We start from the raw sequence: 57,671 nt of genomic DNA, 5'->3' as shown, positions 1-57,671 counted from the left end.
GAAAGGATTACTGTTTGGTATATTCTTGATTATAACATTTTTATCTCGTTTTGTGATTGAATTTGTTAAAGAAAATCAGGTCAATTTTGAAAAAGGTATGTCATTAAATATGGGACAGTGGCTCAGTATACCATTTATCATTGCCGGAATAATACTTGTTATTCGTCCCTTTATGTCAAAAACCAGAGAAAACTAAAAAACATGGAACAAAATGTAACTCAAAGAGCCATAGAATATACACGTAACAGATCGTGGTTATTTGCCATCGGATCATTTGTGTTTATTATTGCAGGAGGTTATCTCATATATAATGCGGAGAACCTTGTTCACAATGGTGGCTCAGTTGGAGCTAATGTGGCTATTGGTGCATTTATGGTTTTGTTCTTCGGATATGGTCTGTTCATGAATCTAAAACGGCTGATCAATAAAACGCCTGCGTATATTTTTACAGATAAAGGTCTGGTTTATAATGTTAAAAATCAGGATTCAGGAACTGTATTGTGGAAAGAAATTAAAACTTTTTCAAGGGTAAAGGTTAAAGGGAATTATTTTATCCTTCTTATGATTAAAAATCCTGAGGAAATCATAGAACGTGAAATGGGGCGGATGAGAAAAAGGCTTATGAAGATGAATATGCAGACCTATAAAACTCCACTCAGCATTGCAATGAATGAACTTCAAATATCTGTTGCAGACTTTGAAGAACTTTTGAAAAAGCACCTTAAAAAAAGCCCCAACGGATAAAATCCTGTATTTGATATTCGCATTTATATTGACATATACAGAATAAGTTTTAGGCTTGCATTAATTCTGTATTAAAATCTTGCATCAAAAAAGAAATAATTTATATATTTACACCTGTTATGTAAGTATGCCTTAAACTTGTTTTTTTGAAAAAAATCCTATGAATCTTACAAGGAAGGTAAAGTATAACTTAACTAAATTCTGATTTATTAGCTCTTTAATATTAAAAGTGCTGTTATGAATTAAACTCAATTTACCTTTAATTATTAATTTTAATGAAAATGTTACCGAATCCTCTACCTTCAAAATTTCTATGGACATTGACCCTTGGGGTTATTTTGATATCATCTGTGGGAATATTTGCCAAAATACTGTTTTGGCCTTATGCCGATGTGTTGATTTTTATTGGTGTCCTGTTGTTGATCGTCAATCTGATCCTGATAATTCGTGATATTGTTTTAAATGAAATTCCCAATAAATTATTCTGGATTATCACAATGCTGGTATTTCCTCCGGTGTCATCGATATTTTACCTTCTTCAAAGGGATGAACAATTGAAATAATTATTTTATTATCAGACTGCTGAGATGTTTTTTGTCAAAAATCTCATTTGCAGTTTCCTGCAATTGCAGCGAGGTAATGGATTGAATCTTTTCAACTAATTCTGTAAATGAATCGAATTTATTGTAATGCAGAATACTTTTACCGAACGTTAAAAAATGATTTTCCCTGTTTTCTGTTCCAATGGCCAACTGTCCGGTAAGTTGACGTTTTGCAATATTTAGCTGATTAACGGATAACGGGTTTTCCCGGAGCCTTTTTAATTCAGCCTGAATAATACGTTCAGATTTCTTCAGGTTTCGTTTGTCTGATCCGAAATATATTGTAATTAATCCATTTGACGTAAATGGGGTATAATTAGATTCAATATTATAAGCAATTCCGTTTTTTTCCCTGAGATTAAGATTTAGCCTTGAATTTAATCCGGGTCCGCCTAAAATATTATTCAGAAGATAAACAGAATGTCTGTTTTCATCATAAATACCTGGTGCGACATTACCTGTAATATAATGAACCTGATATGTTTCCTGGTTCATGGATGAATGAACCGGCCGGTAAGTATAATGCCCGTTTCTTAAAGGTTTTCCTTTGTTTGCAGGATATATATCAAAGTATTTTGCTGCCGTACCGTATACACGTTTGAAACTATAGTCGCCCATCACAAAATAAACCATTTGATTAGTATGGTAATTCGTTTTAATAAACCTGCTTAAATCCTGTGATGTAAATGCTTCCAGTGTTTCTTCTGTTCCAAGAATGTTGTGTCCCAACGGATGATCCTTGAATATCAGGTCTTCAAAATCATCGTGGATGGATTCATATGGAGAATCCTTATAGGAATTAATCTCATCCAGAACAACATCCTTTTCTTTATATATCTCAGTTTCAGGAAATGTGGAATTAAATGTGATATCTGCCATTAACTCTGTGGCGCGTGCAAGAAACTCCTTTGGGAATGCTGCATAAATAAACGTTTCTTCTTTTGTTGTATATGCATTTATTTCACCACCAATATTTTCCAGCCTGTTTAAAATCTGAAGGTTTTTACGTTTGGCCGTTCCTTTAAAAAGCATGTGCTCAATAAAATGTACAATGCCATATTCTTCGGGGCCTTCGCTTGATGAGCCACAGTTCATGACAATGCCGCAGTATGCAACGTTGGACTGGTAGGGCAGATGTGCAACCCTGATTCCGTTAGATAATGTTTCTAAATGATATTCTGACATAAGTGGCGCAAATATACATGATTTTTATGTTTGAATTACTCTGTTAACTAAAACAACCTGATACTCACAATTCATATCACCTCTCATTATGTAAAAGCAGAAACCCACCCACCTTTATTGCGGTGAATGGGCTTCAGAATTAATGCAACTAATTTTTAAAATCAATATATTTATTGTGGTAAAAGAGAGCCGTTATAGATCTCGCCATTTACTATCAGTCTATAGAAATATATGCGCGAAGGTTCTTTGAAGAACGGAATTTCTATGTTTCTGATATCATCTGTATCGATGTATGCGTCAAAAAGTACATCCAGCAGATTGCCCAGTGAATCATATACCTCAAGCCTTACGTGTGCACTTTCGGTCAGATTAATATTGAAATATACTTCTCCTTCCGATGGATTTGGATAAGTACAAAGATTTACACTCTGATCCAGGTTTGTCTCAATCGTAGTTGTGCTGTTACGGTCAGTGTCATCGCAGTGCCCCGGACCAATAATACCATTATTGTATTTGTCGAGTGTTGACGCCACGGATAAAAATATTTCCCTTGCTTCTTCTGCAGTTTCAATACTATAACCCGATAATAGTTCCATAGCCTGTGAAATTTCATCTGTAACAGCGGAAGGATCTGAACCTGCAAGTATATTTAAATATGCTGCGCCAAATGCACGACCCAGAATAATATAACAGCTGCTGACAGTAGGACTGGAGATGACTTCAAGGTAAGTCATGTCACTTGTGTAGAATATTTCTTTTTCATATTCATTGTTTCCATCCTGATCCAGATCAGGTAAATTGGTCCATTTTATATCATATTTACCCGATTCTGATGAATGCGTTTTCCAGTATCCGGGTGTTAAGGTACAGCCTGCTCCGGTTGGTTCCGGATCAGGATCCGGTTCGGGATCAGTTCCGTTATCTGGTTCAACCGTAATTAAAACTTCACAGGTAGAAGTTGTTATAATTGTATCATTATCACCAGATATGGTAACTATGTTCTGTATTGATTCAGTTTCACCTGAGAAGTCCGGTCCTTTTGAAATGACATAATTAAAATATACCGGGAGCTGATCGCTGTACGTCACGTCTCCGAGCGGCGATTCCAGCATACTATCAAAAATGGTAACTGTACCGTTTTTAACATCAGCTGGCGCATTGTATGTTACGTTTTGAAGGGATGTAAAAGAAATTCCGTTCAGCTGCGCTATAACACTGTTATATCCATTCTGTGCCTCGTTTAATAAAAGACTGAAACTGATGCTTTTCGTCGATACCGGGTCTATCTGAATGACAGATTGTTCCAGCGGGATCTGCTCATAATTAAATAAATCAGATAATTCCACTGACATCACTTCTGTCGGGTGAGGATTGTAGACATGAATGGTTCCGTCCATGCTGTAATTATCATCACTGACGGTTGCATCAACTTTAACCTCAAACGGGATATCAACAGTTTCACCCTGTGTTACCGTATAGTTTGTGGAGTCGCTTGTTTTATTTACACTCCAGTTACAGCTTCTTTCAAATGTTCCAATGGTATTCTGCGAAACAACCGGAGCATAACAGTTAATTTTTACACTTGCAGAAGCCGACTTGTTGACTTCAATAATTTTTGCGGTATTAGGCAATGTATAATTATAAATTCCATTCATGAAGTCGGATTGAATGAGATCATATGTGTAAACAGGTCTGCTATATGTAAAAACTGCAGATGTATCCACATCATTCCAAACCATATTGCCATATGAATCTGTAACAGTCACAGTATCATTCTCTATTGCCGTGATGTTATTAATACTATTAAAACTATACGTCACCGATTTTACCTGATCTGTATACGCATTTGCCATGAATGTAATAGCCATACCATCAGCCGGCTTTTCAGCGGAAGTTAATGTATAAGTGAATTCGCTTGTGCTGGCAGGAGGAATAGTAGCGTAACCATACATGTTAGCACCCTCAAGCATAACCTGGCTGCCATTAACCTGTTCCATAACGGTTACAAACAGATAATCATCAGGATTGGTATTGGTAATATAAACAGTTCCTTTTATGGCATAATAGGTCATTGATCCGGTCTTATCGACCGAAATCGTATAATCAATAGCTGATTCTTCACCTGCCATCAGGTTTAACTCATCTACCGAAGCCGATTTTGAAATCGTCCAGTCATACGAGAGTATTTTATCAGTCGCAACAGTTTTTGACATGGTAGGAATATAATAATTTACAGTGGTCGTTACTTCACTGGAAATATTATATTCATCCATGGTAAATATATCAGTAACTGAACTGCTCTGTTTTCCATCTATATAATCGGACTCACTCAGAACCGGAGTGTCAAAGCTGCGCGTAACTGTCATTATAGTACTCTCATTTATAGGTTCTTCAGTAACAGTTCCAAATGTATCACTGATAGCAACTGAACCATTTGTTTCAGATATTATTGCATCCTCTTCATTTAATGTTTGGTTTAAAACATCTGAAGTCTGTTGGTCATTTATCTCAATAATTACAGTGTTTTGCTGATCGATAGGCTTCTGGTCAGTCGTATACGTATAGGTTAGATCAATGGTTTCTCCCGGCTGTAGAACGACAGTATCCCCAGGTGCAATTTCATTAAATTCAACTTCGGAACCATTAAAAATATCTGATACGATCATAATCATTGGTTCTTTCTCAGATGGATTTGTAACAGACACCGTGCCTGTTACCTGAAATTTACTATCCGTATAATTCTTATCAGCTTTAATTGTATACGTAACGTCTGTCTGATCCGACGGGAACTGGTTCACCTCAGGATCAGAAGTTACCGTTAAATCCCACTCAGAATCCCTGTTGAATGAGGTTACTGTAGTTTGTTCAACAACAGGAAAATAGTAGGTTACATTCACCGTGGCATCGTCGCTCTGTCCGGTTTCTGCAATTGTTGCTGTGTTGTCAACATCAAATGTAAGTGTTCCTTCCGAAACTTGTGCATCACCCTGGAGCTTTTCGCTGATAGTACGGTTATACGTCCATTCACAATCTTCCGAAACATTGTACCAGGCCATATTGGCATAGCTGTCTGTAACATTTATAATATCATTGACCTCAGATACCATCATCATATTTTGCGGCAAGGTTATCGCACTTTCTTTACCATAGGTAATGCCGCCTGATATTAATCTTACCGATAATATCGGATTATCCGGCTCTTTATCAAGCCTTAAAGTAAATGGAAATACTTTTGTCTGATCCGGGTTAACTATAAATGAGTTATTATTGGATACGCCAACTATTTCAGCATCAGTGCGATCAATGGATGCCGTAAGTTGTCCTGTCAGGTTACTTTCTTTAAGAGGATTAACAACTGTAATTAAGCCTTCAACAAGATAGCCTAGTGTGGCTGAATCTTTCTTAACAGAAACAGTATAGCTTACTTCTTCAGAGGCACCGGTAATCATTTCAAGAGTATCTTCAGACACTGTTTTTTCAATTGACCAGTGATTTGTTCTTTCAAAGGATGTATTGGTTAATACCGTAATGTCAGGTATGCTTACCATTATTAATACAGAATCAGTATCCGTATCTCCTGTCTCAGAGATAATTGCTGTTGAAGATTTGAAAACTGATGATTCCTGCTCATGATAGGTATAGTTGTCCGAATTTGTCCACGAGAAACTATCCGAAATGCGTCCAAGAAATTGTCCATTTCTGTAGACCGAAACCGTATCGTTCAGAATTTCAGAATTTTCTGATGGAATAAGCGTAGTTTGTGTTTGTTCCGGATTTACAGGTGCCTGGCCAAAAACTTTAAATCCGATTTCTTCCGGTACGTTTTCAGATACTGATGCAGTATACTTACAATGAATACTTTCATCGGGTTTAAGAATACATGGTACAACCCTGTTGTATGTAATGCTCTTTATACTTATGCCTTCAGCAATGGGTAATAATGAATCAATTGTTAATGCCATCTGTAAGGTATTGTGTACCGATATCTCTCCTGTAATTTCACATGTTTTGCTTACAATACCTGTTTGGATGGCGGTTGTAATAAACTCAGGTGAATATGATCCTCCGGGAAATGTTAATATTGTGTCCTGTACAGCTTCTTCATCAATTGCCCAGGTCTTTTCGCTTACACAACTGTAAGTTGCAGTATGCGATACGTCAACAGATTGAGACAGTACAAAGTCTATGTGGCTGATGTCATAGTACTTACAATCAGCTTTCATGGGAGCGTGCAAGCCGGTATCAGAAGAAATGGATAATCCTGAATAGTCATAAATGTTAGCCGCACTGTTGGCATCAGTTATTTCTGTGGATTTTAAATTATTCAGAGAACCGCCTTTAACGATTACTTTTTCAATAGAAAGTCCGGGGGAGGTCTCAAACGAGAAACTCTGATGTTCGTTATAACCTGTCTTTTTTACTTTTATCCAGGTATTGTTGAATGAAAATTCATTTTCATCGCTACAGCTGTAAAAAGAAGCAACAGAATCATTCTGCATGTAGAATGTCCCTTCATAGTAGCCATCAATTTTAAAGCCGGGATTATTTCCTAATGTACAGGCCGTTGGATTACCTTCAACCACATAGGGTACAATACCCGACAAAGTTGTTACTGAATCGCAGTTCTGGGCATCTGCAGAAATTGATTTTATGAACAACAATATTGTTATTAAAAGAGGTAGTGATGTTTTCATATAATGCAAATTTAACGTTTAACCTAAATGGTCTCCTTAAGGTGGTTAAATATAATTTAAACAAAATTAATATAAAAATTACAATAAAAGAAGATAATTTATTTAAATGTGTACTATGCATTAATATAATGTATGATTATTTATTTGTTTTTGGGTTTGTGAGATTAATATCAACATAAAAAGATTGAGTCAAAATGTATATATCATGTTTAGATGTTTAATGAAAAAACATGGTCTGGGTTAAACCAAAGTTTGTCATTCCGGATATAAAGAGGTGATTCAAAATTATTTTCGTAGAGACTACCTGTTCCAAGTCCCTGGTGAATTCTGATACCAAGAGTTGAGGTCCATTGGGCAATTGCATTCAAACCAATATTTGACTCAAGTGAGGAGGTGACCCAGTACTTTATATTCAGATGATCAGCAATATTCATCCATGTTTCGCAAATTTCAAAACCTCCCTGCAAGCCTGGTTTTAATATAATATATTGTGGTGAAACATATGAAAGTAGTTCTTGCTGTTGTTCAAAGTCAAAAATTCCGATCAGTTCTTCGTCAAGTGCCACAGGAACAGGGGTGTTGGCGCAGATTTTTTGCATCAGTTCCGGTTGTCCTGATTTTACAGGTTGTTCAATGGAATGAATTTTTAAGCCGGCCAGTTTATCAAGAATGAGCATCACATTTTTCTCAGAGAATGCCCCGTTTGCATCTACCCTTAATTCAAGTTTATCGGCAGAGTATCGTTTTCTTATGTTTTTAAGGATATTCAGTTCGGTGTTGATGTCAATGGCACCAATTTTCATCTTTAAGCAATTGAAACCTTTTGAAAGTTTATTATCTATCTGCCTTGTCATCCAGGCTTTATCGCCCATCCATATCAATCCATTTATTGGGATGCCATCTTTCCCTTGAGTGAACCAATTGTCAACAAAAGTATGATGTTCTGATCTTAAATCTTTAAGTCCGGTTTCAACAGCAAAATGTATGGAAGGCCAATATATAAGATCATTTAGTATGCTATTTAGGTCTTTGCCTGAGTTAATATTTTCAATTACCCGATAAAGCCTGTTTTCAAATTCAGAATTCTCATCAAAACTTAAGCCCGGCAACCGTGAAATTTCACCAATCCCTTTTTTATTTCCATATGTAAACAATAAAAGCCAGGCAGGTTTAGTTTTTAGAACACCGCGGGACGTTCCTGCCGGAAAGCGGAAAACAAGTGTATGTTTATGAAGTCTTACTTTCATGGTTGAAATTTAGCTTACAAATAAACAAATAATACTACTTAATAGGAGATTATATACTTATAATTAAGTATCAGATTGGTTAATTGCCAGGATTGAAAACTATGGTATTGGAAGCTTAGGATTAAATGGATGAATGTATTTTCTAATCGGTGTAAAACTGAAATTGCATACTTATCAACATTATATGTTGAAAACTTGTTGGATAGATGTTAATCAATTGTTTATCTGTTGTTTAAAAGGGGTTTGCTGATTCATGGTAAAACTATTGACACAAACCTTTTGTTATTCCACAGTAAAACGTGAAATTTTGTTATTTTTGTTCCTTATATAGCAAGATGAAGCTATTAGAAAAATAAAGTATAAATGGGAAAGTTTATTTTCAAAAAAGGCCGCAGTTTGGTTCTGCTCCTGTTTGCAATGATATCCATTACCTCTTGCGTCACTAAAAAGCAGATTACTTATCTTCAGGCTCCCAACAAAAAAATTCCATCATATGAAGATTACAAGCCGGAAAACTATACTGTTAAGCCCGGTGATGAATTATATATAAATGTTGAGCCATTGATGGAAGAGGAGCAGGGATTTCTTTCCACTTCACGACAAATCTCAGGTGGTTCAATGGTTGGTAGAACGTTATCGTTATTAAGCTACCTGGTTTATGACGACGGCACCATTGATTTTCCTTATGTAGGAACAATAAAAGTTGAGGGCATGACAACCCGTGAGATTAGAAAGAAGATTATGGATGTGCTGAATGAATACCTAATGGAGCAGCCAAAAGTTACTGTTAAATTGGTGAACCGGTACATCAGCATCATTGGCGATGTTAAATCACCCGGCAGATATGAGATTTATGAAGAACAGATGAATATCTTTCAGGCCATAGCTATGTCTGGTGATTTAGGTACTTATGGTGATAGAGCTCAGATAAAAATTATTCGGAATATTGGCGATGAAACAGTTGTCAGGGAATTTGATCTCAGATCTGAGGATATTATCGGTTCCGAATTTTACTATGTGGTTCCGAATGATGTTATATATGTGGAGAAAATGAGAGGACAGTTCTTTCGGTTTGATAATTTTGGAAACCTCTTTTCAACTATCACTTCTTCTTTATCCTTTTTAATTTTAGTTTTAAGTTACTCAAACGTACCATTGAATTAGCATGAAGAACACATCTACTGAAGATAGTTATAATAAGCCATATTATCCGCAGATAGAACAGGATGATGAAGGCATTAATATTAAAAAGTGGATTATTAAAATCCTTGCTAACTGGTATCTGTTTGTTTTAGGTGTGGTCATTGCGGGTGGTATTGCCTATTTTGTCAATAAAAAGATTGTCCCGTCCTATAAGGTGGGATCCACAGTGCTGATTGAAGAGTTTAAAAAATCAAACCTGATTGGTGCACAATCTGTGATGCAGGGATATGGTCTTGGAGGTTATACCAATGTGAACAACCAGGTGGTTATTCTGCAAACGTTCTCACTGATTGAAAAAGCCGTGGATTCACTGGATCTTTCAGTGGATTATTATGCAAAGGATGCCTTCAGAGAAGTGCCGTTGTATAAAAATTCCCCTGTAGTGATTCATTTTGATTCGGTTCCGGCAACTGCAATAAATCTGATTTACTATTTCAGAAATATTGACAATAACCGCTTTAAAATTGTCTCGGATGGGAATGACTTTTTTGAGGGGTTTTCTGTAGAAGGGAGATATGGCATTCCTTTGGTTCATAAGGGAATAAAACTTATTGTGACAAGAGATCCGGTTTATTATTCAGATAAAAATCCTATTGATATAAAGTTTAATTACAGAACGAAGCAAAGTATTGTAAAAGAGTTTAACAGCAGGATGTCCATCGACTATGTGATGGATGAATCCACAATTGTTGAAGTTTCTCTTACCGGCCCAAATCCGAGGCGGGATCAGGATTTTCTGGACGGTTTAACTGCCGAGTTTCTGGATGATAACCTGTCCCGTAAAAATCAGGAAGCGATTCGGACCATTGCGTTTATAGATAAACAATTGCGTGATATTGCTGATTCATTGGCTAAGGCTGAAACCAAGCTTCAAAATTTTCGATCTGAAAATCTGGTAATGGATATTTCGGCACAGGCTAAACTATTGATCGATCAGGCAAACAATCTGGAGGAACAAAGGGCAAATCTTCTGTTACAGAATAGTTATTATGATTACCTGATTGAATACCTGAAAAGCGAACAGCCTGCCGGTAATATTGTTTCGCCTTCTACAATGGGAATATCAGAACCGTTGTTGACAGAGCAGGTAAAACAGTTTGCAGAATTGCAAAATAAACGTTTGTTATTAACGGATAAGAACCCGCTTTCCGAGACTACAACAAGGCAGATTGAAACTGTGCGTGAAGCACTAATAGAGACTACAGATAATGTCATTGAAAAAACAAATATTGCCATAAAAGATGTGGATGAACGTTTGGAAGAGGTTAAAGACAAGGCTAAGATTTTACCTGCTACAGAACGTGCCTTGCTAGGGATTGAACGTACATTTACAGTTAATGACAGTTATTACACTTTTCTGCTTCAGAAACGTTCTGAAGCACAGATTCAAAAGGCTTCCAATACACCGGATAACCTGGTGCTGGATAAATCGATGATACTGGCGCGGGTTGATGCCAATAAATCGCGGATCAATTTTTTGATATCTCTCGTATTAGGACTTGGATTACCGTTTTTATACATCATTCTGAAGGATTATTTCAATACACGTATTCAAAGCAAGGATGATATTGAAAAGGTCTCAAGTGTTCCTGTGTTAGGAATGATTCCGCATACAAAGAAACAGGCTAGAGTAATTACGGTTAAATATCCTAAGCTGGCTGTTTCTGAGGCATTCAGAACGATCCGGACCAGACTGGAATTTATGGCCCAGGGCAAAGGTAAGATGATGATGCTGGTGACTTCATCCATGCCGGGAGAAGGAAAAACATTTACGTCTCTGAATATGGCCGGCATTTATGGATTGTCGGGTAAGAAGACCGTTCTTCTGGGATATGACCTTAGAAAGCCCCGGATTGCAAAATATCTTGACATTAATGCTACTCCTGGTATCTCAAATTATCTTATAGGCAAGGTAACCCTTGATGAGATCATTCAGAAACCTGAAGGATTACCTTTTGATGTTATCGTATCGGGAACAGTCCCTCCAAATCCGGGAGAGTTAATCGGGTCAGAGAAAAACAGGGAATTACTTGATGAGCTTAAAAAGCATTATGATTATATTATTATTGACTCAAGTCCGGTAGGAATTGTATCAGATGGTTACCTTCTGGCTCATTTTACAGATATCAATTTATTCATTGTAAGACACAATTACACCATTAAGCAGTTGCTCAAAGATAATCTTGAAACTGCTACTGCAGACGGAATTCCAAATCTTGCCGTGATAGCAAATGACATTCTGGTGAAAAAGAGTACTTACCGCTATGGAAGATATGTATATGGCAGAAGATATGGCAGTGGTTATGGTTACGGCTATGGTTATGGCTACGGTTACGGCTATGGTTATGGCTATGGTTACGGTTACGGTTATGGCGAAGGGTATATTGAATCGGAAGAAGATAATAAATCAGGATCGGACGAAAAGGCTTAGCCTGTCGATATAAATTATCAAGGTAATTCATGTTGGGTTGAACCTGAATGAAATACCTTTTTTTATAAATAAAAAGCCTGCTCAGAAACGGTAAATTGTGACTGAGGAGGCGAAGCTGCGTAAAGATATGACCGGAAAAAGCAACAAATATGCATGGCATGCTATTTATACCCGTTCTAGAGCTGAAAAAAAAGCATTTGAATACCTGAAGGAGGACGGGATAGAAGCTTATCTGCCTTTAAAAAAAACATTAAGGCAATGGAGCGATCGTAAGAAGATGGTTGAAATGCCATTGATTCCTTCTTACATTTTTGTCTATGTGTCGGAAAAGGAATATTACAAAGCTTTGAATACACCGTATACCATTCGATATGTTACATTTAACGGCAAGGCTGCTCCAATTCCGGAACGGGAAATTAACCTGTTGAAATTGATGTTAAGAGAGCTCCCCAACGATGTAAACCTTATTGTGACAGATATTGAAAAGGGAGACATGGTAGAGATTACTGCAGGTCCTTTGAAAGGGGCAAAAGGAGAGGTAGTGTATAAAAAGGGGAAACAACATTTTCAGGTGAGGCTCGAACCTTTGGGATATGCGGTTCAGGCAGAAGTGGCCGGGGCGTTTTTACAGAAACTGAAAGATTAGTTTAACAGATCTATATGACAGTTGATGCTTATTTAGTAAGTGCAGTCATTATTCTGATGGTCATCGCTCTTTTTAAAGAGTTGTTCAGACCAGGACTTATACTCTTTTCGGGTATATTTCTGTTTATGGCTCTTGGTATAATTGATGTTCAGGAGGCACTGGCAGGATTTTCCAATAAAGGGATGATTACAATAGCCATTTTATTTTTGGTAAGCGAAGGAATTCGTCAGACCGGTGCACTTAATTATCTGGCCAAAGTGATGTTGCCCAAAAAAGCATTACCGGTACCCATATTATACCTAAAAACATTAATCCCTGTATCCGGGTTGTCCGCGTTTTTAAATAATACACCGGTTGTCATTATTTTTGCACCAATATTTAAAAAGTGGGCAGAAAAAGTAAATTTACCTGCATCAAAATTTTTAATCCCTTTATCATACGCCACAATTTTTGGAGGTGTTTGTACTTTATTCGGAACCTCGACTAACCTTGTTGTTCACGGTTTAATGCTGGATGCCGGGTTTAAAGGATTTGGCATTTTTGAATTGGGGAAAGTGGGAGGCTTAATTGCAATTGCAGGATTTATTTACTTGACAGTATTTGGTAACTGGTTATTGCCCGGTAAAAAGGTACCTAAAACATATTCATTTACAAATTTCAGGGAATATTATTTCGATGTTTTAGTTAAACCCGGAGGCCCTTTGATTGGTGAGATGATAGAGAAACGAAAGAATCTGAAACTGAAGGATTTTCTGGTTTCATCCATTCATAGAAACGGCCAGATTATTAAGACTACGCGGGGGCGGTATATAATTGAGGAAGGTGATCATTTAATTTTAGCAGGAAAATCGGAGACAATAGAAATATTGCTTGAAATAGAGGGATTGGAACTTGCCTGTCTGAGTAAGGTCAGTGATTCATTCCGCCGGCAGCATCTTAAACAAATTGAAGCAGTAATATCACCGCGGTTTCCAGGCATTGGAAGAAAGATTGGCGAATTTGACTTCCTGTCTCACTATGGTGGAATCGTTATGGCAGTGCACAGAAATGGGGAGAGAATATCATCTAACGTGGATGAACTGGTGTTAAAAGAAGGGGACAATTTAATACTTCTGACAACTGAGAAGTTTCTTAATGACTGGGGTGATTCCCGTGTGTTTTACACTACATCCTATCTTGGTGATATCAGTAAGCCGGAGAAAAAGGATAAAATGTGGATGTCTCTTATAATTTTAATGGGAATGGTTATTGGGACGACTGCATTTCAGAATTACAGGATATTCGGGAAAGCTCCTTTGGATATGTTTTTCTTTGCAGCGATGGCAACTGTACTCATGGTCTGGACTAAAATTATACCTGCTCAGAAATACACCAAGGCTATAAGCTGGGACGTGATTATTACGATTGCCTGCGCATTTGGTATCAGCAAGGCGCTCAATAATTCAGGGGCTGCAGATGTGGTGGCCTCGTTTACCATTAATATTTTTAAACGCTATGGTCCATATGGTGTGATCGCAGGGATCTATTTAATTACAATGATATTTACAGAAGTAATCACCAATAATGCAGCAGCAGCTTTAAGTTTTCCAATCGCATATTCAGCTGCTCAGCAGTTAGGAGTTGATCCAAAGCCATTTTTTGTAGCGATAGCTATGGCTGCTTCTGCATCGTTCAGCACTCCAATAGGATATCAGACAAACCTTATTGTGCAAAGTATAGGGAATTACAGGTTTGCGGATTATTTACGCATTGGTTTACCTCTTAATTTTATCAGTATGGCAGTGTCAATAATTTTTATCCCTTATTTTTGGGAATTTTAATGAAAAATGAAATAAACAGATACAAGACTAATTAATATGAAAGAGATCAGTATTGCTGTAATCGGACTTGGATATGTAGGATTACCCCTGGCTGTTGAATTTGGTAAAAAATATAAAACGGTTGGTTTTGATATTAATCCAAATCGAATCAGTGAATTAAACCAGGGGAAAGACCGTACTTTAGAAGTAGAAGATGAAAACCTGAAAGCAGTTATTGATGCTTCGGATGATAAAAAAGGTATATCCTTTACCACGGATTTAAACAAAATTCGTGCCTGCAATTATTTTATTGTTACGGTCCCTACACCGATAGACGAAAATAAGGTGCCGGATTTAACACCATTAAAAAAGGCGTCCGCCACAGTCGGGCAGGTGCTGAAAAAGGGAGATATAGTTATATATGAATCCACTGTTTATCCGGGCGCAACAGAAGAGGAATGTGTGCCTGTTCTGGAAGAAGTTTCAGGGTTAAAGTTTAATGTGGATTTCTTTGCCGGTTATTCTCCTGAGCGTATTAATCCGGGTGATAAATTGCATACAGTAACAAAAATTCTTAAAGTAACTTCCGGATCAACACAAGAAGTAGCTGAAAAGGTAGACAATTTATATAAGTCTGTTATTGTAGCAGGTACGCATAAAGCATCGTCCATTAAAGTTGCAGAGGCCTCTAAAGTGATTGAAAATGCACAGAGGGATCTGAATATCTCATTTGTGAATGAATTGGCTTTAATTTTTGACAGAATAGGAATAGATACCAATGAAGTTATAGAGGCTGCAGGTACAAAGTGGAATTTCCTAAAATTTAAACCAGGCTTGGTTGGTGGTCACTGCATCGGTGTTGATCCGTACTACCTGGCATTTAAAGCAGAGTCTCTTGGATATTATCCCGAAGTCATCAGGTCGGGAAGAAGGGTAAATGACAACATGGGCATTTTTGTTGCAAACAAGGTGCTTAAACTGATGATAAAAAAACAGAAGGCCATTGCTGATGCAAGGATTTTAGTACTAGGTGTAACTTTCAAGGAAAACTGTCCGGATGTAAGAAATACCAAAGTTGTGGATGTAGTGCACGAATTCAAGGAGTTCAGTAATGAAGTTGTGGTATTGGATCCATGGGCAGATAAGGAAGAGGTTAAAGAAGAATATGGCATTGATATCGTTAATGATCTGAATAGTGTAAACGGTAAAAGATTTGATGCCATAGTATTGGCGGTATCGCATAATGAATTTTTAGAGATGGATTTTGACGCACTTAAAAACGGAAATGCTGTAATATTTGATATTAAAGGCGTTTTGCCAAAGGAAATCGTTGACGGAAGATTATAAGTTAGAATCAAGAACCAGGACACAAGATTCAAGACTCACGATTCACGATCCACAAGTTAAGCATAAAACATCAATTATGTCTTAAGAACTTACTACTTATAACTTATAACTTATCACTTTCAACTAAATTATGAGTGAGATTCATCCGATATTTGACAGAATACTGCAAAGAAAAGATAAAGAGAAATTATTAAATCAACGTTCTGTATGTGTTTGGTTTACCGGTTTTTCAGGATCAGGAAAATCAACTCTGGCAATTAATCTCGAACAGGAATTACATAACCGCGGATTTTTGACACAAATTTTGGATGGTGACAATATCCGTTCAGGGATCAACAGAAACTTGTCATTCTCAAAAGAGGACAGGGCTGAAAACATCAGAAGAATTGCAGAGGTGACAAAGTTATTTGTAAACGCAGGTGTAATAACCCTGAATACATTCATTAGCCCACGCAATGAAATGAGGGAAACTGCCAAAAATATCATTGGTAAAGAAAACTTTGTTGAGGTTTTTGTGAATGCACCGATTGAGGTATGTGAAAAAAGAGATACCAAAGGGCTTTATAAAAAAGCCAGAGCAGGAGAAATAAAGAATTTCACAGGCATCGATGCTCCGTTTGAAGCCCCTGTAAATCCTGATGTTGAAGTAAAAACTGATATGCTGTCACTATCAGAATCGACCGAAAAAATTCTTAAATTTGTTTTAGAAAAAATAGCCGTTTAATTATATTATCCTCATATACCTAACCAAATTATTACACAATGAATTTATTAAACAATGCCATAACGGCGGCAATCCTGGCAGGAGAAGAAATACTTAAGGTCTACAATTCTAACGATTTTGAAGTAGAGACTAAATCTGATAATTCTCCTCTGACAAAAGCAGATAAAAAGGCGCACCTGAAAATTACCCAGGTATTACAAAAAACAGGCATTCCTGTTTTAAGCGAAGAAGGAAAAGATATTTCCTTTGAGGACAGAAATTACTGGGAATTCTTCTGGTTGGTTGATCCCTTGGATGGAACCAAGGAATTTATAAAACGAAATGGTGAGTTTACGGTAAATATTGCACTGATAAAAGAAGGTAATCCCGTAATGGGAGTAATTTATACGCCTGTAACATCAACCCTGTATTATGGAGATCTGAATATTGGAGCATTTAAAACAAAAGTTGAAGAAATACCTGTTGGTGAAGAAATAAAATTTAAAAGTGTTGACAGGTTGCCATGTAGCAAAACTGAAAAATACACGATCGTAGCAAGCCGTTCGCATTTAAGTATTGAAACGGAAGCCATAATAGAAGAAAAAAGAAAAGACTTCGGTGACATAAATATCATTTCCAAAGGCAGTTCCTTAAAATTATGTCTGGTAGCAGAGGGAAGTGCCGATTTTTATCCGCGCCTGGGACCAACAATGGAGTGGGACACTGCTGCAGGTCATGCTATCGCAGTAGCAGCAGGTTGTACCGTTATCCGGCATGATAATAAAGAACCACTAACATACAATAAAGAAAATCTGCTGAATCCATGGTTTGAAGTTTTTAGGTGATGTTTACAGGTTACGGGTTACAGGTTACGAGTGACGGGTTACAAGTTTAGGGATTAATTTAAAAATGTAATTACTCATAAAAAATATATACCTATGAACCACAAAGAACTTGAAGTTTATCAATTAGCTATGGATTTGGTTATTGATATTTATAAGGCAACCCATTATTTCCCTGAATCTGAGGTTTTTGGCCTAATATCTCAACTGAGAAGAGCAGTAGTTTCTGTTCCTTCAAATCTTGCAGAGGGTGCCGGAAGAGAATTTCCAAAAGAACTGAAACAATTTGTAAACATTGCCAGGGGCTCAGCGGTAGAAATTGAAACACAATTAATAATAGCAGGTAGACTGAGCTATATTAACTCAGAAGAGACAGAAAAATTGCTGGGACAGGTTAAGCGTGTAATCATTATGCTTACTGTTTTAAGAAGAAAAATATCGTGATCGACTGGTTTCAGGTTACTGGTGATAAACAATTTTAACCATTGAGTAACTGATTGTGCAAATAAAAACCGTCACGCGTCACGGGCAACATGGAAATAAAAACATAAAGATGCAATCAAATAAAAAACCTTCATTAGTCACGGGTCACGTGTAACTTATAAAACAATGCAAAAAACTTTTCTTGTAACCGGCGCTGCCGGATTTATAGCTTCGCGAACGGCTGAAATGCTTTTGGAGCAGGGGCATACTGTTGTTGGTCTGGATAATATGAACGACTACTACGATGTTCGTTTGAAAGAATACAGACTGGGAAAATTGAAGCAGGATCCGAACTTTATATGGAAATATCTGGATATTGAGGATTTTAATGCGCTTAAAACATTATTCCAGGAATATAGTTTTAGTGTGGTGTTTAATCTGGCGGCAAGGGCCGGCGTAAGGTATAGCCTCAAGAATCCGTTTGTATATAACTCTACAAACTCAACAGGAACGTTGAATTTACTGGAGCTGATGAAGCAGAATGGTGTAAAGAAAATGGTGCTGGCATCTACCTCTTCATTGTATGCTGGATTACCCATGCCGTTCACCGAAGATCTGGCTGTAAATACACCTCTGACTCCTTATGCTGCATCAAAAAAAGCCGCTGAAATGATGGCATATTCTTACCATAAGATGCATGACCTTGATATTTCAGTTGTTCGGTACTTTACCGTATTTGGGCCTGCAGGACGTCCTGATATGGCGCCTCTTCGTTTTGTGAAATGGATTGCCGAGGGAACGCCAATCACTTTATATGGAGATGGTGAACAGGCGCGCGATTTTACCTTTGTGGATGACATCGCCCGTGGAACCATTGCCGCCGGCAAAGAAGTAGGATACGAGGTGATCAATCTGGGCGGTGGTAATAATCCTGTTAGCATTAACAGTTTTATTGCCATGATTGAAGAGATGACAGGCAAAAAAGCCGTTATTGATCGCAAACCAATGCATAAGGCTGACATGAAGGAAACCTGGGCTGATATCTCCAAGGCAGAACGTTTGTTGGATTGGAAACCTCAGGTATCAGTGGAAGAGGGCGTTAAACAAACCGTGGGCTGGTATTATGCCAACGAAGAATTTGTGAGAGACCTTAAGGTAATATAAGAGAAATAATCTATGATTAGTCCTTTGGTTACAATAGTATGCATTACTTATAACCATGAAAAGTATATTGGACAAGCAATTGAAGGTTTTTTAAATCAGAAAACCACTTTTGAGATGGAAATCCTTATCCATGATGATGCTTCAACCGATAATACAGCAAACATCATCAGGGAATTTCAGAAAAAGGATAAACGGATTAAAGTCATTTTCCAAAAGGAGAATCAATATTCTATTGGAGCAAAACCTTTTCTTAGTGTTTTAAGAACCGGAGAATTAGCAAAATATATAGCCATCTGTGAAGGTGACGATTATTGGACGGATCCATTAAAATTACAAAAGCAGGTTGACTTTCTGGAAGCAAATCCTGAATATGGGATGGTCCATACCAGCCATGCCATTTATTCTGAACATGAGCAAAAGTTTCTCAAACGTAAATTTGATGCACCGGAACACAACGATAACCCAACATTTGAAGATATTCTGCTGAAAAACCCGGTTTCCACCTTAACGGTTTTAGCTAATACCAGTCTGATTCGTAGGGTTGTCAGTGAATTTCCCGATAACAATACATGGAAAATGGGTGACTTCCCCATGTGGCTTGGAATCGCTCACTATTCAAAAATCAAATATCTGCCTGATAATACAGCCGTATACCGAGTTCTTAATAACTCTCTGAGTAATCAGCTGGACTTTAGTAAAAAAATGGCCATGTTCAATTCAGTTTTTGAGGTAAAAAAATGGTTTATCGAAAATTATGGATGTTCAGATGCAGTGAGAAAAAAAGTAGAGGTGGATTACTATAAGGATAAGCTGAAGTTGGCCTTCGTATTCAGAGAACCCGAAACCGCGTTTGAGGCAAAACAGGAACTTTTAAAAACTAAAGCATTTAATTTTTTAGATGCTTTATTTGTTTTTGGATCGAGAAACAGAATAAAACAGTTAATTGTAAAAGTATATTTAAAACTCTTTGTTCAGAATATTTAATATGGATTCTGTAACCCATATCCTGGTTAAAATTAACTACAATATGTTCAAACTCATCCTCCTTATTAAAAGAAGGTCCCCAATTTATCGGGGGGAGGATTTTGAGATAATCCTAATATAGCCAGGATATTCATTGACTGAAATGAATAAAATTTGATGGAAAAAATACTCGTCACACAACCGTTTCTGCCACCGCTTGAAGAAGTGGAACCTTATCTGAAACAGATATGGGAAAATAAATGGCTGACCAATAACGGGCCGTTTCACAAGGAACTGGAGCAGAAACTGGCAGATTATATGGGAGTGAAACACGTAGCACTCTTCAGTAACGGTACGCTGGCATTGTTGCTTGCCTTAAAAGCACTTGATATTAAAGGTGAAGTAATTACCACACCCTATACTTTTGTGGCAACAGCGCATGCTTTGTTATGGAATAATCTGACACCCGTATTTGCCGATGTGGATCCTGTTTATGGTAACCTGGATCCGGTTGCGGTTGAAAGGGCCATAACGGATAGGACAGAAGCCATTCTGCCGGTGCACGTGTATGGCAATCCCTGTGATGTAAGTGGATTGCAAAAGTTGGCAGATAAACATAATTTAAAAATTATTTACGATGCAGCGCATGCATTTGGGGTTAAAGTAAATGAGAAGAGTATCATGCAGTATGGCGACCTCTCTGTTATGAGTTTTCATGCCACCAAACTCTTCAATACCTTCGAAGGTGGCGCTATTGCCTGTCATACAGATGAGATGAAGAATAAAATTGATCATCTAAAGAATTTTGGCTTTGATGGAGAAACCACTATTATTGGCACAGGTATTAATGCCAAAATGAATGAATTCTCCGCTGTGATGGGCCTGCTCCAGCTAAACCACTTTGACGATATTCTGTGCAAAAGACAGACTGTTGCAGAACGATACAGGAAAAACCTTGAAGGTATAAACGGACTCCGTTTTATGCACGAGATGTCAGGAGTAGGCCATAATAATGCTTATTTTCCTGTCTTTGTTGGTAACAACTATCCCCTTGACAGAGATACACTTTACCAAACACTGAAAGACCAAAACATTTACGGACGACGCTATTTTTATCCACTGATTTCATGGCTGGATTCCTACCGGGACCTTCCGTCCTCGAATGCATCAAACCTACCGGTAGCAGAAAAAATGGCCAAACAGGTGATTTGCTTTCCTATCTATCCTGATCTGAATCTGGATATTGTTGATTTAATATGTGATATTCTGAATGAGTCAAATAAATAAGGAATAGATTTTTAGATGTTATTTAATTCCATTGAATTTGCCATATTTCTGCCACTTGTTTTTCTGCTTTACTGGTTTATTTTTAATAAAAAACTGAAAGTTCAGAATGCTTTTCTGGTTGTTGTAAGCTATATTTTCTATGGTTGGTGGGATTGGCGATTTCTTTCTCTTATTGCTTTTAGCTCATTAGTCGATTATCTGGTAGGAATAGGACTAGGCAGAACGGAAGATGTTTCAAAACGTAAAGGTCTCTTACTCTTAAGTATCTTTGTAAACCTGGGATTTCTGGGTTTCTTTAAATACTTTAATTTCTTTTCCCAGGGTTTTGCTGACGCTTTTACTTTATTAGGCTATAAGTTTAATCCTTTCCAGCTGAATATTATCCTTCCTGTTGGAATAAGCTTTTACACATTCCAAACCTTAAGTTATTCTATTGATGTATATAAAAAGAAGCTTCAGCCAACCAAAGATATTGTGGCGTTTTTCGCCTATGTGAGTTTTTTCCCTCAGTTGGTTGCAGGACCTATTGAACGTGCAACTAATTTACTACCTCAATTTCAATCTTTTAGACGTTTTGATGTTGAAAGCGCAAAAGATGGACTTAGACAAATCTTATGGGGACTATTTAAAAAAATTGTGATTGCGGATAATTGTGCCCGATTTGTCAATGATATATTTGGAAATTATCAGGACCATTCCGGAAGTACCTTGTTGGTAGCGGCTATATTTTTTGCATTCCAAATCTATGGTGATTTTTCAGGATATTCTGACATTGCCATTGGTACAGCACGGTTATTTGGGTTCAGTTTAATGCGGAATTTCGCATATCCCTATTTTTCACGGGACATTGCAGAATTCTGGAGACGATGGCACATTTCACTCTCCACATGGTTCCGCGATTACGTATATATCCCACTTGGTGGAAGCAGAGGTTCAAAATGGCAACAGGTAAGAAATACATTTATAATATTTATTGTAAGCGGATTCTGGCATGGAGCTAACTGGACTTTTATAACATGGGGTGCCTTAAATGCCATATTCTTTTTACCGCTGTTATTGTTTAAACAAAACAGAAAACATCTTGATATGCCCGGGAAACATACGCTTTTACCTTTGCCGGGTGAATTTTTTAGTATGTTGTTGACCTTTACCTTGACAACATTGGCCTGGATATTTTTCAGGGCAGAAAGTATGAGCATGGCTTTTGATTATATAAATAAGATTTTTTCGATTTCGCTCTTTACTATGCCCGAACTTCAAAAGAAGACGTTATTCTTTTTGTTGTTCTTATTAGGTATAGAATGGTTACAACGGTCTAAACAACATGGATTGCAATTAGATACTATTTCAACAGTTTTCAAATACAGAACTATTCGGTGGTTAACTTACTATACATTGGTGTTTGCGATCATAATATTTGGTGCTGAAAGGCAGGAATTTATATATTTTCAGTTCTGATTATGAAATCAATAATAAAACCGGCTATTTTATTTTTTATTGGATTGATAATCATTTCAAATATTCCAAAGCTTTTTTCTGATTATTATTGGGCGAATACAACGTGGAAAACAAAAATCAATTATCTATCTACCAACAATATAAAACCAGAATGTGTATTTATAGGTTCTAGCAGGGTTTTAAGGCAAATTAATCCTGAAATTATCGATAGTGTTGTATTTGAAGATTCGTTACAGAGTTTTAATTTAGGATCGAATGCAACTTTTATTCCTGAATCGTTTTATTTATACAAGAATTTTATCAAAACAGATATTTCTAAAAATCTTAAATACGTTGTTATAGAGTTAGGGGTACCAGAATTGATAGGAAAAGGTAATTTCAAAACTTCAAAAGAAAGCTATTTTAGAAATATTCATAATACTTTATTTTCTTTAAAGTACATTGAGAAATCAGATCTTTCATTGAAGGCTAAATTGAAACAAGGTTTTTTTCATGTGTATGCAATTACTAACAATATTCTTGGATTAGGTCAGATTAAAAGTAGAATCACTTCCACTAATAACTTAGAAAATCAGTTTTTGGGTGAAAATTATGATGGCTTTTTTCCTCTTGAAGATCAGCTTAAAATTCACGATAGATACTATGATCACTTACTTAAAAGAGTTAAGAGATTTAATCAATCTCAAATTGATCTCATAACCAGAAAAAAATATAATTCTGAAAAATATCAAGTAGAATCAAAATCTTCTCAAATCCTGTTTAAAGAGTATAAACGAATAGTTAAATTATCAAATCAAAAAGGCGTGAAAGTAATTTTCCTTATTCCTCCAAGATTAAGTAAATATCAGATATCAGGCATTAAACAGGAATTAGCGAATCAACATAATGATTTATCAATCATTGATTTATCATCACCAGAAAGATTTCCTGATCTTTATAAAAATGATTTATCTTTTGACATAGGTCATTTAAATAATGATGGATCAAAATTAATGTCATTAAAATTAGCGGCACAACTTAAATTAATAGTCAATAGTTGGCAACACTAAAGCAAAAGGCATATAAAGGATTATTTTGGACTGCCCTGGATATTTTAAGTAATCAGGGGCTACAGTTTATTATTGGTATTGTTTTAGCGAGAATACTTACACCAGAGGAATTTGGTCTCATTGGTATGGTTACAGTATTTATTACAATATCTGCCGTTTTTGTAGATAGTGGTTTTGGTATAGCTCTCATTAATAAAAAAAATACCAGTATTGATGAAGAAAGTGCCGTTTTTTGGCTTAATTTAATAATGAGTTTTTTATTATTCGGGTTATTGTACCTTATTGCACCTGTTATAGCTCGATTTTACGAAGAACCTGTTTTAACAGATATTACCCGAGTATTAGGTTTAGTATTAATTGTACAGGCATTTGGTACAATACATTTAAACCTCCTCTCAAAAGAACTGGATTTTAAAACACAGTTTAAGCTCACATTGACATCAAAAATTGTATCTGGAGGTTTAGGAATTTGGGCAGCTTTGGCAGGTTACGGTGTATGGTCATTAGTTTTACAAAGAATTGTACAAATGACATGGCAGAGCATAGGATTATGGCTTTTTCATAGCTGGAGACCAAAATTTAAATTTAATTTGACTGAGCTTAAGCCTTTATGGAAATATGGTTCAAATGTATTACTCTCCCGATTAACAAAAACGTTTTTTGATAATATCTATACGCTGGCAATTGGTAAAACATTTAGTGCAAATGAACTAGGTTACTACAGAAGAGCCAGAGGGTTTCAAAATCTTCCGTTAAGCTTTTTATCTTCAACAATTGGAAAGATTAGTTTTCCATTATATTCAAAAGTTAAGGATGATAAAGAAAAGTATATTAAAACGATGCGAAAATCATTGGTTTTAATGAGTTTTATAAGTTTTCCGGTATTGGCATTATTAGGAATTATAGCGGAACCACTGATTGTATTTTTAATTAAGGAAAAATGGTTGCCGGCCGTTCCATATCTGCAGTGGTTATGTGTTTCGGGTATGTTATTCCCCTGGCATTTAATGAATGTACAGTCATTATTGGGCTATGGCAGATCTGATCTTAATCTTAAAATTACGTTTATTAAAAATTCACTTAGACTCATTAATTTGTTGATTATGATGAATTTTAGTGTACTCCATATTGTAATTGGGGAAGTAATTTTTAGCTTTATTGGTTTGATAATAAACACATATTATAATAATAAAATATTTAATTATGGCCTGTTGAAACAATTTTTAGATCTAAAATGGATAATTTTAGTCACACTTATTGCCGCTGGAATGTCCTTTTTACCCTTATTAGCTGATTTATCTCCTGCAATTTCATTACTGTTACAAATCACCATTTTTATTGTAATATATTATGTTTTATCAAATGTAACTGATAAAAAATTAGTAACTGAAATTAAGGATAATGTGAGAGGAATAATACAATAATTGAATGGCAGGAGAGTAATATCTAATAGGTTTATAAGAAGTTTATATGACAATTAAAAAAAGGAGAATAGCTTTAAAATTATATAATTATTCTTTTAAGAATATTAGTATAATTATTAATAGGTTAAGAGTAAAAGGTAAAACCAAAATTTTTTGTATTGGCTTAAATAAAACAGGAACAACATCATTTAAGTCTGTAATGATAGAACATGGTATTATTGTTGGAGATCAAAGAGCAGGGGAGTTATTATTAGAAAATTGGCAGAAACGCGATTTTAGAAAATTGTACCGATTATGCAAAACGGCTCAAGCATTTCAGGATGCTCCTTTTAGCTTTCCTGATACGTATAAGTTTTTAGATAGGAAGTTCCCAGGGAGTAAGTTTATACTAACTATAAGAGATAATCCTGAGCAATGGTATAATTCCATTACCCGGTTTCATTCTAAATTATGGGCAGATGGCAAACGTATACCAACTAAAGAAGATTTAATGAATGCGAACTATATTTTTAAAGGTAGACCGTGGATTGGTAATAGGGCATTGTTTAATACCCCGGAAAATGACCCTTATAAAAAAGAGGAATTAATTAATTATTATAATCAGCATAATGAAGATGTTTTGGATTATTTTAAAAATAGAGATGGAGATCTGTTAGTTATAAATGTTGCTGAGAGAAAAAGTTATATTAATTTGTGTAATTTTATTGGCATAAAACCTATTAGGGATAGTTTCCCTTGGGAAAATAAAACGTAAAATGAAGAATACATTTGGAAGATATTTTGAGTCCTTCAAAAAAGGTGAAATAATTTATCATGCAGCTTCAAAAACAATTTTTGAAAGTGATAACAACTTTTTTTCTTTACTGACAATGAACCATCATCCGGTTCATATAAATGAGCATTATGCTAAACAACAACAGCATGGGGAAATTCTGGTCGTGGGGACTCTGGTATTCTCACTTGCAGTAGGAATTACGGTCCCGGACATAAGTGGTAAAGCTATAGCCAATCTCGAATATGAAAGTGTTAAACATATTTTACCCGTTTTTATAGGAGATACTATTTATTGCAGATCAACGATTTTGGATGCAAGAGAGTCCTCAACAAAAAAAGACAGGGGCATCATTTATGTTGAAACTATTGCCTATAATCAAAAGAATGAAGATGTACTAATGTTTAGGCGTAAAGTATTACTTAAAAAAGAAAACCATGGATGATTTTTTAATGCGGAGTTTGATGTTTGTGCCTGGGCACAATACAAGACTACTGGATAGTGCTTCAAGATCTGTGGCAGATTTACTGTTATTGGATTTAGAAGATTCTGTTCAACCAGTAGAGAATAAGCAGATAGCAAGAGATACTATAAAAGAATATGTAGAAAATGGGAGGTTTGAACATTTTCATGTATTCCCTAGAATTAATGACCGGGAAAGCGGACAACTTTTAAAAGATATTGGCCAGTTAACCATTCCCGGGATTGATGGATTTATGTATCCGAAGTCACATACAGGACAGGATATCTATTTTATAGATAAACTTCTGGAAACAATCGAGTATGAGAAAGGAGTAAAAATGGGAACATTTAAACTTATTCCTTTGATTGAAACTACTGCTGCTGTTATGAATATACAGGAGATTTGTCAGGCATCTAAAAGGGTGGTGGCTGTAGCATTTGGTTGTGAAGACTTTGTAACGGACCTGCATGGTGTTCATGATCCGGATGGTTCAAGTATTTACACTGCACGCTCTATGATTGCCATGGGGGCTCGTGCCAATAATGTCATCCCAATAGATACAGTGCATATTAAAGTACACGATCTTGAGGATTTGGAGAAGAATCTAAAAGTTGCTAAAATTTTAGGTTTTGAGGGTATGTTAGTATTAAATCCCAAAGAGCTCCCTTTGGTTCATTCATATTTCTCGCCTAATACGAAAGAGATACAGGATGCCGAAGAAATGCTATTTTTAGCAAAAGAAGCAGCAGCCAGGGGCATGGGGGTTGCAGTTAAAGATAATAAATTTATTGGGCCTCCTATGGTATTGAAGGCTAAGAAAATATTAAAGAAGCAAGAATTAATTAAAAAAAGAAGTAAATGAAAGTTGCAATTATGCAACCCTATTTTTTCCCTTATATAGGGTATTATCAGTTGATTCATTCTGTTGATAAATTTGTTATTTATGATGATGTTAATTACATAAAACAAGGTTGGATCTCACGAAACAGAGTCTTAAGTAATGGCGAGTCTATTTACTTTACACTAAATTTAAAAGGTGCAAGTTCCAACAAATATATCAATGAAATAGAAGTTGGAGATAATAAGGTTAAACTTCTTAAAACGATAAAGCAAAACTATTCAAAAGCATCAAATTTTGATTCGATATTTCCTTTAGTTGAAACAATATTAAATAATAACGAATCAAATCTTGCTCAATTCTTGACTTACTCGATTAAATCGATTTGCAGTTTTTTAGAAATTAATACTGAAATATACAATTCTGTAGATTTAGGAAATGATAAATCTCTTAAAGGTGAAGAAAAGGTTATAGATATTTGCAAAGTACTAAATGCAGATATGTATATTAATTCCATTGGAGGAAAAACCTTATACTCTTACGATCATTTTCAAAGCCACAATATCGAACTGAAATTCTTAAAAAGTAGAGAATTTAAATATAATCAGTTTAAGAATTCATTTGTACCTTGGTTATCCATAATCGATGTTATGATGTTTAATAGTATTACCGAAATAAGAAAATACTTAGAAGACTATATTTTGATATAATGAAAGGTATTGGTGGATATTTTGAATTTGACTGTTATCATAATACAGATTTGCATAAAAATGCCTTATTCCTAAACTCGGGCAGAAGTTGTTTAAGGTATATCATTAAAGCATATCAAATAAAAAAACTTTTTATCCCGTTATTTTCATGTGATGTAATATTAGATATTATTATTGAAGAAAAAATAGAGTTTTCATTTTATAAAATTGATGAGAATTTTGAGCCAGTTCTTAATAATTTATTGGAATGTGATGATTGGTTGCTTTATATTAATTACTTCGGATTGAAATCGGACTATTTGGAAAAGCTTGCCTTAGTGCATAAGAATAGTATCGTAGATAATTCCCAGGCTCTTTTTACACCTCCCGTTGGGGAATTTCCAACATTTTATTCGCCAAGGAAATTTACAGGTTTACCAGATGGGGGACTGTTATATTGTAATCGCAAGATAGATTCATTTTTAGAAAAGGATACATCTATAAAAGGAACGGAGCATCTTTTCTTGCGTTTGGAAGAATCACCTGAAATGGGATTTAACTCTTTTTTAGAAAATGAAAGAAACATAAATGTGGCAGGATTTAAAAAAATATCAGATTTATCCAAAAGTATTTATTCAAATACTAATTTCTCATATATTAAGGAGATGCGTAATAAAAATTATTCGTATCTAAATGATAAGCTTTCTTCTTTAAATCGATTATCTAATATTTTTGATATTAGTGATATTAAAGTTCCGCTTGCTTATCCATTTTTAAATAGTGAAATAGACGGTGAAAAGCTCAGGTATCATTTAATAAAAAACAGGGTATTTGTTCCGCAATACTGGCCTAATGTATTAAACTGGGCTTCAAAAAGTGATACTGAGTATTATATAACAAAAAATATTGTTTACTTACCGATTGATCAACGATACACATTTAAAGATATGGACATAATATTAAACATGGTTTTAGAATGGAAAAAATAATTATAATTGGTGGTAAAGGTTCTGCAGTCGTTGTTGCTGAACAAATCTATGATGCTCAAAAAAAAACAGGTGAAGTTGAATTTTTAGGATTTGCTTTTGATGACGAAAAGTATGGGAGTGAGATAAATGGGTTTCCAGTATTATCAAAAACAACAGAGGTTTATGAAAAGTATAAAAAATATGAAGACATCAAATTTATCTATCAGCTTTACAGACCCGATTTAATAAGAGAGAGGATAGAATTACTGAACAGCTACAATATACCATTAAAACGTTTTGCTAAATTTGTACATCCCAGTGCAGTTATCAGTCAAAGCGTTAAAATAGGTTTTGGGTCAGCCATTATGGCCTATACAGTAATAAACTCAAATGCTTCAATAGGAAATCATTGTACTATCCATTCTAATTCACTTATTGGCCATGATACAAAAATAGGGGACTATAACTTCTTTGCAGCTCATTCAGTAATTGGTAGTAATAACAGTTTTGGTAACGGTAGTTTTATTGGACTTAATTCGACATTTAATAATTATTTGACAATTGGAGACTATTGCTTCATAGGCATGGCTTCAAATGTGATAAAAAGTATTCCAACAGGACTAAAAGTGTTGGGTAATCCGGCAAAACCTTATAATAAACAAATTAAACCACTCTGATGGAACCTGTTCTTAGTATTATTTGTTTAACTTATAATCATGAAAAATATGTAAGAGATGCATTAGATGGGTTTCTGATGCAACAAACTAGCTTTCCAATTGAAATTATAGTCCATGATGATGCTTCAACAGATAAGACACAAGAAATAATAAAAGAATATTATTCTAAATGTCCGGATGTAATAAAACCTATTCTTCAAAAAGAGAATCAAAAGTCTAAGGGTAATGGAATAGTATCAAAGATAACATATAATGCAGCAAAGGGAAAGTACATTGCCCTATGTGAAGGAGATGATTACTGGACGGATCCTCATAAGTTGCAAAAGCAAGTAGATTTTTTAGAGATTCATAATGATTATTCAGCAATTGCTCATCAAGTTAATGTAATTTATTCTTCAGCAAATAAAGAAACCCATTTGTTTCGAGATAATGTTCCAAGTGTAATCACAATAAATGACATTATCGAAGCCAGATATTTTCACACTGCATCAATAGTATTTAGAACACAGGTTCTAAGAAATAATGTAGATCTTCCACAAAATATAATATCCGGTGATAGAGCTTTATATATTTTACTTTGTTCTAATGGAAAAATAAAGTTTTTAAGTGATGTAATGGGGGTGTATCGCAAAAATGAAGGGGGCATATCATCTTGGGTAACTTCTGATTTGATACTGAAAGATTTAAATATGCTTGAATGGGTTAAGAAAATAAACGCTAATTTTCCATACTGTAGGTTTAAGTCATATATATACTATACTTCAATAACCTATCCAGGCAAGCTCAAATTTTCAACATTTATTACTAATTATTTTAAATATATATATTATTCATTTTGCATGTTTCCCCGAAATATAATTTCCGTCATAAAAATAACTTTATCCATACCTCGAATTTTTGTTACTAAAATATTTGCATGATGATTTTTTCAATTGTCGTTACATATAATGGTTCAAAATGGGTTGAAAAATGTTTTGGCAGCCTTACAAATGCTGAAATTCAGGATCACACAATAATAGCTATTGATAATGGTTCTTCTGACAGTACACTGGAAAAAATACGGAATAATTTCCCATCAGTCAAAGTTATTGAAACAGGCGAAAATCTTGGATTTGGCAAGGCAAATAATATAGGAATGAAAATGGCTTTGGATAACAATGCTGATTTTGTTTTATTGTTGAATCAGGATGCGTGGCTTGAAGAGAATGCAATTAACAGATTAATACAAGTAGCAAATAAAAATCCAGAATATGGGATTGTAAGTCCGCTGCATTTTTCAGGTTATGGTGAAATTGATCGGAATTATTTAAATAATATTTTGCCTGATAAATGCTCTGGACTTATTCATGATGCTTTTCGTAATGAGCTGAAGGATATTTACAGCGTTGATTTTATAAATGCGGCCGTATGGTTAATAAATACATCTTGTTTAAAAACTGTAGGTTTGTTTGAACCATTATTCAACCATTACGGGGAAGATGAAAATTATGTGGCTCGTTGTCACTATCATCAATATAAGATTGGAGTTGTACCTGCATCATCAGCGATACATGACAGAAACCAACAGAAAAAAACATACAAAACTTACAGGTCAGTAAAGGACTTATTAGTCGTTTCCAAAATTAAAATCTTACTTCAGATTAATTTATCAAAAAAACAGGTTATAAAAGCTTATCTGAGAAATACAATTTTCAAGACAGGTGCTTATTTCTCTGTTTATATTATACCGGCGCAAATAATAAGCGAAATTTATATACTTATGCACTTACACAAAATACTGAATGCCAGAAAATATTCAAAAAATAAATATTTTAAGGAATAAGAAAAAAGGGGCTTCATACTGGAACGCAGATTATAATCTGCAAATCTCCGTATTCTTTTTCCTGGTTATTTTTATTCATAAAATTGCTTTCCCTGCATTATTTATGCCGATGGAAGCCTTTTTATACCTATTTATCCTGTTTTTTGCATTCTTCTATGTTCTGAAAAAAACGCTCAATTTGTCTGAAAAGCTAAACTGGAAGGATTTCTTAATCAGGATATTTATTTTATCATTCATTACAAGAATAATTTTTCTGGTTCTTCAAAATGGCATAACCTATATTTACGTGCCTGACTACCTGCCGTTTGAGCTGGATGCTATTGATACGAAGCATTATCATAATGTAGGACTTTTAATTGCAGAACGGTTAAAGTCAGGACTAAATATTTCTGCGAGGAGTATCGGTGTTGCACCCAGTGATTATGGATTTCCTTTATACCTTGGCATGGTATATTATGTATTTGGAGATGCTGTGTTCATTGGAAAATTATTGAATTGTGTAGTCGGATCTTTCACGGTTATCCTTTTAACAGTATCGGTTAAAAGAATTTTGACCGATGAATATGCACGCATTGTTGCGTATATTGCTGCCTTTATACCCTCCAGTTCATGGATTAGCAGTATGTACTTAAAAGAAACGGTAATGGTGTTTATTATCATCCTTTTCTTTTATTCCGCAACAAATCTAACACATAAAAAAGTTAATGCTCTGAATATTGGCATAGCTGTATTGTCGGTTATGGCGCTCTTCTTTTTCAGAACATTTTTAGGGATGCTTAGTATAACAATTTTTGTAACTTATTTTACCATAACAAGTCAGCGTTCATTTGTTCGCAGAATAATAACCGTATTAATCGGAGGTGCGTTTTTTTATATTGTTATATTAAATTCATCGTTATTACTGGAAGTGGAACAAACACAATCCAGTGCAGAATCTCAGACTCAGGTAAATTTCTTCAGGCGAACGGTTGCAAAGAATAATTATAACTTTAGTTTTTCACAGTTGCCACTTATTGTATCAGGTGCAATAATAGCACCATATCCTAATTTCTACGATCTTGATTCGGATAAGCATAAAGCATCTATTAGAGTTGTGTATAGGGCTGCAAATGAAATGACCAGAAATATTCTTTATTTTTTTGGTTTTTTAGGCATGTGGTTATTCAGAAAACGATGGAAGAAACTTTTTTTTATATATGGATTTTACTGGGGATATTTGGTTGTAATCGCTATTACAGGAACGGCAGTACATTACAGATTTCAATATCCGGTTGTTCCCTTTATGATTATTTTTATGTCGATTGGGATAGTGGAGCTTAAAAATAAACCAAAGTATAGAAAATTATTTCCTATTTATCTTAGCTTGCTGTTCCTGGCATATCTTGGCTACAATATTTTGCGTATAAATGTAAGAGGTTAAATGAAAAAGACAACCTATTTTTTTAGAAATGATGATGTAAGAGGTTCGTTGGACGAGAGTTTGATTAATCTGACAAATGTGTTTATTAAACACGGGATTCCAATTTGCCACGCTGTTGAACCTGCTAATGTTTCAGATGAAGTTGTTACCTGGCTATTAGAGCAAAAGAAACAAAATCCAGGGATAATTGAAATCGTGCAGCATGGATATGATCATAAACTGAATTTTGAGGGAATTGTATATGGAAAACTCCGGAAAGGTGAGTTTGGCGGAGAAAGAACATTTGAAGATCAGCTTAAGGATATTGAAGCCGGGAGAAAAATCATGGATGATAAGTTTGGCGACAGGTGGTTCAAAGCATTTACCTTTCCATTTGGTGCAAGGAATAAGGCCAGTATTAAAGCTATTGATAATCTTAATTATCAAGTTGTAAACGGAGGAGTGTCTAATAAATTTAAAAATAAAGCGTTTTATATTATAGGTCATCTGTTGCGTAAAGAAATAATCGCAGGCCATAAGGTGTCATATCATCTGAAAAAAAAGCCTGGTACCCGGTTGTTTCAAATTGATATTGCCTTAAGTGTTATTAAGAAATACATTAATGATAAAACAGATTGTATATTCTATTCTTTTGAAGAATTAAAATCAAAAACGATAGCATTACAAGGCATTGATACCCGCGGTATTTTATTTCACCATAGATATCATAAATCTAAGGAAACCATTGATTTAATAGATGAATATCTTACCTGGTTAAAAACTGATTCAAACAATATTTTTATGTCTCAAGAGGAGATTTTTCAAAAGTATGCCGGATAGATACGTAATTATCACTTCGGTTTATAATGAGGCTGAACATATTACCAGAACTCTGGATTCAGTTCTTAAACAAACAATATTACCTGTAACATGGATTATTGTTGATGATGGATCAACCGATAATACGTTAAAAATATTATCAGGTTATTCCGAAAAACATGATTTTGTCAAAATAATTTCATCTCAAAAATCTCAAGTTGAATTTGGAGCACATGTTGCTTATAACTTCGACATTGGTCTAAATTCAGTTGAAGATGATTCTTATGATTTTTTGGTTAAACTGGACGGTGATCTGGATATTGATGATATAACGTTTTTTGAATACCAGCTGAAAAAATTTGAACACTTGCCCAAACTGGGAATTTCAAGTGGACTAACATATTCAGTTGTAGATGGTAAAAAAATATTGACCTCATCCCGACCTTACTGGCGAACAGGTGGGGCAATGAAAGTCTACAGGAAAGAGTGTTTCGAACAAATTGGTGGCATACAACCTATTTATGGCTGGGATGGTCTTGATGAATATCTTGCAATGTATTACGGGTGGAAAACACGTACATTTTTCAATTTACATGTCAACCATCTGGGGAAAAAAAGAGCTTTGGCTAGAGAAGGACAAAAGGATTTATTCTATAAAAAGGGTGAAAGTTACTATAAAAGAGGATATCCTGTTGAGTTTCTGATATTAAAAGTATTAAAGCTTTCGTTGAAAAACAGAATTTTTGGTATGGCTTTATATAAAGGATATCTTAATTCAAAAGTCTCAGGTAATATGCAGTTGGTAGATAAAAATCAAAAGAAGTTTATTCGAAAAATACAGTATATGAGAGTTTTAGATAAATTTACGTCAAAGGAATTATTATGACAATTTATAACTTCTTTTCAAAACTGTTTGTTCTTCCTGTGTCAGATAAAATTACAGGATGGAATGTTGCAAGTTCTTTGAACTTTTTAAAAAAATCACAGTATTGGAGTACAAAAGAAATTGTTGAATATCAGGAAAAAAAGTTAATAGACTTAATTAATTTTTCGTATGAAAATATACCGTATTATAAAAATCTATTTGATCAGCATAATATTAATCCGGATTCTATATTAAAATTATCAGATTTAAATAAGATACCGCTATTAACAAAGCAGCAGTTGGTCGAAAACTTTAACTCCGGTTCTTTTGGAGAAAGAAAGTCTAAATACCTATTTAATCAGTCAAGTGGTTCAACTGGATTGAAGACCCGGTATTATATTACGCCATATGCTTATGGTTTCAATCTTGCCACTAATTTGAGAGGGTGGGATTGGATGGGATATAGTATTGGCGATAAAATGATTAAAGTAACTCAGAATAAAAGAAAATCTAAACTTAAAAAATATCAGGACTTAATAAACAGGACAAAACTTTTCGCCACAGAATACTCCGATCTGTCAACTATTGAGTTTGAAAACCTCTTGTATAAATATAAACCGGATTATTTAAGATGCTATCCTGATCCATTACAGTACTTCGCAAACAAATTGAAAAATCTGGATGTTGAAAAAATAAAGTTAAAAGGAATAAACACAACCGGAAATATTCTTTTCCCGGAAGTACGGGAATTGATAGAAAATAAATTTGAGTGCGAAATTTTTGATTCTTATAGTTGTGATAATGGGCCTAATGTTTTTGAATGTCCAACACATAATTGTTATCATGTTTCCGAGGAACAGGGAATATGTGAAGTAATAGATGACAATGGTAGTATTCTTTCAAGAGAAGGAGATGTTGGAAGATTAATCATTACCAACCTTGTCAATACCGCTACACCATTCATAAGGTATGATACCATGGACTATGTTGAAATAGGTCCGGAGAAATGTGAATGTGGAAGAAACCTCAAAACCTTTAAACGCATCATCGGCAGGAACAATGATATAATTATTACGCCATCCGGAGAAATGCTTATTGCTCAAACATTTACAACATACTTTAAATATGTTGAAGGAATTGAACAATTCCAGGTGATACAGGACAAAAAAGATCACATTTTGTTTAGATTGGTTTCAGCTAAACTAATCAGTAAGAATATTCAGAATGATATTATTAGTCACTGGGAAAATAAAACCATGCATAGTATAAAATTCGATATTGAGCAGGTAAATCAAATAGAACCCTTACAGTCGGGTAAATTCAGGTTTGTAGTTAGGGATCCTTCAATTGAAATTACGTTTTAATGAATATCTTTATTGACATTGGGCATCCTGGGCATGTACACTATTTCAGAAAACTAATTTATCATTTCAAATCACAGAATCATTCTGTGACTGTTTCGGCAAGAAACCGAGATGTGGTTAAAGATTTACTGAATTTTTATAAAATTGAATATTTTGACAGGGGCGAAGGGAAAAATTCTGTTCTGGGTAAATTGTTTTACATGTTTAAAACGGATTGGTTATTCTTTAAACGTCTTCGAAAAACAAAACCGGATCTTTTTGTAAGTTTTAGTTCTCCTTATGCTGCTCAAACTGCATGGTTGTTCAGAAAACCTCATATCGCATTTAACGATACAGAACATTCGGATAAATTTCACAAGGTTTTTACATATCCTTTTTCTAAAACTATTGTAACACCAGACACTTATCAAAATAATCTTGGTAAAAAGCAGATTCGTTTCAAAGGGATTATGGAGGATATATATTTAAATAAAAACGTATTTTCAGTTGAAAAACTTACAGGAATAAATAAGCCATTTGTAATATTACGGTTTATCTCGTGGAATGCCCATCATGATATTGGACAAAAGGGATTAACTTTAGAAGCAAAGAGAAAACTGATTAGTTTACTGGAAAAAAAATATTCTGTGTTGATTTCGTCAGAGGAAAAATTAGACTCAGAATTTGAAAAATATCGTTTGGATATTGCACCTGAAAAAATTCATTATGTTTTGGCTATGGCAAAACTGTTTGTAGGCGAAAGTGGGACAATGGCAAGTGAGAGTTCTTATTTAGGAGTTCCAACTGTATACATAAACAGTTTGCCGTTGATGTGCTATCTAAAGCTTGAACAGGAATGCGGGATATTGAGACAGTTTAAGTCATCAAAAGGAGTACTGGAATATGTTGAAATGTTATTAACAGAACTGGACTCCAACAAATTTAAAGAACAATCGGAAAAAATGAAAAGTAGGTTTATCAAGTCCGATCAATTTGTAACCTGGTTCATCGAAAACTACCCTAAGAGTTTAAAAATAATGAAGGAAAATCCTGAGTATCAGTACAGATTTAAATAGATGCTTCCAATTTCACTATATCTGTTAAACCATAATTATGGATTATTTCTTGACGAAGCCATCCTATCTGTATTAAATCAGACCTTTACCGATTTTGAATTTATCATTATAGATGATGGTTCAGTCGATAAGAGTAGAGAAATGATTTATAGGTACTCACAAATTCATCCGCAAATAAAAGTTATTTACCAGGAAAATTGTGGCTTGATTGCATCGGCAAATAAAGCGGTCGAAATAAGTACCGGGGATTATCTGATCAGGCTTGATGCTGATGATATATTGCATCCTGATGCATTAAAAATATTATATTATTATGCTGAAAAATATCCCGATACTGACTGGATTTTTCCGGGATATTACATGACAAACGAATTTGGCGAAGTTACCTGTAAAAAGAACCGGAGAAACGAAGTTTTTTATATTTCAAATGAAGATAAAGAACCACATGGTGCATGTTCATTAATTAAGAGGAAAACACTTTTAGAGGTTGGTGGATATTCAAAACATGTGGCATGTAGGGATGGTCTGGACTTATTTTTGAAAATAAGAGAAAGGAAGACAATTTTATCTGTTCCTGAATATTTATTCTATTACAGACAGCATACTCAAAATCTGACAAGAAACAAAAAACTTGTAGAAGAGACCGAATCGGTTTTATTTGCAAGAAATATTTAAATACTGTAGAATAAATAGTTACAGATATTACGTTGTTTAGGCATTAATGCAATAGATCACCATTCAATTGTAACTTTTCACCCGTCACCCCCCAAAAATGGATTTCACCTTAAAAACATATCAACAACTACTGAATGCATTAGTGCAGGCAGGATATGATTTTCAGGTGTTTTCAGATTTTATTACTACTAAAAAAACTAAAACGGTCACCCTAAGATTTGATTCAGAGAAAAATTTAAGAAATACAATTTACATAGCTGAAATCCTTCATGAATTCAATATAAGAGGTACTTTTTATATTAGAATTTTAAAGGAGTTAAACCTGAAAGGTGTCATTGAAAAACTGAAGTCTCTAAACCACGAAATTGGTTATCATTATGATGATCTTACGGAATCCGGTGGTAATTTCAGTAAAGCTATCGATCGTTTTAAATCAAATCTAAGTCTTTTGAGAACCATTGCACCTGTAAAGACTATTGTTGCTGAGGGTGCACCTTTAAGTAAATATGACAACCGCACATTGTGGCAAATCTATGATTACCACGATTACGGCATTACAGGAGAACCCTACTTTGATGTGGATTTCAGTACGGTCTTATATTTAACCGATACCGGTCGCCGTTGGGACGGTTATAAGGTAAGTGTACGTGATAAGATCCTGGAGCATCAGGAACGATGGGAGAGAGAAGGTCTGGTATTTCATTCCACTAAAGATATCATTAAAGCTATTCAACAGGACAGACTGCCTGACCGGATTATGTTTACCTTCCACCCGCAGCGCTGGCATTCCTCACTTATTCCCTGGCTTAAAGAATTAATCCTTCAGCGGGCTAAAAACGTTGTAAAACGAGTTCTCGTTTTAGTGAAGAATGAATAAGGAAGAATGAAGAACTTCGACTTGTTCAGTATCCGGTTAAATCCTCCGTCCCGACATGTCGGGACACCTCCTTTCAGGAAAGGAGGACGGCACATACAACTGCGGGTTAATACGTCCCCCTTTGTAAATGGGGGTGTCCGTCAAAGACGGACAGGGGATTTGACATAATGTATATCAGTCATTACTAATCCGTATTTCATAATTACTGTCATCCGTTTAAAAATCAGTATTGCTTAAAGATTCTTCGCTTCATTTTATTACGCTCAGAATGACAGTCTCTTAGGTTCATATGGGGCTGGAGAATGGGTTGGTTTTCTACAGATTCGAAAACCAACCCATCCTCCAGCCCAACAGCCAGCAGCTGCCTGTCATTCCGAGTGAAGCGAGGAATCTCTGAAGAAGCTTTAACCGGACAACAGAAATTCATAATTTCAAAGGTTAAGCCATTGCTTAAACTTTGTAACCCGTTCTCTGCTTACCAGGATATCCTCATCTAAATTAGCTGATAGTTGCAGTTTTAGCCGGTTGTTAAACCATTGCGTAATTTTTATAATATGGTCAATATTAACGATGAATTTGCGGCTTATCCTAAAGAATTGTGCCGCATTCAGCTGATCTTCCAGCGTTGAGAGAGTCTCATCAACAATCAAACGTCTGTTTTCCGGTGTAAGGGCAAAGGTCAATCCATCTTCCGAATAAAAACATACCAGGTCACTGCACCGTACCGTTTTGAAGTTATCTCCTGTTTTAACCAAAATCCGTTGTCTCGGAATAGCTTTCCTTTCTTCCAGAATCTCCCTTAATATTTTATTTTCTACAGGCATGTGATAAGCTTTAACTGCTTTAAACTTGTCAATGGCTTTCTTTAAATCCTTAAAGTCATAAGGTTTCAGGAGATAATCAATATTATTGACCCTGAAGGACTGAATGGCGTAACTACTGTAAGCCGTCGTGAAGATTACAGGCGTTGGTACCTGAACGGCCTCATAAATGCTGAAACAGTCACCATCAGAAAGCCTGATATCCTGAAAGATCAGATCGGGGAAGGGATGAGATTTAAACCAATGTATACCATTCTCTACACTTCCGATAATATCCACAATCCTGATTTCCGGATCATATTGTTCCAGTAATTTTACCAGCATATTGGCTGAGTGAATTTCATCTTCAAATATCAGTACATTCATTGCCGTATTGGTTTTTTCAAACTTGCCGTATTATAGTCGCTGGTTAATAATGGGAGAATTACGGTATAATTCTCCCCGTCATCTTTTATTTGAATGTCCTTTCCTGCAACCAGTTTGAAGCGCTTTGAAAGGTTCAGCAGTCCCAGCCCGGTAGAATCTTTTTTTTCCGTCCGTTTCGAAATATTATTACTGACACTTAAATTGCCATCTTCAATTTTCAATGTAATATTCAGTGGATTATCTTCAGAAAATGAATTGTGGTTTACCGCATTTTCTACCAGCAGCTGAACGGAAACAGGAGGCACTGAATAGATACGGATCAGTTCTGGTGGGATCTCATAATTAAATATTATGCTCTCTCCGAATCTCACTTTCAACAAAAAAATATAGTCGCTCACAATTTGCAGTTCCTCCTGAAGCTTCACCAAAGTATGCTCATTCTTTTCTATCACATACCTAAGCGTGCGCGATAATTTTATAATGAACTTGTTGGCCATATCTGCGTCCTTATAGACAACAGAAGAAAGAACACTCAGACTGTTGAATAAAAAATGAGGTTCAATTTGTGATTTTAAAGCTCTGTATTGTGCCACAGCAGCTTCCTTTTCAAGCGATTCCAGACGTATCTGTTTTTCCCTTGCAGCGATATTCGATCTGAAATACTGATTAGTGACGTAAATGAGAAAATAGAAAAGGGTCAGACTCACCGTTAACTCCGGATTCAGTAAACGATTCCTTGCCCATTCGTCTCCATTCCCATAAAATGCTGTATCCCAAATACGGTAAGACATATTAAATACGATACTTACAAAATACCCGTAAGTCAGATGCAGTACAATCTGAGTCAGTCCGTTCATATTTCCCCGCTGAAATGTTTTTTCAATCCTATCGGCTATATGCCAGACCAGATACCAGTAACCCAGAAAAAATGTTGTAAATGTCAGGCCCCGAAATGTAATATCAAAGAAACCGCCAAACGTAAGATCAAAGGCTTTAATTAACAGGCATACGAAGTAAATGATAAATAGTCTCAGCCAAATCTTATTAATATGTGTAAAATCGATATTGAGCATCCTCAAATGTAATTATTTTCTGTGAACCAGTCTATTGCGTCCTGAACGGAACTGTTAATCTCTGTGTCTTTCAACCCAAGTTCTTTTTTTGCTTTTTGGTTCGAGAAGTAATTAGAAAGCATCAATAACCTTATGTTTATTGAATTATAAGACACATCATTTCCCATACTGGTCAGCAAGTCACCAATTAAGCCTGCAAGCTTTAGTATCAATCCGGGTACTTTTATTAAAATCTGCTTCTTAGAACTGTTTTTGCCAACAATCCTGAAAAACTCACCATATGTAAGGTTGATACCGGACAACAGATATGCTTCTCCAGATTTACCTTTTTTTAATGCGTTAACTGTAGCGTTTGCCACATTCGTTACACTCACAAAACTTTTTCCTCCGGGTGGATAGAAGGCAATGCCCTTAAGCCCCTGTAGCAGGAGTTTACCACTGGAAGGTTTTACATCGTATGACCCAATCATAAAAGTAGGAGCCACAATAACTGCATCAATCGTTTTATCTTTACAGGTTTTTTGTAACATGCTTTGAGCCATATATTTGCTCATGGCATAACCTGATTTTTGAAGCCACGGTATAAAACCCGAATCTTCCGTTCCCGGCTGTATTTTGGTACCGTTGGTAAAGCTGTTGGCACTTCCAACATAAACCAATCGTTTAACATTAAATTGCTGGCATGCTTCAATGATGAGCTGGGTGCTGGTTACATTAACCGGAATAAATTCATTTAATTTTCCTGTTTGCGATGTTTTTGCCGCACAATGAATAACATAATGGCATCCTTTTACAGCTTCTGTTACGTCTTGTTTTGAAGTAATATCACCGTAGATAATATGGCAATCCAGTTGAGATAAAAAGGATATGTCACTGTGTTTGCGAACAATAGCTTTTACGGCATAACCTTGACCTATAGCCTCATTCACAATGTGATATCCTAAAAAACCGGTTCCGCCTGTAACAAGAATCTGTTCCATTAGCTCTGCATTCGATCAGTTAATAATTATCGTCTTTTGTATTTAACATAAGGAAAATTTATCAGTTTTATACTATTTGTGGCCTAAGTTCTTTCAACAATGACCGTCTGAAAATATGGAGCCGTAGCCAGACAGGACTCATTTTAATAATCAGCCAGCTGACTTTATTCATAAAACCGGGTAAAATCAGTGAGTCTTCCTTTAACAGTTGCCTGATACAGATTTGTGCCGTTTTTTCGGGAGATAGTACCGTTGTCCTGATCAACCTGTTGTGTTTTCGGATACGTGCTGCGATTTCAGGTGTGGTAGCCATTGGTCCCGGATGTGCCACACTGACAAAGATATTAGTGCGACGTAATTCGGCATACAATCCGCGCGAAAAAGAGTATATAAAAGCTTTAGATGCCGGATAAACGGTTTTGTAAGGCATGGGACCAAACGAAGCCATACTGGCTATATTCAGAATGTAGGCCCGTTCCTGTTTCTGTAATAGGGGAATAAGTTTCCGGGTCAGCATAACCGTTGCCGTCATATTCAGTTGCATAATAGTGTTCAGGTATTCTGTTTCACTGAGTGTAAAATCGCAGCTACCTCCGGTTCCTGCATTATTAATCAGCATATCTATGTTAAAATTAGCCTTGATCCAGGAGCTGAGAACGTTGATGTTTTCAAGATTAGTCAGATCTGTTTCGTAATATCTAACATCTATTTTAAAGGATTTCATTAATTCTTCAGCTCTTTCCCTGATGGATTCGCCGGGAAGGGACACGAGGATCAGATTCCTGTTCTGAGCAGCTACAGACTTTGCCAGCTCTAATCCCAGACCTTTGCTGGCTCCCGTTATCACAGCATATGGTTTATTTATTGGTTGCATATTGTTTGACTTTAAAATAATACATGGTGATATAATACACAGAAAATAATGCGATAAGTCCGGTGATAATTCCACCGGTTAGCATACATAGAAACACATCCTTGCCAGATTCCAGAACTGTAAAAATGAATGAGAACCCAATCTTTTCCGGCATGACAAAATGTGGTGAAAGGTTTAGAATGGATTTTCCCAGCCAGTAATTAAAGGCAAATACAAAAGCTCCCGTGGCTACATTGGTATTGAAAACACCTATGCAGGCAGCTTTTTTATTAACCTTGATTAAGGCAGCAATTGCAAGGGAAACCAACATCTGAAATCCCGGAATAGGTAACATGCCAATGAACGATCCTAAAGCAAATCCTCTTGCGATGGTTTTGGGTTCACCATTTATTGATATTATTTTTCTGAATGTTTTACGTATCATAACTCTTCTTCTGCCTGTTTTCTTAATTTTATCATAGAATCAATCATTATTTCCTGTAATATGGGATCCTGAATAAAACGGGGAAACACAGGTTTTGTAAAGGATGTTGTACAAAATTCAACCCTTGTGCTGCCATCCGGTTCAGGAATCAGATCCCAGTGCCCCCGGTAATGTTCCATCCGCTCTGTATCAGCCTTTTCAGGAATATAATCCGGTGTACTTTCAATAAAAATGCGTGTGATTTTATTATGAATCGTTTTACGATATAAAGTAACCAGATCGTTCGATGTGAACGGCCAAGGCATATCATAAAGCGTATAGGTAATCCATTCGTCTTCTGAAGATTGCAATACCGAACAGTTTCTACTGCCGGCTGTCCATTTACTGAGCTTTTCATTCGATTTAAACTGCTTCAGAATCGCTTCCGGTGACGCATATATATGCAAAACAGTTTTCATTTCGCGGGTTTTAAGTGTATCACCAATAGTAACCCATCGGTAACTGATACTTATGCCATCCGATGTTTTATCTGTTTTCCATTCCGATAGAATGGCATAATCTTTTGGGAAAATATTTCCAGAAGAAATTGTGAAAATTGCCAGAATAAGAAAACGTATCATCCTTGTTTTTTATCAAAATTATATACAGCTTTTCATCTACTGAACCAGAAACTGATAAGCCGCATTTTTTTACTGTGAATTGTTAGTAAATGGAGGTGAACTGAGGTTGAAAAGAACGCAAAACATAAAATTTGGATTACTCCGTAATATTCTGCTTTATTTTAAAAGACAATTTTTTTTGTTTGGGGTTGTAAAAAACATGTAGCTATTTTGAAAAATTAGAAATGAAGTCCGGATTAAAATCTGCGAAACTTCGCGATCTATTCTGTTATTATCAGCGAGAAATATGAATAAAAGACAGAAGACGAAAACGGTAAAATAAAATACTAAGATCGTCTCTTGTAGATAAATTCCAATAATACTTTCACATAAAATGTTAAGACTTTCTGAAAATCTCATCAAAATTCTGTGATAAGGTAACGGCTTCTTTTATAACCGATTCCGGATAACCATTAATTTCGAGAATTCGGATAGCATTGCGTTGCGTTAGTTTTCCCCGTTTCAGAATATAGTCAAAATCCACATTGGAATGCTCCACACGTTCACTAAAGTGGTACAACTCGTAACTGTCCTGAAGCAAATCTGTCAATTCAATATCGTGTGTGGAGACAAATACCAGGTTACCATTCCGGCTCAGTTCTGATAAAACGGCTTTACCTGCAGAAATGCGTTCTACCGTATTGGTTCCCTTAAAAATTTCATCCAGCAAAAAAAAGTTGGATTTTCCGGATACAGATGCATCAATCATGGATTTTATGGTAAGAACCTCTTCAAAATAATAGCTTTTATCATTCAGCAGATCATCGCTGATCCGGATGGCAGAGGAAACCGCAAAACGGGATGTGATAAAGGATTTTGCAAAACAGGTATTTAAGGTAAGAGCCGTGATCACATTCAGGCCAATTGTGCGTATAAAAGTGGTTTTGCCTGACATGTTTGAACCGGTCAGCAGAACGGATTTGTTGCCTGTGTTAATAGAATTTACCACACAATCTTCTATCAGGGGATGATATACCGAGTCAGCAATTATTTGTGATTTGTCTGATATTTCAGGAATACAAACCTGATCCGGTTCGCTTCGGAGTGATGCAATGGAAATCAGTGCATCAATTTCACCGGTGAAAGTAAACAGTGTTTCTATTTCGTCGCGACGTGTGTCGAGTAATTTCAGAACATCAAAGAGCAACAGCGGTTCAATCAGAAACAATATTTTAAATAGTTCCAGTATGCCCCATGTTATTGCCTGTATTTCGCTTTGCAGTCCCGATTCCAGTCTGAAAAACGACATGCGGTTTCTGATTTTATTCAGGACAGAAAGCGCTTGAGGGACTTTGTCGTCAATAAATTTAAAATCATTATATTGATAAAGATCTCTGGCAACAGCATTCAGTTTAAGTAATTGTGGTATGGATCCCAGATACTGGTAAAGATTATTTTTATTCCAGTAATGGATTACCGTATTTACCGCAAAAAGCGCCAGCACAATAAACAGGAAGCTGATATTAAAAGGCAGCAGAATCAATGATGCTACACTGGTAAATGAAAGAAATTTTATGACACTAAACCAACGGGGTGGTTCAAGATGTTCGTCCTGAAACAGTGAGGGAATGTAATACCCGTTTTTATGATCTACCTTATTGAGTTTTAATTGAACCGACACCCTGAATTCCGGATCGTCCATAAATTTTTGGATCAGGGCTTCCTTTTTATCCTTATTATTTTCAGTGGAATATATGGTGCGCAGTTTATCATACAAAACCTGTTTGCCAACGGGTGAAGTGGTTCTATCCAGATACTGAAACAAGGTATCCAGGTCAAGGTCCAGACAGGTTTTATATGAAATGACATGATAAGTATCGCTTTTATCTTTTTTATTGAAAAACGCTGCTATTAAGTCAATATCAACTTCATCAGCAGATGGCTTTCCAAAAGATTGCAGAAGTTCTTCTTTACGTATTTTCTTTTGCTTGAACATTCAGGTCTGATTTGTCACCGAAGGTAATTATTTTTAGTAGTTAAGAAAACAGGCACTGCTATAAAACCTGTTCTCCTAAATGGAGAATTGTCACATTTGAGATGATCCCATGCAAAAATTGTCACGTTATAAATGTCTATTTGTCAGTTTTGAGCAATGGCACTTTCTTTGATAAAAGAAGCGCAAAATTGAATGTTTAATTTAAAAAATTACTCAATATGCAAAAAGGAAAAATAGGGGTTAGCTCGGACAACCTTTTCCCGATTATCAAAAAGTTTTTATACAGCGACCACGAGATTTTTTTGCGCGAAATCGTTTCTAATGCTGTGGATGCAACACAGAAGTTAAAAACACTTGCTTCTGTAGGTGAATTCAAAGGAGAACTTGGTGATTTGACGATTAGGGTCAGCATTGATAAAAAGAAAAAGACCCTTACTGTTTCTGATGCCGGTGTCGGAATGACTTCTGAAGAGATTGATAGGTATATTAATCAGATCGCATTCTCCGGTGCCAACGAATTTGTTGAAAAATATAAAAATGATGCACAGGCCATCATTGGTCATTTTGGATTGGGATTCTATTCCTCTTTTATGGTCTCTAAAAAAGTGGAAGTCCTTACAAAGTCATTTAAAGATGGTTCAGAGGGCGTAAGATGGGAATGTGACGGAAGTCCGGAATTTGAACTGACCGACGTTAAAAAGGAAAGACGTGGAACAGATATCGTCATGTATATTGATGATGATAATAAGGAATTTCTTGAAGAAAGCAGGGTAGAAGATCTGCTGAAAAAATACTGCAAATTCCTGCCGGTTGAAATTGCCTTTGGTAAGAAAAAAGAATGGAAAGAAGATAAACAGGTGGATACAGATGAGGATAATATCATCAACGATACGAAACCGGCCTGGACAAAAGCGCCGGCTGATCTCAAGGATGAGGATTACCTGAAATTCTACAAACAGCTGTATCCTATGGCTGATGATCCGCTGTTCAACATTCACCTGAATGTGGATTATCCGTTTAATCTGACCGGTATCTTATATTTCCCGAAACTGAAAAAGAACATTGAAGTTCAGAAAAATAAAATTCAGCTATACAGCAACCAGGTATTTGTTACTGATTCTGTTGAAGGAGTTGTGCCTGAATTTCTGACGCTTTTGCATGGTGTGATCGATTCACCGGATATCCCGTTAAATGTATCCCGTTCGTATTTGCAGAGTGACAGCAATGTGAAAAAAATAAGCAGCCATATCACCAAAAAGGTAGCTGACCGTTTGAATGAGATCTATAAGAATGACCGTAAACAATTTGAAGAAAAATGGGATGATCTGAAGATCTTTATTGAATACGGCATGATCACGGAAGAGAAATTCTACGAGCGGGCTGAAAAATTTGTACTCCTTAAAAATACAGAAGGAAAATATTTTACGCTTGAGGAATATCAGAATATTATAAAAGACAACCAGACCGATAAGGATAAACAAGTGGTTTATTTGTATGCAACCGATGTGGATGCACAGTTTACGTTTATTGAAGCTGCTAAAAATAAAGGGTACGATGTGTTGCAAATGGACGGCCAACTGGATTCTCACTTTATTAATCATCTTGAAACCAAATTAAAGGACAGCCGTTTTGTGCGTGTAGACGGTGATGTAGTGGAAAAACTGATTCCAAAAGATGAACACCAGGAGATGAAACTCTCTGAAGGGGACCGTCTTGATTTGACACCTATTTTCCATGGACAGTTGCCACAACGTGGTAAGTCCAACTTCCTGGTAACATTTGAGGCTATGGGAGAGAATGATTCACCGGTTTTGATCACTCAGAATGAATTTATGCGCCGCATGAAGGATATGGCAGAACTTCAGGGAGGAATGAGTTTTTACGGTGATATGCCGGATAATTACAACCTGGTAATAAATGCCAACCATCCGCTTGTAATGCGTATCAACGAAGATAAAGACAAAGATCTTGAAAAAGATCTGAAAGGAATGAAAAGTAAGATTTCAACGTTGGCGAAACGTCAGGAAGAGCTGGAAAAAGCAAAAGAAGGGAAGAAAGACGAAGAAATTCCAAGCGCAGAAAAAGAAGAGTTACACGATGTTGGCAACAAACTGGATGAGTTGAAAAAGAAAAAGGAAACGCTTCTGAATGAATATGGACAGAAGAACAAACTCGTAAAGCAACTCATTGACCTTGCATTGTTATCCAATAACATGCTAAAAGGTGAGGACCTGAACAAATTTGTAAAACGAAGTATCGAACTGATATAGAGGAACTCAGTACAGCAAAACCAAAGAGGTCGCCCGCAAAGGTGACCTCTTTTTGTTTTTTATTTTGCTACAACGGAAGATTAATAATTAATAATAAAGAATCATAGTTGTCCGGCTAAAAATCAATATTACTTAAAGATTCTTCGCTTCATTTTACTACGCTCAGGATGACAGTCTTTTAGATTCAAATGAGGCTTGAGGATGGGTTGGTTTGGAAATCTGTCGCACGCAAACCAACCCATCCTCAAGCCCAACAGCCAGCAAATGCCTGTCATTCCGAGTGTAGTGAGGAATCTCTGAAGCTTTTACAGGACAACAGTAATAAATAATGAATAATATGTAGTTGGTTAATCATAGATCGCAAAAAAATACTACTATTACGTCTTGCGATTCACAATGGATTATTATACAAGACCAATTAGGGGAGCCGGGTGATATTGGCTCCGATGGCATTCAGGCGCTTGTCAATGTCCTGATATCCACGGTCTATCTGTTCCACGTTATGAATGGTTGACGTTCCTTCGGCTGAGAGTGCAGCAATGAGCAATGCAACACCTGCACGTATATCAGGACTCGTCATTATTGATGATCTTAATCGTGCCCTTTTTTCCAGTCCTATAACTGTTGCCCTGTGAGGATCACATAATATAATCTGCGCCCCCATGTCAATCAGTTTATCTACGAAAAACAGGCGGCTTTCAAACATTTTCTGATGGATAAGCACACTCCCTTTAGCCTGGGTGGCAACAACCAGAAATATACTTAATAAGTCAGGAGTTAAGCCGGGCCATGGGGCATCGGCAATAGTCATGATGGAACCGTCGATAAAGGTTTCGATTTCATAGCCTGACTGAGATGGAATATAAATGTCGTCGTCTTTTTGTTCGAAAATTATTCCCAGTCTTTTAAACTGCTGAGGAATGATTCCGAGATTATCAAAAGACACATTTTTAAGTGTAATTTCGGATGCAGTCATCGCAGCAAGTCCAATAAAACTGCCAACTTCAATCATATCGGGTAACATAGTATGCGTACAGCCTCCCATGGAATCTACTCCTTCAATGGTGAGCAGATTGGATCCTACACCGGATATTTTTGCACCCATGTTGTTCAGCATTTTACACAATTGCTGAATGTAGGGTTCACAAGCCGCGTTGTAAATGGTTGTTAGGCCCTCAGCCAGAACGGCAGCCATTAATAAATTGGCCGTACCGGTAACCGATGCTTCATCCAGCAGCATGTAAGCTCCTTTCAGGCGATCAGCGCTGACCCTGTAGAAATTATCTTTATACTCAAAATTAAATTTTGCACCCAGTTTCTGAATGCCGATAAAGTGTGTGTCAAGCCTGCGTCGTCCTATTTTATCACCGCCGGGTTTCGGAATGTAGGCTTTGCCAAAACGGGCAAGGAGAGGACCTATAATCATAATAGAACCTCGCAGAGAAGCACTTTTAGATCTGAATGTTTCTGACTGAAGATATTGAAGGTCAATATTTTCTGCTTTAAATGAAAATGAACCTTCTCCGAGTTTTTTTACAGTTACTCCAAAATCCTTTAACAACTGAATAAGATTGTTGACATCGAGAATATCAGGAATATTGTGTATGATGACTTCTTCGGGAGTCAGTAATACGGCACAAATAATTTGCAGGGCTTCATTTTTAGCTCCCTGAGGAATAATTTCGCCTTTTAACTGATTCCCGCCTTCAATTACGAATGTTGACATTCAGAGCAATTTAAGCGTTATTTTTTATTGGGATTCTTCTTTTTACGCTGTTTGTTGACAACAATTTTGGGATCCACCAATTTAAAATCCTTTTCGGAATAAGCCAGTTTTCCTTCTGATAACAAATACAAATCATCGAAGATCTTGGCGTCAGTAACCACATCTTTGTTCCATTGCAAAAACATTTTTTTCATATGGTTAGTAATCAGCAATACCAACTGATCTTTTTCCTTCGGATCTTCCATTTGTAAGGCATATTCCACCAGCATTTCAATGTTTTTACCATAATGCCTTATGCGTATATCCTGTTCAAGATATGGAAGTTTTTCATGTTGTTTATGTAAAGTCTCTTCGGTTGGCAACGGGCAGGGACTGTCAATATCAAGATTGAAATCTGACATTATGGATAAATGATCCCATAATTTCTGGTCAAAATCAGATACATCCCTTAAATGCGGAAACATATTTCCCATTACTGATACTATAGCGTATGCACACCGGGTTCTTTCATCCCTGTCCTTTATTGTCATCATATGGTTCACCATATTCTGAACATTTCTTCCGTATTCCGGTAACTTCAATTTTTCTCGTGTTGAATTATAATCCATTTGTCCTGTAATCAATCAGTTGGCAAATTTAGCTGTTTTAAGTCACTATTGCAAAATATAAAAATAAAGAAATTAACATTCTTCCCAACAGTCTTGATACCTTTTTCTAATAAAAAGTGATTTGGATATAATAAAATGAACCTTTAAAAAACTTCACAGCATTGAAATACCAAATGTTAAATAAAAATACTAAATTGCAAAACATTGTAAACTAAAACATTATGAACGATCACAACTCAAAGAGTCATTCCAGGAATGCGTCACGTAATGCGTCTTCGGGAGCAGTTTACGGACTTGGATTTATTGGTGCCGCTGTATTCTTTATTTCTCATGCAACCAGTTTTGGTATGGGGGTAGTTGGTTTTTTAAAGGCCATGGTATGGCCTGCATTTCTTGTATATGAAGCATTTAAGGCTCTGACCACAGTTGGATAAAAACTGATAGGGCAGATAAGACGGTTATTAATTTATTTTGAATTTTAACCGATATAAGGCAAAATGGACTCCAGTTTGTTTTCAGTTTCGTCCCATTCGGGTTGCTCGATGGATTGTCTGGTTATTCCACCACCAATAAAAAATTCCATACCCTGTTTGCAGATTTTAAAACATCTGAGAGTGACGTAAACATCGGTAAGATGTTCTCCGTTATTGCTGACAGGGCCCAAAAAACCGGCATAATATTCCCGGTCAAAACCTTCGATCTCCGAGATAATTTGCAGACTTTGGCGTTTAGGCAATCCACATACTGCCGGTGTAGGGTGGAGTGCTTTTAACAAACTGACGGAATTCACAGGATCGATCTCAAAACTATAATTTGTACATAGATGTGCTAAGTTACCGGTAAAGACCGATTCCGGACCTGATTTTTTTATATTTGCGGTAAGCTCATTCAGCTTTTTCTCAATAAATATCTCCACCAGATGCTGTTCCTCATATTCTTTATCAGTCCAGCTAAGGGGAGACATGTCTTCAATTTTTTGTGTTCCGGCTAAAGCAACTGTTTTACCATTTTGATGCGAAATTGAAAGCAAATTCTCAGGGGTGGCTCCGCACCAGACGCCCAGATTTGGATGATTGACAAAAAACAAAAATGAATTTGGAAAAGCTTTGTTCAGATTATGCATAATAATGCCAGGATTCGCTATATTTGTGGTTCCCAGGAAGAATTTTCGAGCAAGCACAAGTTTGCGAATATCCGAATCTGAATTAAGAATATCCATGATTCGTTTAAACTTTTTACCATATTTCTCCCGGGATGTAGAGAGAAAGTCTGAATCAATGGTAAACAGATTCTCAGGGTCAACCGAAAACGACAGATGGGCTGGGAATGTCTTTTCATATTCCGGTTCAAAAAAGCAAACCGGATGCTGGGGTGAGGCTTTAAACGGAGCAAAAATAAAACCATTTCCGGTAAGACCGGAATACGTATGATCCAGAATCGTTGTTTTGGCAATTCGAAAGTATTGCATCGTTTTTGATTTTGGAAAACGATACAATACATAAGGATGTTTTTCGGATAATAGGCTGTTAAGTTCCTGATTAATATCCTGCATTTTTACAAAGTTCTTTTAGTTTTAATACAAATCCGTCGATATCTTCTTCTTTGGTGTCGAAAGCTGTCATCCAACGCACTTCATTGGTATTTTCATTCCAGTAATAAAAGAAGTAAGTATCCATGAGCGGTTGTGTAACTTCTTTTGGAATAATAGCAAAAACACCGTTTGATTCCACTTTTTGGGTTATTCTGACTCCCTTGATATCTTTCACCTTGTCAAACAGCCTTTGTGCCATTTTGTTGGCATGCTTAGCACTTTTTAGCCATAATTCATCTTCGAAATATGCCAGAAACTGTGCAGATACAAATCGCATTTTACTGTACAGTTGCGCGCCTTGCTTACGGTAGTATTTAGTGAAATGTGAAAGTTCTTTATTAAATATGATAATGGCTTCTCCAATCATCATTCCGTTTTTAGTTCCTCCAAAACTCAGAATATCAATGCCACAATCTACTGTAAACTCATGAAAATCCATATTAAGGGAAACTGCTGCATTAGCCAGTCGGGCACCGTCCATGTGAACGACCATGTTATTATCGTGAGCCAGTTTAGTAATAGCACGGATTTCTTCTGGTTTATATACTGTTCCCATTTCGGTGGATTGTGTGATGGAAATAACCCTGGGCTGAGAATGGTGTTCGAAACCAAAACCGTGTAAATGAGGTTTGATAAGTTCAGGTGTAAGTTTACCATCCGGTGTTTCAATAGCAACAACTTTGCTTCCTGTGAATTTTTCAGGTGCACCACATTCATCTACATGAATATGTGCTGTTGACGTGCAAAAAACAGCCTCAAACGAATGTGTCGCTGATTGTAATGAAACGATATTTGCTCCGGTTCCGTTAAATACAAAAAATACGTCGCAGTCCGTTTTAAAAATCTCTCTGATTTTTTCTGTTGCCGCTTTCGTAACAGGATCATCGCCATAGCCAACAACATGTCCCTGATTCACAATTTCTAATGCTTTCAATATCTGTGGATGTACACCTGCATTGTTATCGCTGGCAAATCCACGTTTGAGTTCAACTGGGTTTATCATCTTTATCTTGTGTTATTATGTAGTTTATTGTCGTATTTTGTTCTTCATTTTCATTATCTGATTCTTCCTGTTCTTCCTCCCAGTTCCATTCTTCACGCTGTGGCCCTTCTTTTCTGAATATAACAGCCAAAGCAGCTCCTGTAAGTGTACCCATCAGGTGACCTTCCCATGAAACCGGATCATTTATTTTTAAAGGGAAAATATGCCAGAACATACTACCGTAAGCAAAAATAATGATAAATGCTACTGCCACCAGACCGATGTGTTTCCTGATTATACCACTAATGATTAAAAAGGCCCCCAGACCGTAAATAATACCACTGGCTCCAATGTGCCACGACGGACGACCTGAGATCCATAACAATGCATTGGCAATAAAAAAAAGATAAATAAACGTTTTGAGTGCAATTTGCCTGTAAAAGTAAAACAAACCTGTTGCCAAAAGCAGAAATGAAATAGAATTGGTCACAATATGCCCTATACTTCCATGAATAAAAGGCATAAAAAGAATTCCCCAAAGACCTTTAATTTCTCGTGGATATACACCAAGATGAGCCAGTGAGGATCCGGTTACCAGTTCCCAGGTTTTTGCCAACCAGCAAAAAAGTAAAAAAACAACCGGGATTATCAGGCTGTGAATAAATTTTCTGCGTTCATAGGGAATATGTTCTCCGAGACCTTTCAACACTTTTTCTGTTAAACAAGCAAAGTAAGTCAACTCTAGTTTATAAAACAAGTACAGATATGCTGATTCTTGTCAGAAATTACGCCAATAAAATCTTAGGGAATAACAACCTTTTGTGTTCTTTGTTGTGATCCGGTTTTTACAGAAACAATACAGACGCCGTGAAAACCATCCGGAATATCTAAAGAGCAATTATCTGCGTTGCCATATACATCTTTGCTAACAATAGTTTTGCCGGTAATATCAAGCAGCTTTACAACCGAATTCAATTCGGCGCTATTTTCAATAGCAACCAACATTTTATTTCCTTCAACACTGATTGCAATCGGATTTGTATTTTTGTTTTGTGGTTGATCCAAACCTGTAGATAAACCTGAGGATATTTCCTCAGCAGTAAACGCACGGTTATAGACACGAACATTATCAAAATAGCCTTTGAAATAAGGATCCGCGTAAAATGATTTGCCAAGGTATCCAATCAAATTCGTTCCCAGATCACTGACTGACCTTACAAAGGCATTTGAATCCACCAGGGTATTATCCAGATAAAGAGACATTAAATGATCATCCATGACAATTTTAACGTTGACCCATTTCCCTTTAAACGAGCCGTTTGTGAGCACCTGGCCTTCCTTAGAGTAACTTTGGGTAGTTATTGCGTTACGTATTTCATTATCTCTTGTTCTTAGAAACATGTATTTTGATGTATTCAGCCCAACCGTAAATGTAAAATGATAATTTGCATCCGATTCAGGTTTAATATCCATACTCACCGTCATTTTACTACGACCATCAAAAAATCCCTGAGGAAAAGCAAGGTAGGTTTCAGATGATCCATCCAGGTAAAGAACCTGACCTTTTCCCGCATCATTAACGTAAGTCGCATTGCCATAAACCAATGCATTATGCTGATTTCCTGATTTATCCACAACCAGTGCATTATTTAAAGTCTCGTTAAAATCATAATTTAAAACCGGATCATCAACGATTGTCTCATCCGGCGCTTTAACGGCCCATTTGGCAATTAAGGCATCATATTCTTCCTGTGTTATAGGTATTACTGTTCCATGCTTGGCTCCTGTAGGCATCAGATATTCTCCATCGCTCATTAAAGAAAGGCTGTTAGGTGCAGATATATCATCCGAAATAAAAGGAATATAGCCTCTGCGACTGTTTACATATTCATCAACCAGCACGCACCATTTATCCTCACCGTTAAACTGAAACATTGTTGGTCCTTCATAACCACCGGTGTAACTTTCCAGTTCGGTGTTTTGAATTTTCACAAATGCATTACCCGAAGCGTAGGTGCTGTTTGGATCGACTAACTCATTACTCGATGATAAACTGACATTAAGTACAATATCATCTTTAATAAGTCGATAAAATGTATCTCCGATTTTATGAATAGACGCATCTATTGTTCCATTGGGAGTATCGACATATACGAAAGGATCAGAAAAAGTGGCAAAATCCGGGGTATAAGCAGCATAAATTCTGTGTTTTGCATAGTTGTCAGTTGCAACACGGCTTGACCAGAACACCATGTATTTGGCTTCAGTTTCATCATATATTGCTTCCGGGGCCCATGTATTTCCCGCCAGAACCGCACTTGAAACATCAACCATTCGCTGTTCAGACCAGTTTACAAGATCATCAGATTCCCAAACCATGATTGAATTGCTGCCTTCCGTTGCCATGAGTCCCCAATTTCCGTTGTATTTACTTGCTCTGATATCCAGATCTGTTGCAATAAGATAAAAATGATTCCCTTCCGGTGTTCTTAAAATGAAAGGATCCCGAACTGACTGGTCACCCAGAACCGATGTCAGAACCGGGTTGTTTTCATTCAGGTCATCCCAGGTGAGGCCGTCTTTACTGACCGCAAAATAAATCTGCTGGTCATCAAGTCTGGTCTCGTCGCCACTAAAATACATATACAAATAGGCGTTATATTCTGATTGTTGCAGCATAATATTTTTTGCTTCTGATAAGGAAACGCGGGTTATAAAACATGCTATTAAGAATAATCTGAATACCTCTTTGCCTAAAGTTTTTATTTGAATAGTCCTATGCATAATAACGGAAATTTAATTGCTTTTGTCCTTCACTTCAAAGAAAGTTTAATTATTGATAATAACCTAAAAAGCATCAAAGATTGTATTTTTAACACTTAATCTTTTCTTTAAACTATTAATTCATTATTTTTGAGGGCTTTTAATAAATGGTATAATGTTTGCTTCTGAAAAGGAATCACTGATTCTATAGATCAGTTTAATCATTCGATATTTTGGACAAATACTTTTGGAATCAAACATAGAAATCTAACTAATATTATTCCACAACATGTTAAATTTTACAAGAAAGGTTAAGGTTGTTCTCCTTGTTGTTTTATCAATCGTTTTAACACGTCCGGTCTTTTCTCAAAGACAAATGGAAAATCTTAAACACGGACTGGTAGCAGTGAAAACTAATTCTGGTGTATTTTTAAGCTGGAGAGTACTGGCAAATGAGATGAAAGATGTTGCTTATAATCTTTATAAAGATGGCTCATTATTGAATACTGAACCAATTTCAGACGTAAGCAATTATCTTGATGCATCGGGAACAACAAGTAGCGTTTATCAGGTAAGACCTGTGATTAAAGGCGTTGAAAAGAATACGAATGAGTCAGCTTCGGTATGGGCTACAAATTATAAGGATATTCCCGTAAGGAAGATCAACGGAGGATACGGCACATACGAACTGAATGACGCATCTGTCGGAGATCTTGACGGTGATGGGGAATATGAGATCATCGTTAAGCGATTAGCTTTAAACATGGATATATCTTCCACCGATTACCATTATCTTGAAGCGTATAAAATGGACGGTACATTTATCTGGGCTGTCAACATGGGACCAAATATTTACAATGCTGTGGAATTTAATTTTCTTGTTTGGGATCTGGATGGTGACGGAAAAGCAGAGGTAGCTCTACGTACGTCGGAAGGTTTTATTGACGGTGTCGGAAATCAGATGGGTGATGTGGATGGTGATGGTAAAACGAATTACCGCTATTCAATTTCATCGGTGGGATACCGTATGGAAGGACCTGATTACTTATCGGTATTGGATGGTATGACTGGTGAAGAACTGGCCAGAGCAGAATATATACACCGCGGCCCGATTACTGACTGGGGAAAAGATGACGGTGGTCACAGGTCAACAAAGTGTATGTTTACTGTAGCGTATCAGGACGGCAAAACTCCAAGTATTGTTATAAGCCGCGGTATTTATGAGCGTATTGCTATGGCTTCGTGGAAATACAGTAATGGTTCTCTGACACAAAACTGGTATTTTGATTCAAACAGTCATCCGGACTATGCAGGACAGGGCTATCACAACCTGACACAAGGTGATGTGGATGATGATGGACGTGATGAGGTTATGTACGGTTCGATGTGTATGAATGATAACGGACAGGGATTATATTCAACAAAACTGGGACATGGTGATGCTCAGCATTTAAGTGATATTAATCCGTACAGAAAAGGACTGGAGTTTTTTGGTTGTTTGGAGAATTATGCCGGGGGAGACTATCGTGATGCAGGTACAGGCGAGATTTTATTTTACAAAAACATTGGCAGGGACATGGGACGTGCCGGATGTGCTGATATTACACCAGATTATCCTGGTATGGAAATGTGGGGACCTTCAGGATTCCCATTCCTTAGTTCTACCGGAGATGCAATTACCAACCTTTCACCTCCCGGATCGATGAACTTCTTTATCTGGTGGGATGGTGATTTGTCCAGGGAAATGCTGGATCATGCATGGTACGACAATTATGGAATTGGAACAATTACAAAATATAATAACGGTGCCAATACGCAGCTGCTAAGAGCTGATGGTACAAGATCGGATAACTGGACCAAAGGAAATCCTGCATTAAGCGCTGATGTTTTAGGTGACTGGCGGGAAGAAGCCGTTTGGAGAACAGCTGATAATTCTGCCTTGAGAATTTATACAACAACCTATCCTACATCAGTTAAGATCTATACCCTGATGAATGACCCGCAGTACCGAGCTGCTATTGGTTGGCAGCCCAACTCATATAACCAGCCACCACATCCGGGATTTTTTATAGGAAACGATATGGATTCGGTTCCACCCGCACCG

At 36.2% G+C, this 57,671-nt stretch carries 51 protein-coding genes (2 of these 51 running past the window's edge); 35 read left to right on the top strand and 16 right to left on the bottom strand.

Annotated features, from left to right (window positions below):
* From lgt to ACE01N_RS06145, 3 genes are all read left to right on the top strand, one after another.
* A protein-coding gene (gene lgt, locus ACE01N_RS06155) for a prolipoprotein diacylglyceryl transferase (protein ID WP_380585870.1) crosses the window boundary here: on the top strand, nt 1–196 show its end. The gene continues 905 nt to the left of window position 1, outside the view; the window shows 196 of its 1,101 coding nt (coding positions 906–1,101); the start codon falls outside the window, past its left edge; its stop codon occupies nt 194–196.
* A 5-nt stretch (nt 197–201) separates the two neighbouring features.
* A complete protein-coding gene (locus ACE01N_RS06150) occupies nt 202–744 on the top strand; it encodes an STM3941 family protein (protein WP_380585868.1) in 543 nt (180 codons plus the stop codon).
* 275 nt (nt 745–1,019) lie between these two features.
* A complete protein-coding gene (locus ACE01N_RS06145) occupies nt 1,020–1,307 on the top strand; it encodes a hypothetical protein (protein ID WP_380585866.1) in 288 nt (95 codons plus the stop codon).
* Here the strand turns inward: ACE01N_RS06145 and ACE01N_RS06140 are convergent, their stop codons facing one another.
* The 3 genes from ACE01N_RS06140 to ACE01N_RS06130 form a co-directional block, all read right to left on the bottom strand.
* Complete coding sequence (locus tag ACE01N_RS06140) at nt 1,308–2,531, bottom strand: M16 family metallopeptidase (RefSeq protein ID WP_380585864.1); 1,224 nt, start codon at nt 2,529–2,531, stop codon at nt 1,308–1,310.
* Between the two features lie 170 nt (nt 2,532–2,701).
* Nucleotides 2,702–7,225 carry a hypothetical protein gene (locus tag ACE01N_RS06135; protein WP_380585862.1) on the bottom strand — a complete coding sequence of 1,508 codons (4,524 nt, stop codon included), beginning with the start codon at nt 7,223–7,225 and terminating at the stop codon, nt 2,702–2,704.
* Nucleotides 7,226–7,434: 209 nt separating this feature from the next.
* The gene (locus ACE01N_RS06130; protein WP_380585860.1) at nt 7,435–8,472 is read right to left on the bottom strand and encodes an o-succinylbenzoate synthase; all 1,038 of its coding nucleotides are present in this window, start codon (nt 8,470–8,472) and stop codon (nt 7,435–7,437) included.
* A 363-nt stretch (nt 8,473–8,835) separates the two neighbouring features.
* Between ACE01N_RS06130 and ACE01N_RS06125 the strand changes: the two genes are divergently transcribed.
* From ACE01N_RS06125 to ACE01N_RS05985, 29 genes are all read left to right on the top strand, one after another.
* Entirely contained in the window at nt 8,836–9,636 is an 801-nt protein-coding gene (locus ACE01N_RS06125; RefSeq protein ID WP_380585858.1) for a polysaccharide biosynthesis/export family protein, read from the top strand.
* A 1-nt stretch (nt 9,637) separates the two neighbouring features.
* Nucleotides 9,638–12,106 carry a GumC family protein gene (locus ACE01N_RS06120; protein ID WP_380585856.1) on the top strand — a complete coding sequence of 823 codons (2,469 nt, stop codon included), beginning with the start codon at nt 9,638–9,640 and terminating at the stop codon, nt 12,104–12,106.
* 97 nt (nt 12,107–12,203) lie between these two features.
* Entirely contained in the window at nt 12,204–12,752 is a 549-nt protein-coding gene (locus tag ACE01N_RS06115) for a UpxY family transcription antiterminator (RefSeq protein WP_380585854.1), read from the top strand.
* A gap of 14 nt (nt 12,753–12,766) precedes the next feature.
* Nucleotides 12,767–14,572 (top strand): SLC13 family permease, encoded by a 1,806-nt coding sequence (locus ACE01N_RS06110; RefSeq protein ID WP_380585852.1) that lies wholly within the window; start codon nt 12,767–12,769, stop codon nt 14,570–14,572.
* A gap of 36 nt (nt 14,573–14,608) precedes the next feature.
* Nucleotides 14,609–15,898: a nucleotide sugar dehydrogenase gene (locus tag ACE01N_RS06105; RefSeq protein WP_380585850.1), complete on the top strand. Its 1,290-nt coding sequence runs from the start codon at nt 14,609–14,611 to the stop codon at nt 15,896–15,898.
* A gap of 130 nt (nt 15,899–16,028) precedes the next feature.
* The gene (gene cysC / locus ACE01N_RS06100; protein WP_380585848.1) at nt 16,029–16,622 is read left to right on the top strand and encodes an adenylyl-sulfate kinase; all 594 of its coding nucleotides are present in this window, start codon (nt 16,029–16,031) and stop codon (nt 16,620–16,622) included.
* Nucleotides 16,623–16,660: 38 nt separating this feature from the next.
* Nucleotides 16,661–17,446, top strand: coding sequence for a 3'(2'),5'-bisphosphate nucleotidase CysQ (gene cysQ / locus ACE01N_RS06095; RefSeq protein ID WP_380585846.1), 786 nt, complete (start codon nt 16,661–16,663; stop codon nt 17,444–17,446).
* A 93-nt stretch (nt 17,447–17,539) separates the two neighbouring features.
* Nucleotides 17,540–17,887 (top strand): four helix bundle protein, encoded by a 348-nt coding sequence (locus ACE01N_RS06090; RefSeq protein ID WP_380585844.1) that lies wholly within the window; start codon nt 17,540–17,542, stop codon nt 17,885–17,887.
* Between the two features lie 165 nt (nt 17,888–18,052).
* Nucleotides 18,053–19,030, top strand: coding sequence for a GDP-mannose 4,6-dehydratase (locus ACE01N_RS06085; RefSeq protein WP_380585842.1), 978 nt, complete (start codon nt 18,053–18,055; stop codon nt 19,028–19,030).
* A gap of 12 nt (nt 19,031–19,042) precedes the next feature.
* Nucleotides 19,043–20,014, top strand: a complete 972-nt coding sequence (locus ACE01N_RS06080; protein ID WP_380585840.1) for a glycosyltransferase family 2 protein — start codon at nt 19,043–19,045, stop codon at nt 20,012–20,014.
* Nucleotides 20,015–20,170: 156 nt separating this feature from the next.
* Nucleotides 20,171–21,280: a DegT/DnrJ/EryC1/StrS family aminotransferase gene (locus ACE01N_RS06075; RefSeq protein WP_380585838.1), complete on the top strand. Its 1,110-nt coding sequence runs from the start codon at nt 20,171–20,173 to the stop codon at nt 21,278–21,280.
* Between the two features lie 15 nt (nt 21,281–21,295).
* Nucleotides 21,296–22,738 (top strand): MBOAT family O-acyltransferase, encoded by a 1,443-nt coding sequence (locus ACE01N_RS06070; protein WP_380585836.1) that lies wholly within the window; start codon nt 21,296–21,298, stop codon nt 22,736–22,738.
* A gap of 2 nt (nt 22,739–22,740) precedes the next feature.
* Complete coding sequence (locus ACE01N_RS06065; protein ID WP_380585834.1) at nt 22,741–23,787, top strand: SGNH/GDSL hydrolase family protein; 1,047 nt, start codon at nt 22,741–22,743, stop codon at nt 23,785–23,787.
* Nucleotides 23,775–25,211, top strand: coding sequence for a lipopolysaccharide biosynthesis protein (locus ACE01N_RS06060; RefSeq protein WP_380585832.1), 1,437 nt, complete (start codon nt 23,775–23,777; stop codon nt 25,209–25,211). Before ACE01N_RS06065 ends, ACE01N_RS06060 begins: the two co-directional genes overlap by 13 nt.
* A gap of 46 nt (nt 25,212–25,257) precedes the next feature.
* The gene (locus ACE01N_RS06055; RefSeq protein ID WP_380585830.1) at nt 25,258–25,965 is read left to right on the top strand and encodes a sulfotransferase; all 708 of its coding nucleotides are present in this window, start codon (nt 25,258–25,260) and stop codon (nt 25,963–25,965) included.
* A 1-nt stretch (nt 25,966) separates the two neighbouring features.
* Nucleotides 25,967–26,428, top strand: coding sequence for a MaoC family dehydratase (locus tag ACE01N_RS06050; protein ID WP_380585828.1), 462 nt, complete (start codon nt 25,967–25,969; stop codon nt 26,426–26,428).
* On the top strand, nt 26,421–27,308 hold the full coding sequence (locus ACE01N_RS06045) for an HpcH/HpaI aldolase/citrate lyase family protein (RefSeq protein ID WP_380585826.1): 888 nt from the start codon (nt 26,421–26,423) through the stop codon (nt 27,306–27,308). Before ACE01N_RS06050 ends, ACE01N_RS06045 begins: the two co-directional genes overlap by 8 nt.
* The gene (locus ACE01N_RS06040) at nt 27,305–27,994 is read left to right on the top strand and encodes a WbqC family protein (protein WP_380585824.1); all 690 of its coding nucleotides are present in this window, start codon (nt 27,305–27,307) and stop codon (nt 27,992–27,994) included. Before ACE01N_RS06045 ends, ACE01N_RS06040 begins: the two co-directional genes overlap by 4 nt.
* Nucleotides 27,994–28,962: a hypothetical protein gene (locus ACE01N_RS06035; RefSeq protein ID WP_380585822.1), complete on the top strand. Its 969-nt coding sequence runs from the start codon at nt 27,994–27,996 to the stop codon at nt 28,960–28,962. The genes ACE01N_RS06040 and ACE01N_RS06035 overlap by 1 nt, the downstream gene beginning before the upstream one ends.
* A complete protein-coding gene (locus ACE01N_RS06030; RefSeq protein ID WP_380585820.1) occupies nt 28,950–29,618 on the top strand; it encodes a PglD-related sugar-binding protein in 669 nt (222 codons plus the stop codon). The genes ACE01N_RS06035 and ACE01N_RS06030 overlap by 13 nt, the downstream gene beginning before the upstream one ends.
* Complete coding sequence (locus ACE01N_RS06025; protein WP_380585818.1) at nt 29,618–30,538, top strand: glycosyltransferase family 2 protein; 921 nt, start codon at nt 29,618–29,620, stop codon at nt 30,536–30,538. Before ACE01N_RS06030 ends, ACE01N_RS06025 begins: the two co-directional genes overlap by 1 nt.
* A complete protein-coding gene (locus ACE01N_RS06020) occupies nt 30,535–31,440 on the top strand; it encodes a glycosyltransferase family 2 protein (RefSeq protein ID WP_380585816.1) in 906 nt (301 codons plus the stop codon). Before ACE01N_RS06025 ends, ACE01N_RS06020 begins: the two co-directional genes overlap by 4 nt.
* Nucleotides 31,400–32,860, top strand: coding sequence for a hypothetical protein (locus ACE01N_RS06015; protein WP_380585814.1), 1,461 nt, complete (start codon nt 31,400–31,402; stop codon nt 32,858–32,860). Before ACE01N_RS06020 ends, ACE01N_RS06015 begins: the two co-directional genes overlap by 41 nt.
* On the top strand, nt 32,861–33,679 hold the full coding sequence (locus tag ACE01N_RS06010; protein ID WP_380585812.1) for a polysaccharide deacetylase family protein: 819 nt from the start codon (nt 32,861–32,863) through the stop codon (nt 33,677–33,679).
* Complete coding sequence (locus ACE01N_RS06005; protein WP_380585810.1) at nt 33,669–34,544, top strand: glycosyltransferase family A protein; 876 nt, start codon at nt 33,669–33,671, stop codon at nt 34,542–34,544. The genes ACE01N_RS06010 and ACE01N_RS06005 overlap by 11 nt, the downstream gene beginning before the upstream one ends.
* Nucleotides 34,541–35,887, top strand: coding sequence for a phenylacetate--CoA ligase family protein (locus ACE01N_RS06000; RefSeq protein WP_380585808.1), 1,347 nt, complete (start codon nt 34,541–34,543; stop codon nt 35,885–35,887). Before ACE01N_RS06005 ends, ACE01N_RS06000 begins: the two co-directional genes overlap by 4 nt.
* Nucleotides 35,887–36,942 carry a DUF354 domain-containing protein gene (locus ACE01N_RS05995; protein WP_380585806.1) on the top strand — a complete coding sequence of 352 codons (1,056 nt, stop codon included), beginning with the start codon at nt 35,887–35,889 and terminating at the stop codon, nt 36,940–36,942. Before ACE01N_RS06000 ends, ACE01N_RS05995 begins: the two co-directional genes overlap by 1 nt.
* Nucleotides 36,943–37,617 carry a glycosyltransferase family 2 protein gene (locus tag ACE01N_RS05990; protein ID WP_380585804.1) on the top strand — a complete coding sequence of 225 codons (675 nt, stop codon included), beginning with the start codon at nt 36,943–36,945 and terminating at the stop codon, nt 37,615–37,617. It begins immediately after the preceding gene.
* A 97-nt stretch (nt 37,618–37,714) separates the two neighbouring features.
* Nucleotides 37,715–38,494 carry a hypothetical protein gene (locus ACE01N_RS05985; protein ID WP_380585802.1) on the top strand — a complete coding sequence of 260 codons (780 nt, stop codon included), beginning with the start codon at nt 37,715–37,717 and terminating at the stop codon, nt 38,492–38,494.
* Nucleotides 38,495–38,925: 431 nt separating this feature from the next.
* Here the strand turns inward: ACE01N_RS05985 and ACE01N_RS05980 are convergent, their stop codons facing one another.
* The 7 genes from ACE01N_RS05980 to ACE01N_RS05950 all read right to left on the bottom strand — a co-directional run bounded on the left by ACE01N_RS05980 (nt 38,926) and on the right by ACE01N_RS05950 (nt 45,627).
* A complete protein-coding gene (locus ACE01N_RS05980; RefSeq protein ID WP_380585800.1) occupies nt 38,926–39,681 on the bottom strand; it encodes a LytR/AlgR family response regulator transcription factor in 756 nt (251 codons plus the stop codon).
* Complete coding sequence (locus tag ACE01N_RS05975; RefSeq protein WP_380585798.1) at nt 39,678–40,754, bottom strand: sensor histidine kinase; 1,077 nt, start codon at nt 40,752–40,754, stop codon at nt 39,678–39,680. The genes ACE01N_RS05980 and ACE01N_RS05975 overlap by 4 nt, the downstream gene beginning before the upstream one ends.
* A gap of 2 nt (nt 40,755–40,756) precedes the next feature.
* A complete protein-coding gene (locus ACE01N_RS05970; protein ID WP_380585796.1) occupies nt 40,757–41,734 on the bottom strand; it encodes an NAD-dependent epimerase/dehydratase family protein in 978 nt (325 codons plus the stop codon).
* 67 nt (nt 41,735–41,801) lie between these two features.
* Nucleotides 41,802–42,608, bottom strand: coding sequence for an SDR family NAD(P)-dependent oxidoreductase (locus ACE01N_RS05965; protein WP_380585794.1), 807 nt, complete (start codon nt 42,606–42,608; stop codon nt 41,802–41,804).
* Nucleotides 42,592–43,032, bottom strand: a complete 441-nt coding sequence (locus ACE01N_RS05960; protein WP_380585792.1) for a DUF2062 domain-containing protein — start codon at nt 43,030–43,032, stop codon at nt 42,592–42,594. The genes ACE01N_RS05965 and ACE01N_RS05960 overlap by 17 nt, the downstream gene beginning before the upstream one ends.
* A complete protein-coding gene (locus ACE01N_RS05955) occupies nt 43,029–43,652 on the bottom strand; it encodes an SRPBCC family protein (RefSeq protein WP_380585790.1) in 624 nt (207 codons plus the stop codon). Before ACE01N_RS05955 ends, ACE01N_RS05960 begins: the two co-directional genes overlap by 4 nt.
* Nucleotides 43,653–44,028: 376 nt before the next feature.
* Nucleotides 44,029–45,627, bottom strand: coding sequence for a MutS-related protein (locus ACE01N_RS05950; RefSeq protein WP_380585789.1), 1,599 nt, complete (start codon nt 45,625–45,627; stop codon nt 44,029–44,031).
* 218 nt (nt 45,628–45,845) lie between these two features.
* On the opposite strand from ACE01N_RS05950, the gene htpG reads away from it, so the two are divergent.
* Entirely contained in the window at nt 45,846–47,897 is a 2,052-nt protein-coding gene (htpG, locus tag ACE01N_RS05945) for a molecular chaperone HtpG (RefSeq protein WP_380585788.1), read from the top strand.
* A gap of 418 nt (nt 47,898–48,315) precedes the next feature.
* Here htpG and murA read toward each other — a convergent pair whose 3' ends face one another.
* Entirely contained in the window at nt 48,316–49,623 is a 1,308-nt protein-coding gene (murA, locus tag ACE01N_RS05940) for a UDP-N-acetylglucosamine 1-carboxyvinyltransferase (protein WP_380585785.1), read from the bottom strand.
* A 17-nt stretch (nt 49,624–49,640) separates the two neighbouring features.
* Complete coding sequence (locus tag ACE01N_RS05935; protein ID WP_375726842.1) at nt 49,641–50,231, bottom strand: DUF4290 domain-containing protein; 591 nt, start codon at nt 50,229–50,231, stop codon at nt 49,641–49,643.
* A 221-nt stretch (nt 50,232–50,452) separates the two neighbouring features.
* On the opposite strand from ACE01N_RS05935, the gene ACE01N_RS05930 reads away from it, so the two are divergent.
* Nucleotides 50,453–50,665: a hypothetical protein gene (locus tag ACE01N_RS05930; RefSeq protein WP_375726841.1), complete on the top strand. Its 213-nt coding sequence runs from the start codon at nt 50,453–50,455 to the stop codon at nt 50,663–50,665.
* A 44-nt stretch (nt 50,666–50,709) separates the two neighbouring features.
* On the opposite strand, the gene ACE01N_RS05925 is transcribed toward ACE01N_RS05930, so the two are convergent.
* The 4 genes from ACE01N_RS05925 to ACE01N_RS05910 form a co-directional block, all read right to left on the bottom strand.
* The gene (locus tag ACE01N_RS05925; RefSeq protein ID WP_380585782.1) at nt 50,710–51,699 is read right to left on the bottom strand and encodes a chorismate-binding protein; all 990 of its coding nucleotides are present in this window, start codon (nt 51,697–51,699) and stop codon (nt 50,710–50,712) included.
* 70 nt (nt 51,700–51,769) lie between these two features.
* Nucleotides 51,770–52,825, bottom strand: coding sequence for a threonine aldolase family protein (locus ACE01N_RS05920; RefSeq protein WP_380585780.1), 1,056 nt, complete (start codon nt 52,823–52,825; stop codon nt 51,770–51,772).
* Nucleotides 52,809–53,513, bottom strand: coding sequence for a rhomboid family intramembrane serine protease (locus ACE01N_RS05915; RefSeq protein WP_380585778.1), 705 nt, complete (start codon nt 53,511–53,513; stop codon nt 52,809–52,811). The genes ACE01N_RS05920 and ACE01N_RS05915 overlap by 17 nt, the downstream gene beginning before the upstream one ends.
* 92 nt (nt 53,514–53,605) lie before the next feature.
* The gene (locus ACE01N_RS05910; protein WP_380585776.1) at nt 53,606–55,588 is read right to left on the bottom strand and encodes a LamG-like jellyroll fold domain-containing protein; all 1,983 of its coding nucleotides are present in this window, start codon (nt 55,586–55,588) and stop codon (nt 53,606–53,608) included.
* A 355-nt stretch (nt 55,589–55,943) separates the two neighbouring features.
* Here ACE01N_RS05910 and ACE01N_RS05905 point away from each other — a divergent pair, with 355 nt between their 5' ends.
* A protein-coding gene (locus ACE01N_RS05905) for a rhamnogalacturonan lyase family protein (protein WP_380585774.1) crosses the window boundary here: on the top strand, nt 55,944–57,671 show its 5' portion. It continues 2,703 nt past the right edge of the window; 1,728 of the gene's 4,431 nt are visible here — the first part of the coding sequence; the start codon lies at nt 55,944–55,946; its stop codon lies off the right edge, out of view.

Source organism: Quyinboa ferrireducens (assembly GCF_042436675.1).
In the GTDB taxonomy this organism is placed as follows: domain Bacteria; phylum Bacteroidota; class Bacteroidia; order Bacteroidales; family UBA5342; genus JBHJHP01.
The sequence above is the reverse complement of the archived record's forward strand: the minus strand, read 5'-3'. Positions and strand labels throughout refer to the sequence as shown.

Coding starts and splice junctions, on each gene's coding strand:
- ACE01N_RS06025 (WP_380585818.1), top strand. CDS start 29,618: ATGGAACCTGTTCTTAGTATTATTTGTTTAACTTATAATCATGAAAAA.
- murA (WP_380585785.1), bottom strand. CDS start 49,623: ATGTCAACATTCGTAATTGAAGGCGGGAATCAGTTAAAAGGCGAAATT.
- ACE01N_RS06070 (WP_380585836.1), top strand. CDS start 21,296: ATGTTATTTAATTCCATTGAATTTGCCATATTTCTGCCACTTGTTTTT.
- ACE01N_RS06145 (WP_380585866.1), top strand. CDS start 1,020: ATGAAAATGTTACCGAATCCTCTACCTTCAAAATTTCTATGGACATTG.
- ACE01N_RS06010 (WP_380585812.1), top strand. CDS start 32,861: ATGAAAAAGACAACCTATTTTTTTAGAAATGATGATGTAAGAGGTTCG.
- ACE01N_RS06140 (WP_380585864.1), bottom strand. CDS start 2,531: ATGTCAGAATATCATTTAGAAACATTATCTAACGGAATCAGGGTTGCA.
- ACE01N_RS06075 (WP_380585838.1), top strand. CDS start 20,171: ATGGAAAAAATACTCGTCACACAACCGTTTCTGCCACCGCTTGAAGAA.
- ACE01N_RS06000 (WP_380585808.1), top strand. CDS start 34,541: ATGACAATTTATAACTTCTTTTCAAAACTGTTTGTTCTTCCTGTGTCA.
- ACE01N_RS06005 (WP_380585810.1), top strand. CDS start 33,669: ATGCCGGATAGATACGTAATTATCACTTCGGTTTATAATGAGGCTGAA.
- ACE01N_RS06135 (WP_380585862.1), bottom strand. CDS start 7,225: ATGAAAACATCACTACCTCTTTTAATAACAATATTGTTGTTCATAAAA.
- ACE01N_RS05920 (WP_380585780.1), bottom strand. CDS start 52,825: ATGATAAACCCAGTTGAACTCAAACGTGGATTTGCCAGCGATAACAAT.
- ACE01N_RS06150 (WP_380585868.1), top strand. CDS start 202: ATGGAACAAAATGTAACTCAAAGAGCCATAGAATATACACGTAACAGA.
- ACE01N_RS06085 (WP_380585842.1), top strand. CDS start 18,053: ATGCAAAAAACTTTTCTTGTAACCGGCGCTGCCGGATTTATAGCTTCG.
- ACE01N_RS06065 (WP_380585834.1), top strand. CDS start 22,741: ATGAAATCAATAATAAAACCGGCTATTTTATTTTTTATTGGATTGATA.
- ACE01N_RS06045 (WP_380585826.1), top strand. CDS start 26,421: ATGGATGATTTTTTAATGCGGAGTTTGATGTTTGTGCCTGGGCACAAT.
- ACE01N_RS05965 (WP_380585794.1), bottom strand. CDS start 42,608: ATGCAACCAATAAATAAACCATATGCTGTGATAACGGGAGCCAGCAAA.
- ACE01N_RS06015 (WP_380585814.1), top strand. CDS start 31,400: ATGCCAGAAAATATTCAAAAAATAAATATTTTAAGGAATAAGAAAAAA.
- ACE01N_RS05910 (WP_380585776.1), bottom strand. CDS start 55,588: ATGCATAGGACTATTCAAATAAAAACTTTAGGCAAAGAGGTATTCAGA.
- ACE01N_RS05985 (WP_380585802.1), top strand. CDS start 37,715: ATGGATTTCACCTTAAAAACATATCAACAACTACTGAATGCATTAGTG.
- ACE01N_RS06125 (WP_380585858.1), top strand. CDS start 8,836: ATGGGAAAGTTTATTTTCAAAAAAGGCCGCAGTTTGGTTCTGCTCCTG.
- ACE01N_RS06050 (WP_380585828.1), top strand. CDS start 25,967: ATGAAGAATACATTTGGAAGATATTTTGAGTCCTTCAAAAAAGGTGAA.
- ACE01N_RS06090 (WP_380585844.1), top strand. CDS start 17,540: ATGAACCACAAAGAACTTGAAGTTTATCAATTAGCTATGGATTTGGTT.
- ACE01N_RS06055 (WP_380585830.1), top strand. CDS start 25,258: ATGACAATTAAAAAAAGGAGAATAGCTTTAAAATTATATAATTATTCT.
- ACE01N_RS06105 (WP_380585850.1), top strand. CDS start 14,609: ATGAAAGAGATCAGTATTGCTGTAATCGGACTTGGATATGTAGGATTA.
- ACE01N_RS06110 (WP_380585852.1), top strand. CDS start 12,767: ATGACAGTTGATGCTTATTTAGTAAGTGCAGTCATTATTCTGATGGTC.
- ACE01N_RS05980 (WP_380585800.1), bottom strand. CDS start 39,681: ATGAATGTACTGATATTTGAAGATGAAATTCACTCAGCCAATATGCTG.
- cysC (WP_380585848.1), top strand. CDS start 16,029: ATGAGTGAGATTCATCCGATATTTGACAGAATACTGCAAAGAAAAGAT.
- ACE01N_RS05935 (WP_375726842.1), bottom strand. CDS start 50,231: ATGGATTATAATTCAACACGAGAAAAATTGAAGTTACCGGAATACGGA.
- htpG (WP_380585788.1), top strand. CDS start 45,846: ATGCAAAAAGGAAAAATAGGGGTTAGCTCGGACAACCTTTTCCCGATT.
- ACE01N_RS05960 (WP_380585792.1), bottom strand. CDS start 43,032: ATGATACGTAAAACATTCAGAAAAATAATATCAATAAATGGTGAACCC.
- ACE01N_RS05995 (WP_380585806.1), top strand. CDS start 35,887: ATGAATATCTTTATTGACATTGGGCATCCTGGGCATGTACACTATTTC.
- cysQ (WP_380585846.1), top strand. CDS start 16,661: ATGAATTTATTAAACAATGCCATAACGGCGGCAATCCTGGCAGGAGAA.
- ACE01N_RS06035 (WP_380585822.1), top strand. CDS start 27,994: ATGAAAGGTATTGGTGGATATTTTGAATTTGACTGTTATCATAATACA.
- ACE01N_RS06120 (WP_380585856.1), top strand. CDS start 9,638: ATGAAGAACACATCTACTGAAGATAGTTATAATAAGCCATATTATCCG.
- ACE01N_RS05930 (WP_375726841.1), top strand. CDS start 50,453: ATGAACGATCACAACTCAAAGAGTCATTCCAGGAATGCGTCACGTAAT.
- ACE01N_RS05925 (WP_380585782.1), bottom strand. CDS start 51,699: ATGCAATACTTTCGAATTGCCAAAACAACGATTCTGGATCATACGTAT.
- ACE01N_RS05950 (WP_380585789.1), bottom strand. CDS start 45,627: ATGTTCAAGCAAAAGAAAATACGTAAAGAAGAACTTCTGCAATCTTTT.
- ACE01N_RS05990 (WP_380585804.1), top strand. CDS start 36,943: ATGCTTCCAATTTCACTATATCTGTTAAACCATAATTATGGATTATTT.
- ACE01N_RS05975 (WP_380585798.1), bottom strand. CDS start 40,754: ATGCTCAATATCGATTTTACACATATTAATAAGATTTGGCTGAGACTA.
- ACE01N_RS06130 (WP_380585860.1), bottom strand. CDS start 8,472: ATGAAAGTAAGACTTCATAAACATACACTTGTTTTCCGCTTTCCGGCA.
- ACE01N_RS05970 (WP_380585796.1), bottom strand. CDS start 41,734: ATGGAACAGATTCTTGTTACAGGCGGAACCGGTTTTTTAGGATATCAC.
- ACE01N_RS06040 (WP_380585824.1), top strand. CDS start 27,305: ATGAAAGTTGCAATTATGCAACCCTATTTTTTCCCTTATATAGGGTAT.
- ACE01N_RS06080 (WP_380585840.1), top strand. CDS start 19,043: ATGATTAGTCCTTTGGTTACAATAGTATGCATTACTTATAACCATGAA.
- ACE01N_RS05955 (WP_380585790.1), bottom strand. CDS start 43,652: ATGATACGTTTTCTTATTCTGGCAATTTTCACAATTTCTTCTGGAAAT.
- ACE01N_RS06020 (WP_380585816.1), top strand. CDS start 30,535: ATGATGATTTTTTCAATTGTCGTTACATATAATGGTTCAAAATGGGTT.
- ACE01N_RS06030 (WP_380585820.1), top strand. CDS start 28,950: ATGGAAAAAATAATTATAATTGGTGGTAAAGGTTCTGCAGTCGTTGTT.